The sequence below is a fragment of the Catellatospora vulcania genome, assembly GCF_009720385.1.
In the GTDB taxonomy this organism is placed as follows: domain Bacteria; phylum Actinomycetota; class Actinomycetes; order Mycobacteriales; family Micromonosporaceae; genus Catellatospora; species Catellatospora vulcania.
Genome location: NZ_WARX01000001.1, coordinates 1,250,553 through 1,308,223, shown reverse-complemented (window position 1 = coordinate 1,308,223; position 57,671 = coordinate 1,250,553). Strand labels below are relative to the sequence as shown.

At 69.9% G+C, this 57,671-nt stretch carries 37 protein-coding genes (1 of these 37 only partly in view); 18 read left to right on the top strand and 19 right to left on the bottom strand.

The genetic code is table 11. From position 1 onward, the window contains the following. A protein-coding gene (locus F6W97_RS25110; protein WP_155372846.1) for a hypothetical protein crosses the window boundary here: on the top strand, positions 1-186 show its 3' portion. The gene continues 120 nt to the left of window position 1, outside the view; only the last 186 of its 306 coding nucleotides appear in the window; its start codon lies off the left edge, out of view; its stop codon occupies positions 184-186. A gap of 387 nt (positions 187-573) precedes the next feature. Here the strand turns inward: F6W97_RS25110 and F6W97_RS25105 are convergent, their stop codons facing one another. After that, complete coding sequence (locus F6W97_RS25105; protein ID WP_155372845.1) at positions 574-1,734, bottom strand: epoxide hydrolase family protein; 1,161 nt, start codon at positions 1,732-1,734, stop codon at positions 574-576. Positions 1,735-1,989: 255 nt separating this feature from the next. Here F6W97_RS25105 and F6W97_RS25100 point away from each other — a divergent pair, with 255 nt between their 5' ends. Further along, on the top strand, positions 1,990-3,306 hold the full coding sequence (locus F6W97_RS25100) for an FAD-binding protein (RefSeq protein WP_155372844.1): 1,317 nt from the start codon (positions 1,990-1,992) through the stop codon (positions 3,304-3,306). A 6-nt stretch (positions 3,307-3,312) separates the two neighbouring features. Here the strand turns inward: F6W97_RS25100 and F6W97_RS25095 are convergent, their stop codons facing one another. Together F6W97_RS25095 and F6W97_RS25090 are read right to left on the bottom strand one after the other, a co-directional pair. Then, positions 3,313-4,533 (bottom strand): RNA polymerase sigma factor, encoded by a 1,221-nt coding sequence (locus F6W97_RS25095; protein ID WP_155372843.1) that lies wholly within the window; start codon positions 4,531-4,533, stop codon positions 3,313-3,315. Positions 4,534-4,536: 3 nt separating this feature from the next. Next, positions 4,537-4,917, bottom strand: a complete 381-nt coding sequence (locus F6W97_RS25090; RefSeq protein ID WP_155372842.1) for a YciI family protein — start codon at positions 4,915-4,917, stop codon at positions 4,537-4,539. Positions 4,918-5,191: 274 nt separating this feature from the next. Here F6W97_RS25090 and F6W97_RS25085 point away from each other — a divergent pair, with 274 nt between their 5' ends. Together F6W97_RS25085 and F6W97_RS25080 are read left to right on the top strand one after the other, a co-directional pair. Then, positions 5,192-5,656 carry a DUF899 family protein gene (locus F6W97_RS25085; protein ID WP_155372841.1) on the top strand — a complete coding sequence of 155 codons (465 nt, stop codon included), beginning with the start codon at positions 5,192-5,194 and terminating at the stop codon, positions 5,654-5,656. 82 nt (positions 5,657-5,738) lie between these two features. Then, positions 5,739-6,983, top strand: a complete 1,245-nt coding sequence (locus F6W97_RS25080; RefSeq protein WP_155372840.1) for a glycosyltransferase — start codon at positions 5,739-5,741, stop codon at positions 6,981-6,983. Positions 6,984-7,026: 43 nt separating this feature from the next. Here F6W97_RS25080 and F6W97_RS25075 read toward each other — a convergent pair whose 3' ends face one another. The 3 genes from F6W97_RS25075 to F6W97_RS25065 are packed head-to-tail and all read right to left on the bottom strand — an operon-like array spanning position 7,027 to position 11,569. After that, positions 7,027-8,811: an ABC transporter ATP-binding protein gene (locus F6W97_RS25075; RefSeq protein WP_155372839.1), complete on the bottom strand. Its 1,785-nt coding sequence runs from the start codon at positions 8,809-8,811 to the stop codon at positions 7,027-7,029. After that, a complete protein-coding gene (locus F6W97_RS25070) occupies positions 8,808-10,658 on the bottom strand; it encodes an ABC transporter ATP-binding protein (protein ID WP_155372838.1) in 1,851 nt (616 codons plus the stop codon). Before F6W97_RS25070 ends, F6W97_RS25075 begins: the two co-directional genes overlap by 4 nt. Beyond that, entirely contained in the window at positions 10,655-11,569 is a 915-nt protein-coding gene (locus tag F6W97_RS25065) for a glycosyltransferase (protein ID WP_155372837.1), read from the bottom strand. Before F6W97_RS25065 ends, F6W97_RS25070 begins: the two co-directional genes overlap by 4 nt. A 274-nt stretch (positions 11,570-11,843) precedes the next feature. Here F6W97_RS25065 and F6W97_RS25060 point away from each other — a divergent pair, with 274 nt between their 5' ends. Then, positions 11,844-12,230, top strand: coding sequence for a YciI family protein (locus F6W97_RS25060; RefSeq protein WP_155372836.1), 387 nt, complete (start codon positions 11,844-11,846; stop codon positions 12,228-12,230). A 157-nt stretch (positions 12,231-12,387) separates the two neighbouring features. On the opposite strand, the gene F6W97_RS25055 is transcribed toward F6W97_RS25060, so the two are convergent. Then, positions 12,388-13,569 carry an acyl-CoA dehydrogenase family protein gene (locus F6W97_RS25055; RefSeq protein WP_155372835.1) on the bottom strand — a complete coding sequence of 394 codons (1,182 nt, stop codon included), beginning with the start codon at positions 13,567-13,569 and terminating at the stop codon, positions 12,388-12,390. Between the two features lie 271 nt (positions 13,570-13,840). On the opposite strand from F6W97_RS25055, the gene F6W97_RS25050 reads away from it, so the two are divergent. Beyond that, positions 13,841-14,587, top strand: a complete 747-nt coding sequence (locus F6W97_RS25050; protein ID WP_155372834.1) for an SDR family NAD(P)-dependent oxidoreductase — start codon at positions 13,841-13,843, stop codon at positions 14,585-14,587. 39 nt (positions 14,588-14,626) lie between these two features. Beyond that, positions 14,627-15,466 (top strand): NAD-dependent epimerase/dehydratase family protein, encoded by an 840-nt coding sequence (locus F6W97_RS25045; RefSeq protein WP_155372833.1) that lies wholly within the window; start codon positions 14,627-14,629, stop codon positions 15,464-15,466. Between the two features lie 80 nt (positions 15,467-15,546). Here the strand turns inward: F6W97_RS25045 and F6W97_RS25040 are convergent, their stop codons facing one another. Next, positions 15,547-16,245: a DUF899 domain-containing protein gene (locus F6W97_RS25040; protein WP_155372832.1), complete on the bottom strand. Its 699-nt coding sequence runs from the start codon at positions 16,243-16,245 to the stop codon at positions 15,547-15,549. Positions 16,246-16,385: 140 nt separating this feature from the next. After that, positions 16,386-17,621 carry a cytochrome P450 family protein gene (locus F6W97_RS25035; protein ID WP_155372831.1) on the bottom strand — a complete coding sequence of 412 codons (1,236 nt, stop codon included), beginning with the start codon at positions 17,619-17,621 and terminating at the stop codon, positions 16,386-16,388. A gap of 247 nt (positions 17,622-17,868) precedes the next feature. Here F6W97_RS25035 and F6W97_RS25030 point away from each other — a divergent pair, with 247 nt between their 5' ends. The 5 genes from F6W97_RS25030 to F6W97_RS25010 all read left to right on the top strand — a co-directional run bounded on the left by F6W97_RS25030 (position 17,869) and on the right by F6W97_RS25010 (position 22,257). Continuing rightward, positions 17,869-18,627, top strand: coding sequence for an LLM class F420-dependent oxidoreductase (locus F6W97_RS25030; RefSeq protein WP_155372830.1), 759 nt, complete (start codon positions 17,869-17,871; stop codon positions 18,625-18,627). Positions 18,628-18,715: 88 nt separating this feature from the next. After that, on the top strand, positions 18,716-19,249 hold the full coding sequence (locus F6W97_RS25025) for an SMI1/KNR4 family protein (protein ID WP_196279299.1): 534 nt from the start codon (positions 18,716-18,718) through the stop codon (positions 19,247-19,249). Between the two features lie 221 nt (positions 19,250-19,470). Continuing rightward, entirely contained in the window at positions 19,471-20,124 is a 654-nt protein-coding gene (locus tag F6W97_RS25020; RefSeq protein WP_155372828.1) for a hypothetical protein, read from the top strand. A 94-nt stretch (positions 20,125-20,218) separates the two neighbouring features. Further along, positions 20,219-21,481: a DUF6357 family protein gene (locus tag F6W97_RS25015; RefSeq protein ID WP_155372827.1), complete on the top strand. Its 1,263-nt coding sequence runs from the start codon at positions 20,219-20,221 to the stop codon at positions 21,479-21,481. A 140-nt stretch (positions 21,482-21,621) separates the two neighbouring features. Next, a complete protein-coding gene (locus F6W97_RS25010; RefSeq protein ID WP_155372826.1) occupies positions 21,622-22,257 on the top strand; it encodes a hypothetical protein in 636 nt (211 codons plus the stop codon). A 202-nt stretch (positions 22,258-22,459) separates the two neighbouring features. Here F6W97_RS25010 and F6W97_RS25005 read toward each other — a convergent pair whose 3' ends face one another. From F6W97_RS25005 to F6W97_RS40890, 7 genes are all read right to left on the bottom strand, one after another. After that, positions 22,460-23,017, bottom strand: coding sequence for a dihydrofolate reductase family protein (locus tag F6W97_RS25005; protein ID WP_155372825.1), 558 nt, complete (start codon positions 23,015-23,017; stop codon positions 22,460-22,462). 209 nt (positions 23,018-23,226) lie between these two features. Continuing rightward, positions 23,227-24,213, bottom strand: coding sequence for an LLM class flavin-dependent oxidoreductase (locus F6W97_RS25000; protein ID WP_155372824.1), 987 nt, complete (start codon positions 24,211-24,213; stop codon positions 23,227-23,229). A 16-nt stretch (positions 24,214-24,229) separates the two neighbouring features. After that, on the bottom strand, positions 24,230-35,293 hold the full coding sequence (locus F6W97_RS24995; protein ID WP_196279298.1) for a non-ribosomal peptide synthetase: 11,064 nt from the start codon (positions 35,291-35,293) through the stop codon (positions 24,230-24,232). Between the two features lie 67 nt (positions 35,294-35,360). After that, positions 35,361-35,570: an MbtH family protein gene (locus F6W97_RS24990; RefSeq protein WP_155372822.1), complete on the bottom strand. Its 210-nt coding sequence runs from the start codon at positions 35,568-35,570 to the stop codon at positions 35,361-35,363. A 44-nt stretch (positions 35,571-35,614) separates the two neighbouring features. Beyond that, the gene (locus F6W97_RS24985) at positions 35,615-36,934 is read right to left on the bottom strand and encodes an MFS transporter (protein WP_155372821.1); all 1,320 of its coding nucleotides are present in this window, start codon (positions 36,932-36,934) and stop codon (positions 35,615-35,617) included. 30 nt (positions 36,935-36,964) lie between these two features. Then, positions 36,965-38,347 (bottom strand): condensation domain-containing protein, encoded by a 1,383-nt coding sequence (locus F6W97_RS24980; RefSeq protein WP_155372820.1) that lies wholly within the window; start codon positions 38,345-38,347, stop codon positions 36,965-36,967. Continuing rightward, positions 38,344-38,607, bottom strand: coding sequence for a phosphopantetheine-binding protein (locus F6W97_RS40890; protein ID WP_230686939.1), 264 nt, complete (start codon positions 38,605-38,607; stop codon positions 38,344-38,346). Before F6W97_RS40890 ends, F6W97_RS24980 begins: the two co-directional genes overlap by 4 nt. A 233-nt stretch (positions 38,608-38,840) precedes the next feature. Here F6W97_RS40890 and F6W97_RS24970 point away from each other — a divergent pair, with 233 nt between their 5' ends. Together F6W97_RS24970 and F6W97_RS24965 are read left to right on the top strand one after the other, a co-directional pair. After that, positions 38,841-39,668: a hypothetical protein gene (locus F6W97_RS24970; protein WP_155372818.1), complete on the top strand. Its 828-nt coding sequence runs from the start codon at positions 38,841-38,843 to the stop codon at positions 39,666-39,668. Positions 39,669-39,826: 158 nt separating this feature from the next. Further along, complete coding sequence (locus F6W97_RS24965) at positions 39,827-40,558, top strand: DUF899 family protein (RefSeq protein ID WP_155372817.1); 732 nt, start codon at positions 39,827-39,829, stop codon at positions 40,556-40,558. Between the two features lie 218 nt (positions 40,559-40,776). Here F6W97_RS24965 and F6W97_RS24960 read toward each other — a convergent pair whose 3' ends face one another. Beyond that, on the bottom strand, positions 40,777-42,525 hold the full coding sequence (locus F6W97_RS24960; protein ID WP_155372816.1) for a M28 family peptidase: 1,749 nt from the start codon (positions 42,523-42,525) through the stop codon (positions 40,777-40,779). Positions 42,526-42,708: 183 nt separating this feature from the next. Further along, positions 42,709-43,305: a hypothetical protein gene (locus tag F6W97_RS24955; RefSeq protein WP_155372815.1), complete on the bottom strand. Its 597-nt coding sequence runs from the start codon at positions 43,303-43,305 to the stop codon at positions 42,709-42,711. 125 nt (positions 43,306-43,430) lie between these two features. Here F6W97_RS24955 and F6W97_RS24950 point away from each other — a divergent pair, with 125 nt between their 5' ends. Both F6W97_RS24950 and F6W97_RS24945 read left to right on the top strand, forming a co-directional pair. Continuing rightward, positions 43,431-45,056 carry a tetratricopeptide repeat protein gene (locus F6W97_RS24950; protein WP_155372814.1) on the top strand — a complete coding sequence of 542 codons (1,626 nt, stop codon included), beginning with the start codon at positions 43,431-43,433 and terminating at the stop codon, positions 45,054-45,056. Between the two features lie 796 nt (positions 45,057-45,852). Next, positions 45,853-51,630, top strand: a complete 5,778-nt coding sequence (locus tag F6W97_RS24945) for a ThuA domain-containing protein (protein WP_230686938.1) — start codon at positions 45,853-45,855, stop codon at positions 51,628-51,630. A gap of 443 nt (positions 51,631-52,073) precedes the next feature. On the opposite strand, the gene F6W97_RS24940 is transcribed toward F6W97_RS24945, so the two are convergent. After that, the gene (locus tag F6W97_RS24940; RefSeq protein ID WP_155372813.1) at positions 52,074-56,435 is read right to left on the bottom strand and encodes a phospholipase A2; all 4,362 of its coding nucleotides are present in this window, start codon (positions 56,433-56,435) and stop codon (positions 52,074-52,076) included. Between the two features lie 124 nt (positions 56,436-56,559). On the opposite strand from F6W97_RS24940, the gene F6W97_RS24935 reads away from it, so the two are divergent. After that, positions 56,560-56,832, top strand: coding sequence for a hypothetical protein (locus F6W97_RS24935; protein ID WP_155372812.1), 273 nt, complete (start codon positions 56,560-56,562; stop codon positions 56,830-56,832). Between the two features lie 175 nt (positions 56,833-57,007). Then, on the top strand, positions 57,008-57,472 hold the full coding sequence (locus tag F6W97_RS24930; RefSeq protein WP_155372811.1) for a hypothetical protein: 465 nt from the start codon (positions 57,008-57,010) through the stop codon (positions 57,470-57,472). Positions 57,473-57,671 lie beyond the last annotated feature (199 nt).

The window sequence follows — 57,671 nt, the reverse complement described above, 5'->3', positions numbered from 1 at the left end:
GCGACGTTCCGGCTCGGTGACGGCGCCGACTTCATGCACGTGCTCGTCGCGGCGGAAGGCTCCAACGCCCTCGCCGAGACGGCGGCCTTCCAACGTTTCCAGGAGGGCATCGCGTCGCGCTGCGCGGCCCCGCCGCAGTTCACCCGGTCGACGGTGGTCGGGGCGTACGGCTTCGGCGATCTCTGATCCGGTCAGCACACGTGGCACCACGCTGCCAGCGTGGTGCGCAGGTCGTCGGCCGCGATCAGCGTGATCAGCACGGGGATGGAGTAGGTGCACGGCAGCCTCGGGCGGCTCCGCGGAGCGGCGAGCACGGACCGCGGCCGCGCCCGCGTCCGGCGGGTCAACTGACTGCGGCCAGGCCGGCCGGTGAACCGGCGGCGCCCCCCTTTCGTATGCCGTCGACGTTGGCGGGCGAGCGCTGCACGGCGAGCCCCACTGTTCCTCCCGAGGTGAGCGGCCCGAGGGTGGGCCGGGCAACCGACTTTGTCAGAGCCGGCAAGCGCCCGCATCTTCGAGATTGCGGCGTCCCGGGTCGGGGCGGGCCGGGGTTGAACCCCGGCCCGCCCGGGTTCACCTGCGCAGCTTGGCCGCGAACGACCGCAGGTCGCCGATGAACAGCTCCGGCACTTCGAGCGCCGGGAAGTGGCCGCCTCGGTCGAACTCGCTCCACTGCACGATGTTCGGCAGTCCCTGCTCGGCGAAGCGCCGGATCGGCTGCGCCGGGTCCTGCGGGAACACCGCGATGCCGAACGGCACCGGCAGCGGCGGGGGCGGCGGCGGGGGCGGTGACGCAATCGGCAGCAGCGGCGCGTTGTCGTAGTAGAAGTGGGCGGAGGACGCCCCGGTGGCCGTGAGCCAGTAGAGCATCACGTTGGTGAGCAGCCGGTCACGGTCGACGGCGTCCTCCGGCGCCTTGGCCGAGTCGGTCCAGTCCTTGAACTTCTCCACGATCCAGGCGAGCTGCCCGACCGGTGAGTCGTTCAGGCCGTAGGCCAGGGTCTGCGGCCGGGTGGCCTGGATGTGCATGTAGCCGGCCAGTTCGGTGGCGAAGCGCCCGAGCCGGCCCAGGCGGCCCAGCTCCACCTCGGTCAGCGCGGCCATGTCCGCGGGATCGCCGCTGGGCGGGGTCGGCAGGAAGTTCAGGTGCCCGCCCAGCACGTGCTGGTGGTCCATGCCGGCCAGCATCATCGTGATCCAGGCCCCGAAGTCGCCGCCCTGGGCGAGGTAGCGGTCGTAGCCCAGGCGTGCCATCAGCTGCGCCCAGGCTCCGGCCACCCGCGGCATGCTCCAGCCCGGCTCGCGCAGCGGCCCGGACAGGCCGAACCCGGGCAGGGTGGGGATGACGAGGTGGAAGGCGTCGGCCGGGTCACCGCCGTGGGCGCGCGGGTCGGTCAGCGGCCCGATCACGTCCAGGTACTCCACGAACGAGCCGGGCCAGCCGTGCGTGACGATCATCGGCACGGCGTCCGGCTCGGGCGAGCGCACGTGTACGAAGTGCACGTTCGCCCCGTCGATCTCGGTGGTGAACTGCGGGAACCGGTTGAGCTCGGCCTCGGCGGCACGCCAGTCGTAGCGGGTGCGCCAGTACTCGGCCAGCTCGCGCAGGTAGTCGGCGGGCACGCCGCGCTCCCACCCGGCTCCGGGCATCTCGCCCGGCCAGCGGGTGGCGGCAAGCCGCCGGTTCAGGTCGTCGAGGGCGTCCTGCGGGATGTCGATGCGGTAGGGGACCATTCATCACTCCTTGCGAACGAGAGCGGCGCCGCCCGTCGCACTCCGGAGCGCTCGGAGGCCGCTGATGCGGTCGACGGCGGTGCCGGGCCCGGGGGTCAACAGCGCTCGGCGACCTCACCGTAGCCCCGGACCCGACCGTTCGACACCTTCCTGACCAGCATATATACAGCATTATGAAAGAAATCTTGGCTGCTGACGCCACTAGCATGACTCTCCATATGCGACCTCTGAACACCGACCAAGGGAGTCATGGACATGGATGGCCTTAGGCGCGATCACGCGGTGGTGCTCGGCGGCAGCATCGCCGGAACCCTGGCGGCCCGCGTGCTCGCCGACACCTACCGCACCGTCACCGTCGTCGATCGCGACGTGCTGGTCGACGACGCCGACCCCCGGCACGCCGTGCCGCAGGGTCACCACATCCACGCGCTGCTGGCCCGCGGGCAGCAGATCCTGGAGGATCTGTTCCCCGGACTCACCGACGCGCTGGTCGCCGAGGGAGTCCCGATCGGCGACTTCGGCACCAGCCTCAGCTGGTACTTCAACGGGCAGATGATCGAGAAAGCCGAGACCGGGCTGGTGTGCGTCGCCGCCGGCCGCCCGCTGCTGGAGGCCCGCCTGCGCGCCAGGGTCCGCGCCCTGCCCAACGTCACCTATCTCGAGCGCACCGACATCGTCGGGCTCGTCTCCGCCCCCGGGCGGATCACCGGGGTGCGGGTGCAGGGCCACGACGCCGAGCAGCCCACGACGCTGGCCGCGGACCTGGTCGTGGACGCCACCGGCCGCGGTTCGCGCACCGCGCGCTGGCTGGCCGAACTGGGCTACGCCGAGGTGCCCGAGGAACGCGTCAAGATGGACCTGACCTACACGACCTGCGACTTCAAGGGCCCGCTGAACTACGACCCGATCGGCGACGACATCGCCCTGCTGCCGGTGGCGACCCCGGCCATGCCCCGCGGGGCGATCTTCGCGCGGCTGCCCGACCGTTACGCCGTCTCGCTGACCGGGATCCTCGGCGACCGGCCGCCCACCGACCTCGACGGGTTCATGGAGTATGTGAAGTCGCTGCCGGTTCCCGACGTCTACAAAGCCGTGCGCGATGCCGAGCCGATGGGCAGCCCGCAGACGTTCCGTTTCCCGGCCAGCATCCGGCGCCACTACGAGGCGATGCCGCAGCTGCCCGACGGGCTGCTCGTCATCGGCGACGCTGCCTGCGTGTTCAACCCCGTGTACGGCCAGGGGATGACCGTCGCCGCGATCGAGACCACGGTGCTGGCCGCACACGTGCGCGACGGGGAGCCCCAGCCGCGTGCGTACTTCCGTGACCTGGCCAAGGTGATCGACGCGCCGTGGACCATGTCGGCAGGCGCCGACCTCGGCTTCCCCGGCGTGGAGGGCCGCCGCACCATGCAGACCCGGCTGGGCAACCTCTACATCCCGCGGCTGCAGGCCGCCGCCGTGCACGACGGGCGGCTGTCCGCCGCGTTCCTGCGCTCGGCCGGGCTGGTCGACCCGCCTACCGCGCTGATGCACCCCCGCATCATCGCGCGGGTGCTGCGCGGCGGCCGCTGAGCACGCTCAGCCCGCCAGGCGCCCCGCCCGGGCCTCCAGGTACCGCCGCTCCGGCAGGCTGGTGGCCCGGCGGGCGGCGGCCTCGTACTCGGCGAGCGCGGCGGCGCCGTCACCGGCCATCTCCAGCAGGTGCGCCCGCACCGCCAGCAGCCGGTGCCCGCCCGCGAGCCGGTCGTCGCCGTCCAGCGCGGCCAGCAGGTCCAGCCCGGCCCGCGGCCCGTGCACCATGCCCACGGCGACGGCCCGGTTGAGGCGCACCACCGGGTTCGGCCACACCTGTTCGAGCAGGCCGTACAGCACGAGGATCTGCGGCCAGTCGGTGTCGGCGGCCCGGTCCGCCTCGTCGTGCAGCGCGGCGATCGCGGCCTGCAACTGGTATGGCCCGACCGGGTTGCGGGCCAGGCTGCGGGTCACCAGTTCCGTGCCCTCGGCGATGAGATCCCGGCGCCACCGGCTGCGGTCCTGCTCGGCCAGCGGGATCAGCGCTCCGCCGGGCCCGGTGCGGGCGGGCTGGCGCGCCTCGGTCAGCAGCATCAGGGCCAGCAGTCCCGCCACCTCGCCGTCGCGGCTGAGCAGCCCGTGCAGCTGCCGGGTGAGCCGGACGGCCTCTCCGGTCAGCTCAGCGCGCTGCAGCTCCGTGCCGGACGTCGCCGTGTACCCCTCGTTGAAGATCAGGTAAAGGACGTGCAGGACCACCTGCATCCGGTCGTGCAGCTTGCGTCCCGCGGGCAGCTGGAACTCCCCCCCGGCCGCCTTGATCCGCTGCTTGGCGCGGCTGATCCGCTGGCCCATGGTCGCCTCGGGCACCAGGAACGCGCTGGCGATCTGCCCGGTGGTCAGGCCGCCGACGGCCCGCAGCGTCAGGGCCATCTGCGAGTCCGACGACAGAGCGGGGTGGCAGCACAGCAGCAGCAGAGCCAGCGTGTCGTCCCCGCCGTCGCCGTCGCCCGGACCCGGCACCACCAGCTCGTCGGCGGACACGAATCCCGCCGCGGTGAGCTCGCGCTGCTGGCGGGCGGCCTCGCTGCGGCGCAGGTCCACCAGGCGGCGCGAGGCGACCGTGATCAGCCAGGCCATGGGATGGTCGGGCAGGCCCTGCTGCGGCCACTGCACCACGGCGGCCAGCAGCGCCTCCTGCACCGCGTCCTCGCACGCGTCGAATGAGCCGTAGCGGCGCACCAGCACGCCGAGCACCCGGGGAACCAGCCCCCGCAGCAGCTCCTCCACGGCTCACATCTCCATACCGGACAGGTCCATGACGGGTCGCAGCTCGACCGGGCTGTCGCCGGCGGGCAGCCGGGAGGCGACCTCCAGGGCGCGCTGTGCGCTGTCGACGTCGACGACCAGGAAGCCCGCGAGGTGCCAGCCGGCCGGTGCCACGGGACCGTCGGTGGCCAGCGCCACCTCGCCGTGGCGGCGGACGGTCTTGCCGGTGACCGGGTCGGCCAGCGCCGCGGCGGCGACGAGCTCACCCGACTCGGTTATCTCCCGCAGCAGCACATCGAACGCCGCGGTGCGGGCGTCGCACCGGTCCGCGTCGGGACTGCCCGGCAGGAACATCGGGTGTACCCAGCTTTCCGGGTCACTGTGGATCAGCAGGACGTACCTCACGCCACTCCTCCGCCCAGGCGCCCGCACGGCGCCCCTCTGGAAGTGAGTCGGAGCAGCAGACGCCGGGTTCGACATCGCTGCCGGGCCGCGAGGTCCACGGCTCCGCCAGGCTATCGCGCGACGCGGACCGCGCGGACGCGTCGGCCGCCAAACCGGCACGCCGCCGATGTCGTAGCGGCGGTCCTCTGCTGCGACTCACCTATGGGCGGCGAACGCGGCCCGGCAGGTGAACCGGGCCGGCTAGGCCAGACGCCACCGACGCAGGAGGTCGACTGTGAGGCAAGACCTGCACGACGCGGACGGCCCCGCGCAGCAGCTGGTCCGGGTCGACCGCGTCTACGAGCTGGCCGGGCCGAGCGGCCCGGTGCGCCTCGGCGACCTGTTCGCGGGCCGGTCGCGGCTGGTCGTGTACCACGTCGTGCCGGATCCGGGCCGTGGCGGGGACGTGCGGGCCGAGCTGCTCGTCCTGGACTGCCTCACCCGGCTGCGCCCGCTGTGGCACACGTCCTTCGCCGTCGTCGTCGGCGGACCGCTGCCACCGTCGACAGCGGCTGGGTGGTACTGCTGCCGCGGCGACTTCACCGCCGACTTCCACACCGGCACGGCCGCGGGCCGGTCCGCCACCGCGGTGAGCCTGTTCCGCCGCGGCGACGACGGCTGCGTCTACCACGCCCGCGCGCGCGAGCGCCCGGACGGCGACCTGCTGCACCGCATCGCCGGTCTCGGCTGGGCCAGCTGAACTGCACGTTCTGCGACATGCACACCGCCGGGCCGCCCCGCGACGACGGCGCACGGGGCGGCCGGACGACGAAAGGTAGAACATGAGCGACAGCGCGCCGACGCCCAGGGCGTCGGTCATCATCCCGACCTACAACCGCGCGGACCTGCTGCGCCTGATGCTGGAGCAGCTCACCCGCCAGACCGTGCCGCTGACCGAGTTCGAGGTGATCGTCTCCGACGACGGCTCCGCCGACGACACCGCCGACGTGGTCGCCTCCTTCACCGAGGCGCTGCGCCTGAAGTACTGGTTCCAGGAGGACCTCGGCGACCGGGTCAGCCTCGCCCGCAACAACGCGGCCAAGCTCGCCGAAGCCGACCTGCTGATCTTCCTCGACGGGGGCGGGATGATCGCCCCTGACCTGGTCGAGCGCCACCTGGTCGCGCACGACGTGCCGCAGCGGCGCACCGTCTGCGGTTACGCCTGGGGCTATGACCCGCGGTATCCGGCGCTGGAAGGGCTGGACCGGGACCTGGCCGCGATGCCCCCGGAGCAGGTCCTGGCCAAGTACCGGGACCTGCCGGCCTTCCGCGACATCCGTCACGAGCCGCTGGCCGAGTGGGACTTCGCCTTCGATGCGATGCCCCTGCCGTGGCAGCTGTTCTTCGCCCTCAACTGCTCCATGCGGGCCGAGGACTTCCACGCCGTGGGGGGCTTCGACGAGGACATGACCGGCTGGGGCTGCGAGGACCTGGAGATGGGGTTCAAGCTCCAGCGTGCCGGGGTCGCCTTCCACTTCGCCACCGACGCCTGGATCATCGAGTGGCCGCACGAGCGCGACATGTCCAAGCGGTGGCCGGAGATGGTCGCGAACACGTTCAAGTTCCTGCGCAAGTATCCCGAGCCGGTGATCGAGATGGGTTACGTCCTGTGCGCCGACGACGAGTACTGGCGGTGGCAGCCGACGTGGCTGGAGCTGCAACGCTGGTCGGAGCAGGTGGCTGACGTCGACGTCGCCGACGAGCTGGCCCAGGCGGTGGCCCGGATCGGCGCGGGTGAGCGGATCGCCGTGTTCGGCGCGGGCGCGGTGCTGCCGCCGCAGCTGCCGCCCTCGGTCGTGGCCGACTTCGACGCCGCGCTGGTGCGCCGGGCCACCGCGGGCACCGCCCACACGGGGTTGCACGCGGTGGGCGTGCGCACCCTGCTGGCGGACCAGTCGGTCGACACGGTGCTGGTCACGTCCCGGCTGTCCGGGCTGTGGGACACCTGGCGCGAGCACATCCTGACCGAGGCGCACCGCATCGGCCGCAAGGTGGAGCTGCTCGGCCCCGGCATGACCGCGGGCTGAGCACCGGGCAGGGCCGCCGGAGGCGGCGGCCCTGCCCGACCGGTCAGCTGTAGGCGCGGGCCTGCAGCGCGAACAGCTCCGCGTAGAGGCCACCGGCCGCGACCAGTGCCGCGTGGTCGCCGATCTCGGCTACCTCGCCGTCGTGCAGCACGATGATCAGGTCGGCCATCCGCACGGTCGAGAACCGGTGCGACACGAACAGGGTGATGGCGCCGGATGCCTGCGAAACCCGTCCGGCCTGGTCGGCGAAGCGCTCGAACAGCGCGTGCTCGGCGGCCGGGTCCAGCGCCGACGCCGGTTCGTCCAGCACCAGCAGCAGCGGCTCACCGCGCATCATCGCCCGGCCCAGCGCCAGCCGCTGCCACTGGCCGCCCGACAGCTCCTGGCCGTCGGTCCAGCTGCGACCGAGCTGCGTGTCCAGGCCGTCGGGTAGCCCGTCGGCCACGGCGGTGGCCTGTGCCCGGTCCAGGGCGTCGCGCACGTGCGGCTCCGAGTCGACGTGCGGCAGGTCGCCGAGGCCGACGTTGCGCCGCAGCGCCAGCTCGTAGCGCGCGAAGTCCTGGAAGCCGGCCGCGATCCGCTCGCGCCAGCGCTGCGGCGGCACCGCCGCGAGATCGACGCCGTCGACCAGGACCTGCCCGCTGGTGGGCTGATAGAACCCGCACAGGAGCTTGACGAGCGTCGACTTGCCCGCGCCGTTCTCCCCCACGACGGCCACCCGCGCACCCGCCGGGATCGTGAGGTCGACCCCGTGCAGGACCTGGCGTCCGGTGCCGTGGTACGCGAACGACACGTCGCGCAGCGTGATCCCGGTGCGCAGCCGCTCGGGCAGGTCGGCGGCGTCCGCGCCGAGATCCGGCACGACGACCTCGGCCCGCAGCCGCCGCAGCCGGCTGAACGCGCCCGACATGCGCTGCAGCGTCTGCAGCAGCGTGACCGCCGTGGTCACCTGCTGGTTGACCTGAACGGCCAGCACGATCACGAGGACCACGTCACCGACGCCGCCCCGGCCGCTCATCGCGTCGCGCACCACCAGCAGCACGGCCGCGACGTAGGCCAGCGCGAACACGACCTGCCCCACCGAGTGGACCACGGTGGCGAGGAAGTGGCCCCGGGCCAGCCCGCTGGTGGCCCGGGCCCACTGCCGCTCATGGCGGTCGACCAGGTCCCGGCTGAGCTGGAACACGCGCAGCTCGCCGGCGACCGTCGCCGACGTGGACAGGTGGAACAGGTTCAGCGCGACGCGGGTCGGCTCGGCCGTCGCGGTGCGGGCCCGGTCCCGGATGCGCTCGGCCGCCCGGCCCGCCACCAGCGGGGGGATCGCCGCCAGCGGCAGGAGCAGCAGCAGCGGGTTGACCCGGGCCAGCAGCACCCCGGTGACCGCCATCGCCAGCACCAGGCCGAGCCCGTTCATCAGGGCGTCCATCGCCCCTTCCAGCTGCCGCCCCTCCTGGCGCAGCACCGTGATCTCGTCGGCGAGCTCGGGCCGCTCGTGGTGCTCGATGCCCGGCGAGCCGTTCGACACGGCCATCAGCTGTTCGTCGAAGTCCTGCTCGGCCATCTCCGCCAGCTCGAAGTACGCGATGTGGGCGAAGTGGGAAAAGGTCAGCATCGCGATGGCCAGCACCGCCACGATCGCACCGCTGCGGACCGCGCCGGCCGCGTCGCCGGTGACCACCTCACCGGTCATCGCGCCCAGCACGTACGCCATCAGCGGCGCGGCCAGCGCACCGGCGAGCATCAGCACGACCGCGACCACGGCGCGGCGGCGGTCCATCCGCCAGGCCGTCGCCAGCAGGTGCCCGGAACCACGGATCGCCTCGATCATGCGTCCACCTCCGCGTCGACGAACCGGTCGGCCTGCAGGGTGAACAGCTCCTGGTAGCGGCCGCCCAGCGCCATCAGCTGTTCGTGTGAGCCCTGTTCCAGCACGCCGCCGTCGGCCAGCACCACGATGTTGTCGGCGCGGCGCACGCTGGAGAACCGGTGTGAGATCAGCAAGGTGGTCGCTCCCTGGGTGAGTCCGGCGAACTCGTCGAAGAAACGTGCCTCTGCCCGCACGTCGAGGCTGGCGGTCGGCTCGTCCAGGACCACCACGGGCGCGCCGTGGCGCAGCGCGAACAGGGCCCTGGCCAGCGCGACGCGCTGCCACTGCCCGCCGGACAGCTCCACTCCGCCGGACAGGTGCCGGGCCAGCGGCGTGTCCAGCCCCAGCGGCAGCTGTGCGAGCAGCTCGCCGAGTCCGACCGCCTCGGCCGCGCTGCGCGCTCCGTCGTGGTCGGAGCGTGCTGCCACCGCCCCGAAGGTGATGTTGTCGGCGACCGACGCCTCGAACCGGGCGAAGTCCTGGAAGATGATGCCGAGCCGGGCCCGCCACTGGTCGACGGTGTAGGTGCGGATGTCCACACCGTCGAGCAGGATCGCACCGCTGTCCGGTTCGTACAGCCGGGCCAGCAGCTTCACGATCGTGGTCTTGCCGGCGCCGTTGACGCCGACCAGTGCCGTGCACCTGCCCACGGGGATGGTGAGGTTCAGCCCCGACAGGATCTGCCGGTCCTGGCCCGGGTAGCCGAAGCTGACGTCGGCGAACCGGATCTCGGAGACCGGTTCCGGGGCCGGGGAGGTGTCGCGGGTGGCTTCGGCGTCCGGCACCGTGGCGTCGATACGTGCCGTGAACTGCTGGTACGCCCGGTAGCCGTACATGCCGACGCAGGTCTGGGTGTCGGCCTCGGCGTAGTACTCCGACAGCCGTAGCGCCCCCAGGACAGCCTGGACCACCAGCACGAACGTGGTGAGCGTGACGCCGTCGGCGGCGGTCGCGCCGAGGCCCGCGAAGATGGCGACGGCCACGGTCACCCCCCACAGCGTGAACCACACGAACGGCCACAGGTACGCCTTGCGCCGCGCCGCCCGCACCGGGCCCAGCAGGCCCGCGTACGCCTCGGCGAGCTGCTCGCGCAGCCAGCCGACCAGCCCGAACACCCGGATCTCCTTGGCTGCCGCGCTGTCGACGGCCAGTCCGCGGACGTAGTCGAGCCGGCGGGACGCGCCCGCCGAGGCGAACCGCACCTTGACGTACTTGCGCAGCCCGCCGCGCTGGCCGTAGCGGAACAGCAGCACCGCGGTGACCAGCCCGGCCGCGGCCGGCCAGGAGAAGGCGTACCCGACCACGGCCGCGTAGCCGGCCAGCGCGACGTACCTGGCCAGCAGCGACAGCAGACCGGGCACGGCCTGTCCTGGGCTCTGGAAGCCGAACTCCAGTTCACGGGCGGCGTTGCGCAGCTCGTCGAGGGTGTCCTGGTCCTCCAGCGGGCTGATGCCGGGGCTGCGCAGCGCCGCCTCCATCAACCCGCGGAACAGCACGCCGTCGACGCGGCGTGCAGCCAGCTCGCGCAGCAGCGCGGCCACGGGGGCGAGCAGCTGCTGGCCGACGAAGGCCGCGGCGCCGACCAGGAACGCCCGCACCAGCGACGTCCACTCGGGCGAGTCGAGGCCCGCCTCGACCGCCTGCGGCACCTTGCCGAGCATGACGCTGGTGGCGACGACGAACACCACGGGCAGCACCCCGAGCACGAGGTAGACCGCGGCCAGGGCGGAGATCAGGCCGGGCCCGGCGTGCCGGGTCAGTTTGGCGATCTCCCACCGCTCCGCGGTCCGCCGGGCGAGCCATCTCATCGGGCGGTCACCTGCCGCTCGTACTCGGCGCAGCTGGGCAGGTTCTCGGCCTTGATGACGTCGTTGATGTTGAAGGGGTGCACCTCCATGCTGGTGAACCTGCGCAGCAGTTCCATGATCGGGGTGCGGTACTTGTCGGCCATGTAGTCGTAGTTGTCGCCTTCACCGCTCTTGCTGGCCGCGGGGTGCGGCAGGTGCACCGCGGCGGCGTCGCGGCACAGCGCGAAGTAGGCGCCTGCGCGGTGCAGCCGGTAGCCCAGGTCGCAGTCCTCGCCGCCCCAGTTGCGGAACGACTCGTCGAACCCGCCGACCGCGCGGATGAGCGTGGTGGGGGCGGACACGTTGCAGGTCCAGAAGATCGACCACGGTGCGGGCTCGTCGCCGAAGTCGTCGCCGTACTTGGCGTAGTACTCCTCGCGCAGGTCGGGCATCCTGCCCTCGGCGCGCAGCCAGCCGATGAGGGCGTCGTCGTCGGCGTCGTCGAGGATCTGCTGCATGTGTGCGCTGTCCTCGGCGCTGACGTCATGGTGCGGGGTGTAGGCCCACACGTAGCCGATCAGCGCGAGCGGGCCGTCGGCCGCCTCGTGGGTGGCGACGTGTGCGCGCAGGAAGCCGGATCCGGCCACGACGCCGTCGTCGAGGAACACGCACAACTCGGCGCGGGCGGCGGCGATCCCCATGTTGCGCGCGGCGGCGGCCCGTGACCCCAGGTCCTGCTGGTAGAGGTGGCGGACGTCGATCCGGTCCGTGTAGCCGGCGACCAGCTCGGCGGTGCCGTCGTCGGAGCCGTCGTCGCAGACGAGCACTTCGTACTCGGTACGGGGCAGGTCCTGCCGGGTGAGCGAATCGAGGGTACGGCGCAGCAGGTGTCTGCGGTTGTATGTGGGGATGATGACGCTGCACTTCAGCACGGCGGACTCTCCTGGGTGCGACGGGCCGGCCTGCGGCCGCCCTGCGGGCTCAGCTGTTGCTCGTTGTGCGGCGGCGCCCGATCGCGCCGTCACAGATGAGTCGTCGCCGTGGTGGCGGATTTCGACATCGGGCCGCACCCGGGCTGCAGTGACAGTATTCGATATCGGTGAGCAGACACGCCGTCATGGAAGGCGTCCTGGCGCGGTGGGCCGGGCTAGGCTCGCCTGGGCGGCTCCCCGTGCCGGCTCATCGACGTGACCGGAGATCCAGCGCATGAAGTACGTGGTGCTCATCTACAACAACCCGAGCACGTGGCAGCATCCGATGTTTCTGCAGAGCGGTCCGCTGTCCGAGCAGGAGCGCGCGGAGCGGGCCAGCGAGTTCCAGACGCTGCTCAAGGAGCTGACCGAGACCGGCGAGCTGGTGGACTCGGCGGCGCTGGGCGACCCGGCGCACAGCATCGCGCTGCGCATGCGCGAAGGGGTGCTGGCCGCGACCGACGGGCCGTTTGCCGACGTCAAGGAGCATCTGGCCGGCTATTTCGTGCTCGACTGCGCGACGCCGGAGCGGGCGCTGGAGCTGGCGCGGCGTTTCCCGGACGTGCGGGCCGGCGGCGTCGAGCTGCGCCCGGTGGTGGACCCGTCCGAGTTGCGCATGTGAGATCCGCAGACGCCCCGCGGCGGGCGGCCCCGGGTACCCGGGGCGCCCCCCGCCGGGCGGGGGGGGTGAGGAGAAGGAGGGGCGTCTTGTCCCCCCCCCCCCCCCCGGGGGGGGCCGCCGCCGCCGCCGCCCCCCCCCCGCCGCGGGGCGTCGTGGCTCAGACGAAGAAGGTGTTGGGCTCCAGGCCGCACAGCACCCGGCCGTACAGCTCCAGCGTCGTGGTGGGCAGGTGCAGCGCGTGCAGGGTCACCGCGCGCACGTCGCGGCGGATGCGCTGGACCGGGTCGTTGAGGTAGATCGAGGACGCGCCCAGCCCGCCGGCGAGCAGGTCGACCGCCTCGGCGGTCAGCTGCGGCACCCGGCCGCCGACCGCGCGCGCGAACGCCCGCTCCTGCAGTGTCCACTCCTGCCCGGTCAGGCCTTTCTCGTCGACCATGGTCGCGATGCGCCGGGCGTGTCCCTCCGCCTCGTCGATCTTGAGGGCGGCGTCGGCCGCCTGCAGGTGGGTGATCGGCGCGTCGGCCTGCCGCTCGTAGGTGGTGTTGGCGATCGGGCGGCGGTTGATGCGGTCGTAGAAGTGCTCGGAGGCCGCGCGGGCCATGCCGATCATCTTGCCCGAGGTCGACGCGGCCACCGCGCCGACCAGCGGGGCGCGGAACATCGGCAGGTCGATGTTGAGCTTCGAGCCGTACTCCCCCGCGGTGAAGGCGGCGATGCGCATCACGTGGCTCATCGGCACGAACAGGTCCTCGGCCGCGGCCGACACGCTGCCCGTGCCCGACAGCGCGGAGACGTGCCAGTCGTCGATGAGCCGCAGCGACTTCATCGGCACCACGGCCATCACGGGCTCCGGCTCGCCCTCGGCCGGGATCATCAGCGTGGACAGCAGCTTGTACTTGCTGTGCGCGGCGCCGCTGTTGAAGGCCCACTGCCCGTTGACGACGAGGCCGCCGGGCCGGGCGACGCCGGTGCCGTTGAGCGCCAGCGTGCCGGCGATACGCGTGTCGGGGTCGGCGAAGACCTCGTCCTGCACCTCGTCGGGGAACAGCCCGACGTTCCACGACGTGATCCACCAGGCGGCGACGTCGAAGGCGCACGCGCCGTCGCCGCGGCCGAGTTCGATGCCGACGTCGACCATGGTGTGCGCGTCGGACTCGTAACCGCCGTAGCGGGCCGGCGTGCGCATCCGGAAGATGCCGGCCGCCGTCATCGCCTCGACGCTCTCGTCGGACAGGCGGCGGTTCTGCTCCTGCCACAGGCTGTTCTTGCGCAGCAGCGGCACCAGATCCGCCGCTCGCCGGGCCAGTTCGGTGCGCTGTGGTGCTTGAGTCGCTTGCACGGATTCCTCCTCCTGGGCATGGCGATTTCGCTCGCGAACGTCATTCGCCGCAGCTTTGCGAAAGCGCGCACGGCGTGTTGTTCCGGGCCCGCGAACAGCAACTCCGAACGCCCGGGCGAATGCCACGCTAGCGGGCGGGAACAGGCCGGAGAAGAGGTCCGATTGCGCTTGGCGACAGTGCGCAATCTCGAAGAAGAATCGCACCGGCGGCTGCGTAGAGTGAGCCTGGCCCATAGCGGATCCCGTGTGCGAAAAAGCGAGGCGATTCCCCATGGAAGACCTGTCCGGACAGACCGTGTTCATCGTCGGCGCCAGCCGCGGCCTGGGCCGTGGCGCAGTCGACGCGTTCCTCGACGCCGGGGCGCGGGTGGTCGCGCTGGCCCGCGACACCTCGCCGCTGCGCGCCCTGGCCGGGCAGCGGCCGGAGCTGACCGTGGAGACCGCCGACGCCGCCGATCCCGGGCGCGCCGCCGACCTGCTCAAACAACACGATCCCGAGGTGCTGGTGCTGGTCGCGGGGGCGCTGCCGGTGCTGCGGCCGCTGACGCAGCAGAGCTGGGAGACGTTCTCCGTCAACTGGCACAGCGACGTGCGTATCGCCTACACGTGGCTGCGTGAGGCGCTGCTGCGGCCGCTGCGCCCCGGCAGCCGCGTCATCGTCGTCAGCAGCGGCGCCGCACTGCGCGGCTCGCCGATCAGCGGCGGTTACGCCGGGGCGAAGGCCACCGTGCGGTTCCTGGCCGAATACGCCGCCGAGGAGTCGGCGCGCGCCGGTCTCGGGCTCACCGTCACGACCGTGCTACCGCAGCTCACCGGCGAGACCGCGCTGGGCCGGCCGGCCGTCGAGGCGTACGCCGAGCGGGCCGGGATCAGCGTGGAGGAGTTCCAGACCCGGCTCGGCCCCGCGTTGACCCCGCAGCTCGCCGGGGCCGCGCTGCTGCGCCTGGCGTCGGGCACCGCCAGCGGTGACGCCCCGGCCTTCCTGCTCACCGGCCAGGGCCTGCAACCGGTGCGGTGACCCGCGATCCGGTCGGCCCTCGACAGAACGGAGACGACAGTGAACTTCAAGGACCCGCACGAGACCGATGTCCTGGTCATCGGCGCAACGGGTTACGCGGGCGGCTACACGGCCGCCGCGCTGGCCCGAGCCGGATACCGGGTTGCCGCCCTGCAGCGTCCCGGCGGCAAGCCGGTTCCGCAGCAGTACCGCCCGGTGCCGGGCGACCTGGCCGACCCGCCCTCGCTGGCGGCCGCCGCACGGGGGTTCGACATCGTGGTGCAGATCGGCCGGATCGAGGGCGATCTGGAAAGCGTCGGCGCCGAGGCGATCATGGACACCGGCGCCCGGCTGATCCACACCTCCGGCGCGGACGTGCTCGGCCCCGGCCACACCCACGAGGACACCGTGCCCGTCCCGCCCGCGGTCGTCGCCTGGCGCGCCGACGTGGAGCGGCGGGTCCTGGCCGGCGGCGGCATGCTGGTGCGGCCGGGCCTGATCTACGGCAACGGCGGCGGCGTGGTCCAGGACATGATGGTGCCCCTGCAGGAGCGGGTCGGGGCCGGGGTGTACCTGGGCCGCCGCGGCATCCACTGGCCGGCCGTGCACGTCGAGGACCTGGCCGACCTGTACGTCCTCGTCGCGCAGCACGCCGCACCGGGCACCGCCTGGAACGGCGTCACCGACAACGTCACCATCGACGAGCTGGCCGCCGCCATCGCGGGCGGCCACGCCGTGTGCTGGCCGGCCGACCGCGAATCGCCCGAGGAGATCCGGGTCATCGAAGAGCTGTACCTGATGGACCACATCGTCAGCGCCGACAAGACCCGCCGGGAGCTGGGCTGGAAGCCGATCCACACGTCCGTGCTCGACTACTACCGGGCCGCCGTCAACGGCTAGCCCGCCCTGGCACGCCTACGCCGCCACCGTCGGTGGCGGCGTACGCGTGTACGGGCTCAGCCGGCCGCGCCGGAGGTCGCCTACCGCCGGTAGCGGTCGTGGTGGCGCAGCCACGGCCGCTCGGCCGGGCGGCCGCTCGGCGTCAGGTCCAGGTAGTTGAACGTATTGTGGAACACGTCGATGCCGTCGCCGTAGCACGAGTAGGTGTGCAGCACGCGGTCTCCGTCGCGCACGAAGACGCTCATCCCGCCGGCCTCACCCTCGGTGAACCAGTTGCCGTGCGCGGCGAGTGTGTCCATGTCCTGGTAGTCGTACTCCACCGGGGCAACCGACTCGTCGAGCGTGGCGTGGTAGTCGTAGTTGAACATCGTGCCGTACGACGAATACCACGGCACCTGCCAGCCCATGCGCTGGTGGAACGGGCCGATCTTCGAGTACGGCGCGCGCGACACGATGGCCAGCGTCGTGTCCAGGGCGTGCAGGTGCGACGTGTCGCCGATGCCGTCGCTGAGCATCGAGCAGTGCCTGCAGCCCTCGTCCCACGCCGGGTCGAACATGAAGTGCTGCACGATGAGCTGACTGCGCCCCTCGAACAGGTCGATCAGCGTCGCCTTGCCCGCCGGTCCCTCGAAGACGTATTCCTTGTCGACCACCACCGCCGGCAGCTGCAGGCGGGCGGCGTTGACCTCGTCACGGACCTTGAGCAGCTCACCTTCGCGGTGGCGCAGCTCCTTGCGGGCCGCCAGCCACTCCTGCGGCGAAACGACCTGTGGCACCATTTCCGCTCCTCTCCACGAGTCGCCCTGTCGGGCGCCTTCATGGGGTAGTCGGAGCCGGCGGGCCCGCTCTCGACACCGGCCGGTGCCGCACATGGTTGCGCCCCGGCACCTGGCGGGGGGCCGGGGCGCGGTGGCGGCGGTCAGGCGAGCGCGGGCACCGGAGCGTTGAGGTACACCGGGACGCTGCCGTAGCCGTTCATGATGAAGGTGCCCTGTGGCGGAATCTCGGACACCGGAACGGCCAGCTGCATGTTGGGGAAGCGCTCGAACAGCGCCGGCATGGCGATCATCGCCTGCATGGTGGCAAGCGACCGGCCAAGGCAGTAGTGCGGGCCGTGGCCGAAGGCGAGGTTGGTCTTGTCGGCGCGGGTGAGGTCGAACTGGTCCGCGGTATCGCCGTGCAGCTCCGGGTCGCGGCCGATGCCGGCGTAGGCGATCAGCACCAGGTCGCCCTTGGCGATGTGGACCCCGGCGATCTCGGCGTCCTCGGTGGCGTAGCGGAACGGCAACTGGGCGATGGCCGCGTCCTTGCGCAGCGCCTCGGCGAACGCGTCCTCCCAGGTGTACTGCCCGCTGCGGACCAGCTCCAGCTGCTGCGGGTTCTCCAGCAGGTCGACGACGAGGTGGGACATGACGTTGCCCAGCGTCTCCGAGCCGGCGCCGAGCATGACGTGCAGCGTGCCCACCAGCTCGTCGTTGGTCATCATCGAGCCGTCTTCCTTGGCCTGGACCAGCACGCTGGTGAGGTCCGTGCCCGGGTTGGCCTTCTTGTCCGCGACGAGTTCCTCCATGGCCTCGTGCCACTGGTGCAGGTTGGCCCCGGACTCCTCGCGCGTGTTGGTGGTCTTGCTGTTGGTGACCGCGCCCTGCAGCATCCTGTCGCGGGCCTGCGGCGGCACCCCGAACAGGTCGCAGATGACCAGCGCGGTCAGCAGGTAGGTGAACTGGCCTTTGATGTCCACGACCTCGCCGGCCGGCACCCGCTCCAGGTCGTCGAGCAGTCCCGCCACCAGCTTCTCGATGTGGCCGCGGGCGGCCTGCACCTGCCGGGGGGCGAACGCGTGCGCGACCAGCTTGCGTAGGCGGTCGTGGTCGGCGCCCTCGCGGGTCGTGACGTTGTCCATCTTCACCCAGGTGATGAGCTCCCAGTCATCCGGAACCTCGCCGTTCATCAGGGCCGGCCAGTGCTCCCTGGCGTTCTTGGAGAATCGCGGGTCGGCCAGGATCTGCCTGCCCACCGTGTAGTTGGTCACCGACCAGGCCAGGTAGCCACCGGGCACCTCTACCCGGGTCACCGGCCCTTCGGCCCGGATCCGGGCCGCCTCGGCGTGGATGTCTTTACCGGTCCGGTCCAGCACGATCGGACATTTACCCATCGCGGGCCTCCACAGAAATGGGAGATACGTACACCGGCACTCCTGCGCACCGGTGACGCCGATCATTCACGGCGCTTGTCCGAGCGTATCCACAGCGCTTAGCGAACACTTCTTCCAACGTGCCGAAAGGCCTTTTCCGACGGTCCCGGAAAAGCAATCCGGAAGATGCCGGGGCGCTGTGTGGAATGGACACTGTAACGGCTGAACGGACCTGTTCGGCGACGGCTGCCCGGTGGAGGTGGAGCGCATGGCCAGGTTCAAGGTCGGGGTGCAGGTCAGGCCGCAGCACTGCTCGATGGACCAGCTGCGGGAGGCGTGGCGGGCGGCCGAGGAGCTGGGCGTGGACTCGGTCTGGAACTGGGACCACTTCTACCCGCTCTACGGCGATCCCGACGGTGCGCACTACGAATGCTGGACGATGCTCGCCGCGATCGCCGCCGACACCAGCCGGGTCCGGTTCGGTCCCCTGGTCAGCTGCCACGGCTACCGCAATCCGGACCTGGTGGCCGCCATGGCCGGCACCGTCGACCAGCTCAGCGGTGGACGGCTGGTGGTGGGGCTGGGCGCCGGATGGTTCGAACGCGACTACACCGAGTTCGGCTACGAGTTCGGCACCGCCCCGGGCCGGCTGCGCGGGCTGGAGGCGGCCACGGGGCGGATCCAGCAGCGGCTGCCGCGGCTCAACCCGCCCGCCCCGGCGATCCCGCTGCTGATCGGCGGCGGCGGCGAGAAGGTGACGCTGCGTATCGTCGCCGAGCGGGCCGACATGTGGAACGACTTCGGCTCGCCCGAGCGCTTCGCGCACAAGAACGCGGTGCTCGACCAGTGGTGCGCGAAGGTGGGACGCGACCCGGCCGAGATCGAGCGCACGACGATGATCGGGCCTGACGAGATCGACGGCCACGAGGGCTATCTGGCGGCTGGGGCCACGCACATCATCCTGGGCTGGGACCCGCCGTTCGACGTGCGGGACGTGCGGCGACTGCTCGACCACGCAAAGGACTAGGCCGTTTCACCAGCGGTGCCGGGCTGCTGGCGGGCCCGGTCGGGCGTGCTGGGTAGCGGCACGCGAGGGCGCCGAGGATGATCGCCGGGTGACCGAGGACGAGATCATCGAAGCGCTCCGTGGCCGAGTCGCCGTGGGCCGGCCAACCGATTCCGCATACGTTCCCGATCTGCTGGTGGTGTCGCAAGCCGATCTCGACGAAGCGGAAGCCGGCCTCGGGTTCGCGTTGCCACCTCTGCTTCGACGTATCTACCTAGAGGTTGCCAACGGGGGCGTGGGACCGTTCGTCGGGATCGAAGGCCTGCCGCCGCACGGGCATGTCAGCGACGGCGGCAACAACATGGTCACCGCCTGCCGAGAGATCCAGGAAGCGGAATGGCCTGCCGGCGAGACCCCGATTCCACCGAAGGTGCTGTTTCTCTGCGACTTCGGCTGCGCGATGTGGGCACTGCTGGACTGCCGGCACCCCGACGGCCGAATGTGGTGGTGGGACCAGGGGAGCCGCTACAAGCTCGACATCACCCTGGCGCAGTGGCTGAGCGCATGGCTGGCCGATGGATCGAACATCCTGGAGACAGCCGACTGGCTGCCTGAGGAGAGCTGGGAGAGATCCTTCGACTGATCCCCATGTCGCGGGCGGCCGTGACCGGCCCGACCGCTGCCGGTCACGTGAGCCGGCGGCCATGCGCGAGTCCGCTTCCGGGCCGGCTCCGGTTCAGGGCTCGCGGGCGGCCGGCCGCTCGCGCAGGGCCGGCGCACAGCACGCCCATGATCAGGGCCGCGGGCACGTCCGCCCTGATCCACTACACTGGTGGGCCTGTCACACGTGAACGAAGGACGCACATGGCCCGCCCCTACAGTCCCGGACCGAAGCAGTTCGTCTTCGCTGTCGGTGACGGCGACGATCAACAAGTCTCCGTGGGTGACGCTCAGGAGGCCTACCTGGCGTTCTCTGCGTTCTTCCGGGTTCGCGAGTCTGACACCTACACCATCAGGGATGAGCCGGCGAGGCAGAGTCTGGTGCTCATGCCCCGGCTGGGTGTGATCTCCCGGAGCAAGGATGCGGACCGACCCCGGTCGGAATACCTCCAGGTCGACCGGGTCAATCGCTACCTTCCGAGCGCGATGCTGTTCTTCGAGAACGGCTATGCCGGCCTCGACCGCTTCGGCCAGTGGTTCGCCGACCTCGCCGACCTCGACGCGTCACCGGAGACCCGCGGCGCCGCCCGCGCCGCCACGATCACGACGGAAGCGGCGGCGATCGGAGAAGTCGCTCGGATCTGGGCAGATTCGGGCTGCGTCGACCCGAGCGACCAGTACTACGTCTTCTTCGACTCGCATGATGTCGACGATGACCGAGCCGAACGAGCCGCACTGCTCCAGTTGATCGAATTCCTCGGTCTCGAACGAGTCGACGCCCCGGCCGGGGCCGCCGGGGGCGAAGTCTGGGTGCGCACCGACCCACGCCTCGCCGCCGAATGTGCCCGGTGGTCGTGAACACACGATGCGGGGTGGGCTGCATCGCCGTGGTTCACGGCGTGGACCCGACGCGACCCTGTCCAGCCGGTGCCGCGCTGGGGAAGCCTGAGCTATGACGGACATCGTTTTCACACGCCGCAGCGGCTGGATGCCGAACGTGATCCGCGAGGACGGCGAGCTGAAGCTGATGCTCGCCGCCGGGGCCGACGCCAACCATGAGCCTCGCACGTTCACGTTCCCGATCGGGGAAGCCCATCTTGCGGTGATCCGGGAGGATCTGGCCAGACACCTGCTGTTGTGGAGCGCGGTCCTTCCGCTGTGCGAGGCCGCCGGAACCCGGGGCCGGCTCGACGAGAACGCTGCCGTCGCGCTCCTGGACCCGGTCCTGCTCTCCCCGCCCGCGGACGTCGACGCGCTCTTCGGGCGCATCCGGTGGGACCGGAGCCGGCTTGTCGCCCATGGTGCCGACATCGATCTGCTGGAGCGCGGTCAGATCTGCGCGGCGATGCGTGCACCGACGGAAGGGTCGAACGGGAAGCGTGCCCAGGAGTATCAAGCGAACCGCCGTCGCGCCGAGCGCGGAGTGGTCCTGGGGGCACTCGACGCTGCGATTATGAGGTTCACGGGCCAGTATCTGCATGGCGCGACGGTGCCGAGGCGGACGCCCGATGCCGTCGACCCCGCGCTGCTGCCCCAGGTCATGCGCGTGATCGCCACCGCGGAGCAGGCGTGTGACGGGATGCGGATCGGCCTCGATCCGCGGCGGGGAAAAAGGGCCACGGACAAGCGCGACTGGGACCGGATGGCGGCGACGGTCGACGCGGCCGTGCGCCGCGTTTACCCCGAACTGGCCGATGACGCGGTGCGCACGGTGAGCTTCCTGCTGTGCTCCGAGGCCGCGGACCGCTCCCGGAACGCACCCGAGGTGGACGACGAAGAGGCTGCCGGCGACCACGCCGACCTCGGTGAGAGTGCGCGCAAGACGGCCCTGTCGTTCACCGATGACAAGGGCGGCGAGCAGAAGTGGCTGCGGGGCGGTCCCCGCACTGCCTCCGCCGAGTTCTGGGAGTTCGTCGCCGATCGCTCCGCCGGGGACAACGAAGTGTTCACCATCGAGGACGAGGAGATGGGCGAGGGGATCCAGCTGCACTTCTACGCGGACTCCATCGCCCGGATCACGACGGTCCGACCCGGGCAAGCCGGGTCGGAGCCGCAGTACCGGGTCGAGTACAGCCTGGTCGACGGGATCGGCGGGTACCGGAACCTGGTGAGCGCCTTCGTCCGCGGCGGCTGCGCCGCACTCGAACAGCACGGTCCCTGGATGTCGGATGTCGCCGAGTTCGAGCGCGCCCGCCGTCAGCGCGACGCCCGTTAGTACGGCAGCGGCACTTGACTTGATCTAGCTGGGAGCGGCTGCCGGTTGGCTGTCGCTGCCTTCGGACGCGACAGGTCCGCTACTTGGAGATTCGAAGGGCGGTGGCGCGTCGGCGCCACCATCTCGATAGCGTGGCAGCGGTGCATGTACTCGATGCCCCGAGCGGGCTGAGCGAGCGGGCTCGTGCGTTCCTGGCCGCCAACGCCACGCGGGAGCCGGTCGGCCACGGCCCCGATGACGAAACCTGCCGGGCGATGATGCGTGAGTTCCTCGGCGGCGTGGACGAAGAGGCGTTGGCAGCCCTCCGCGCCGTCCAGGATCGCTGGTCCGGCCTGGCCTATGTAAGCCCAACATTCCGGATGCCGGTGCAGTTCGAGCCGATCTTCGACATTGATGAGCCTGACATTCCTATCCAATTTCCGTACGCGGTGCTGCCGTCGCCACCAGACGGCGTCTTCGGCGGCGAGCTACGCCCGGACGGCACGCTGCTGTTCGGCATGTTCGAGACCGACGAACCAGCGTTCCCCTCGCTGGAGGCGTTCATCGAGGCGGAGGCGCTACTGGATTGGGCACGTTCACGCCCGTCAGCCGGCCCACCACTGAACGACGCGCAACTGGCCGAGCTACTCGTCGCGAGGCCCGGCCTCCGCCAGATTGAGCAGGCATGCGGCTACCACATGACCTGGTGGGTCGACGATGAAATCCTCGTCCAACACCGCATCCCAGCCGGATACTTACCACTCGACGGACCGCAGGCGTGGCGTTGGCTGGTCTGAACAAGGCGGCCAGACTCTGAGGTCACGGGCCTTGCCCGACGGAAGTGATCAGAGCTAGCGGCAGGGAACTGCTTGGACGAAGCTAAGTGCCGCTGCCGTATTAGACCGTTTTTATCGCCTTCGCGGAGTCGTTCGGCGCTGCACGGCGAGCGCGGGAGGACGCCGCGCTGCCGGTGACCCGGCAGCGCTGGACTCCCGTGATTCAGTGCGCGCGGCGGTAGTGCATGGCCACCGCGCCGTTGCGGAGCGGCTCCGCCGAGAGCAGCTCGAGCCGGCGCGTGGCGGGCAGCCCGCCCTGGTACAGCGTCGGGCCGTGGCCGGCGATCCGGGGATGGACGAGCAGCTTGTACTCGTCGATCAGGTCCAGCCGGTCGAGCTCGTTCGCGAGCTTGCCGCTTCCGAGGAGGACCCCGGCCGGGGTCGCGTCCTTGAGCTTCTGCACGCCCTCGCGCAGCTCGCCGGCGAGGTGGTGGCTGTTGGTCCACGGGAAGTCGTTGCGCGTCGAGGACACCACGTACTTGGGTTTGGCCTCCAGCTTGACTGCCCACTCGCGGATGGCCGGCGGCGCCTGCTCGTCGCCGCGGGCGACGGCCGGCCAGTAGCTCTCCATCATCTCGTAGGTGACGCGACCCCACAGCATGGCCCCGCCCTCGTCCATGAGACGGGTGAAGAAGGCGTGCGTCTCGTCGTCGGCGATCCCCTCCTGGTGGTCGACGCAACCGTCCAGGGTGAGGTTGAGGCTGAAGGTGAGAAGTCCCATGGCCGGCGAGTTTAACGCCGCCACATCGACAACCGCCTCGACCACGCGGTGGGCCGACCCCGGCCCGCGGTCTCCGGTGCAGTCGCTCCAGCACCCGCCACTGCTCATCCGTCAGGTCACCACGCGCCACATGAAGATCATCGCGATCCCGAATCGACCTGACCCACACAGCGCACCTCAGGAAACACGGCCCATTGCGCTGACACCGCTTATGAGGCACTCGCCAGCCGGAGAGCGACAAGAATGTGCTCCAGGTCCTCGGCATCCTCGGGAGTGTTGAGGATGATGGTGTTCACGCCCACGTTGAAGTACTCGGCGAGGGCGGCGGCGACCTCGGCATAGTCACCGACGAGGTACGGGCAGAAGGTGTGGTAGGCGCGGAACGGGTACAGCCAGTAGACCTGGTCGAGGACCCCGGACCGCCGCACGTCGTCGGCGAGGTTGCGGTGCCACCGCGATTCGGCCTGTTGCGCAACCCAGTCGTGCAGCGCCTCGCCGCCCTCGTCGTGGGGGAACCTGGCGTGCGCGAGCGACCAGGCCTGTTCCGACGTCGGACGGGCGATGATCCCGAAGCGGATCCCACCGCCCTTGAACACGCCGCTGTCGCCGTAGCGGCCCAGCAGCCGCGGGTAGGTCAGCCAGCCTGCGCCCAGTTGCCGCCTGGCCTCCAGGCTCGCCTCGGATCCGCCGGAGACGTAGATTCGCGGCATGAGCTCCGCGTCGAACGGCATGCCGAGCTTCGCGCCCTTGACGGTGTAGTGCTTGCCCGCGTGCGAAACCGTCCCCTCGTCGGACAGCAGGCGGGTGACGATCTGGGAGTACTCGGTGATCCGGTCGTAGCGTTCGTCGTGGTCGATGCCGCAGCCGAGTTCGCGCAGATGGCTGGGGAAACCGCCGCTGACCAGGTTCAGGTCGACCTGGCGGTGGTACAGGTAGCCGATCGTGCTGATCGCACGCGCGGCAGCGAACGGGTGCGTGTACACGGGATTGACCGCGATCAGCGGCACCAGGCGTTCGGTGTTCTCCAGCAGGAACTGGGCGGCAGACCACGGGTCGACGCTGCGGTTGTCGGTGTGCACGAGCACGCCCCGGCAGCCCGCCTGCTCGATCCACCGGCACTTGTCCAGCAGTGTGCGCCGGTACTCCTCCGGGGGCACATCGGGGTCCGTCGGAAACGACGTGTAGACGGTGAGCATGGTGTGTCCATCCCTTTCAGACGTCTGCAGGCGCGCCGGCGCGGGCGGTGATGAGCTCGTTGATCGCGCGTACCGTCGGCTGGGCGACGAATTCGCGCAGCCCGATCCGCACGCCGAAGCGCTCACCGATCCGCGCCACGAGCACGGCGGCGAGCAGGGAGTGGCCTCCCAGGTCGAAGAAGGTGTCGTCGATCCCGACGTGCTGCGCGTCGACGACCTGGGCGAACAGGTCGCAGAGTGCTGCTTGCAGCTCTGATGTGGGGCTGGTCGTCTCATTGCCGGTGTACTGCGGTGCGGGCAGGGCTCTGCGGTCGAGCTTGCCGTTGGCGTTGAGGGGAAGCCGGTCGAGCACGACGACCGCCGAGGGCACCATGTACTCGGGCAGCAGGCTCGCGGCATACCGGCGCAGCGCCGCGGCGTTGACGGCGGTCCCGGCCGTTCCGACGACGTAGCCGACGAGACGGCGGTCTCCGGGCCGGTCCTCGCGGACGACCACCGCCGCCCGGTCGACCGACTCGTGTCCGGCCAGTGCGGCTTCGATCTCGCCGAGTTCGATCCGGAACCCGCGGACCTTGACCTGGTCATCGGCCCGGCCCAGGTAGTCCAGCTGCCCGTCCGGCGTCCAGCGCACCGTGTCCCCGGTCCGGTACATCCGCTCACCGGCACCGAACGGGCACGCCACGAACCGCGCCGCGGTCAGCTCCGGGCGGGCCAGGTAGCCGGCGGCCACGCCCGCTCCGGCGATGTACAGCTCACCGGCCACCCCGACCGGCACCGGCCGCAACCGCTCATCGAGCACGAACAGGCGGGCGTTGGCGATGGGCGAGCCGATCAGCGGGGCGCCTTCGCCGACGGCACGCCAGCCGCTGGCGTGTGCGGCTTCGGTGGGCCCGTACATGTTCATCACCCGGGCCGACGGGAACACGGCCCGGACCCGGTCCAGCACGTTGCGTGTCAGGGCCTCCCCGGCGAGCATCACCACGCGCACCGATGCGAAGGCCGGCACGTCGGCCAGTACCTGGCTCAGCGCGGACGGGACCGCCGAGACCAGCGTCCCGGGCCACGTCGCGGGCAGCTCGCCCAGGGCCAGTACGTCGCGTGCCAGCTCGACGCACCCGCCCGACGCCCACGTGCCGAAGACTTCGAACACCGAGACGTCGAAGCTCAGCGAGGTCGCGGCCAGCACTCGGGACAGGTCACCGGCTGGGAACTCGTCGGCGATCCAGGACAGGAAGTTGACGACGTTGCCCTGCGAAACGAGAACGCCCTTCGGCCTGCCTGTCGAGCCCGACGTGTAGATCACATACGCAGGGCTGTCTGCGTCCACCGGCACACCCAGATCGCCGTCGGGCCAGCGGCCCAGCAGACCGAACAGGCCCGGGTCGTCCAGCACGGCGACCGGTGCGACCTCGGCGAGCACCAGCCGCACCCGCTCGGCCGGCCAGCGCGGATCCACCGGAACGTAAGCCGCCCCCGCCTTCACCACACCCAACACCGCGACCAGCGCATCGACGGTCCGCGGCAGCACCACCGCCACGAACCGGCCCGGCCCCGCACCCACCGACACCAGATACCGGGCCAGCCGGTTCGCCCGCGCGTTCAACTGAGCGAACGTCACCTCCCGGCCCTCGTGCACCACCGCCACCGCATCCGGCGACCGCCGCACCCGGGCCTCGAACACATCGGCCAACGGCTCGAAGGGCACCGCGCGCGAGGCGGCGTTCCACCGCCGGAGTACCCGGTCCTTTTCGTCCTGGTCGAGGATTTCGATGTCGGCGACCCGCAGTCGAGGGTCGGCCACCGCCTGTTCCAGGATCATGTGGAATCGCTGGGCCAGCGATTGGGCGGTGCCGGGGTCGAAGAGGTCGATCGCGTATTCGAGTGAGCCGTCGATACCTGCCGCTGTGCCGTCGCCGGTCCGGTGCTGCTTCAGGTTCAGGGTCAGGTCGAATTTCGCGACGTCGGCTGGCAGCGCCTCCTCGCTCGCTTCGATTCCTTCCAGGTCGCATTGGTCTGCGGTCTCGGTGTCGACGGCCAGCGTGATCTGGAACAGCGGGTGGCGGGCGGTCGAGCGGGCGGGGTTGAGGACTTCGACGAGGCGTTCGAACGGCACGTCCTGGTGGGCGAATGCGGCCAGGTCGGTCTCGCGTACCCGGCTGAGCAGTTCGGCGAAGGTGGGGTCGCCGGACAGGTCCGTGCGCAGCACGAGGGTGTTGACGAAGAATCCGGCCAGGTCGTGCACTGCCTCGTCGAGGCGGCCCGCCACCTGTGTGCCGATCGGGACGTCGGTGCCCGCACCGGACCGGGACAGTGCCACCGCCAGCGCGGCCTGCACGACCATGAACACCGTGACCTGGTGCTCACGGGCCACGTCCAGGAGCCTGCGGTGCAGGTCGACGCTGATCTCGAACCGTGCCTCGCCGCCGCGGTGCGACGGCACGGCGGGCCGCGCACGGTCATAGGGCAGGGCAAGCTCCTCGGGCAGGTCCGCCAGCGCCCCGCGCCAATACTGCAACTGGTCCCCGGCCAGGCTGCCATTCGATTCGTCGCCGAGTAGTTCCCGCTGCCAGAGGGCGTAGTCGGGGTACTGCACGGGCAGCGCAGACCAGTCTGGAGCGCCGCCGGACAGGCGTGACGCGTAGGCCTGCGACAGGTCGCCGAGCAGCGGACCAGTCGACCAGCCGTCGCTGGCGATGTGGTGCATCAGGATCAGCAGGACGCTCTCGTCGGGCCCGAGTTCGAACAACCATGCCCGTACCGGCAGCTCGGATGACAGGTCGAAGACGTGTTCAGCAGCGGCGGACAACCTCGCCGCCAGCTCGCCCTCGGCGACCTGCGCCTCTTCCCAGTCCGGGGCCGTGCCTTCGTCGAGGATGTGCTGGCGCGGCTGCCCGTCCACGACCGGGAACACGGTGCGCAGCGCCTCGTGCCGGTCGACCACGTCGTTCAGCGCCGCTCGCAGTGCAGCCCGGTCCAGTGCGCCGCGCAGCCGCAGCGCGATGGGCACGTTGTAGACGGCGCTGCCGCCTTCGAGCTGGTCCACGAACCACAGCCGCTGCTGCGCGAACGACAACGGCAACCGCTCCGGGCGCGGCACCGGGATAAGAGCGGGGCGGGCCGCGCCGAGGCCGTCGAGCACACCGCACAGCCCCGACACCGTCGGCGACTCGAACAGCGCCCGGATCCCCAGCTCCACCCCGAACACCGCCCGCACCCGCGCGATCAGACGCGTCGCGAGCAGCGAATGACCACCCAGATCAAAGAAACTGTCCTGCACACCCACCCGGCCGACACCCAGCACCTGCGCGAACAGACCGCACAGGATCTCCTCACGCGCCGACATCGGCCCCTCAGACTCACCACCGGCGTACTGCGGCGCGGGCAGGGCTCTGCGGTCGAGCTTGCCGTTGGCGTTGAGGGGAAGCCCGTCGAGCACGACGACCGCCGCAGGCACCATGTACTCCGGCAGCCTGGCCGCGACATACCTGCGTAGCCCTGCTGCGTCGACAGCCGTCCCGCTTGACACGACGTACGCGACCAGGCGGCGGTCCCCGGGCCGGTCCTCGCGCACGACGACCGCCGCCCGGTCGACCGACTCGTGTCCGGCCAGTGCGGCTTCGATCTCGCCGAGCTCGATCCGGAAACCGCGGACCTTGACCTGGTCATCGGCCCGGCCCAGGTAGTCCAGCTGCCCGTCCGGCGTCCACCGCACCGTGTCCCCGGTGCGGTACATCCGCTCACCGGCACCGAACGGGCACGCCACGAACCGCGCCGCGGTCAGCTCCGGGCGGGCCAGGTAGCCGGCGGCCACCCCGTCACCGGCGATGTACAGCTCACCGGCCACCCCGACCGGCACCGGCCGCAACCGCTCATCGAGCACGAACAGGCGGGTGTTCCAGTTCGGCCGGCCGATCGGGACGAGTGCGCCCGCCCCGCCCCGAACGCATTCGCCCGACGTCACACCGATCGTGGTCTCGGTCGGCCCGTACGTGTTGTGCAGGTGCACGTCCGGGAGCACGGCGAGGGCGCGGTCGCGCAGGTCCCGCGGCAGTTCCTCACCGCCGCTGACCAGCTGGCGCAGCGACGTGCACTGCGCCGCGCCCGGCTCGTCGACGAACATCCGCAGCAGTGAAGGCACGAACTCGGCCGTGGTCACGTGCTCGCGGCGGACCAGGTCCACGAGATACGCGGGATCGCGGTGGCCGCCGGGGCGGGCCAGCACCATCGTCGCGCCGGTCACGAGCGGCAGCAGCAGCTCCCATACCGAGACGTCGAACGTGATCGGCGCCTTCTGCAGGATCCGGTCCGCGCCGGTGAGCCGGTATTCAGCCTGGAGCCAGAAGATGTGGTTGACGATGCCGCGGTGCGCGACGACGACGCCTTTGGGCCTGCCCGTCGAGCCGGACGTGTAGATCACGCAGGCGGGAAGCCGGGCGGCGTCGAGCCCTCGCGTCGTGGCCAGGTCGTCGTCGGCGAGCGTCTCGTATTTCCGATCAGCGCCGATGACGAGCGTACGCGGACCGCCGGGTGCGGCCTGTGCGGCGACCGCGGGGGTGGCGATGAGCAGTTCCGGGCGGACGTCGTCGAGCATCAACGCGATCCGGTCGGCCGGGTACTCCGGGTCGATCGGGACGTAGCCCGCACCTGTCTTGAGCACGGCGAGTATCGCGACGACGAGGTCGAACGACCGGGCCAGCGCCACGGCCACGAAACGCTCGGGCCCGGCGCCGAGCGACACCAGATGCCGGGCGAGGCGGTTGGCTTGCGCGTTCAGTTCGGCGAAGGTCAGCTGCCCGCCTTCGTGGACGACGGCGACGGCCCCGGGGGTGGCGCGCGCCTGTGCTTCGAACAGGTCCGGCAGGCAGTCGGCGGGAACCGTGTGCGAGGTGTCGTTCCACCGGTGCAGTAGCAGTTCCCGCTCCTGCGCACCCAGGATCCCCAGGGCGCCGATCGGGTCGCCGGGCGCCGACAGCGCGTTGTGCAGGACACGCAGCACCCGGTCGACGAGCACGCGGGCGGTGTCGTCGTCGAACAGGTCGATCGCGTATTCGAGTGAGCCGTCGATGCCGGACGCCGTGCCGTCGCCGGTGGGGCGCTGCCTCAGGTTGAAGACGAGGTCGAACTTGGCCACGTCGGCGGCGAGGCGTTCCTCGCTCGCCTCGACACCCGTCAGGTCGCATTGGCCGGTGGTCTCGGTGTCGACGGCGAGCATGATCTGGAACAGCGGGTGGCGGGCGGTCGAGCGGGCGGGGTTGAGGACTTCGACGAGGCGCTCGAACGGCACGTCCTGGTGGGCGAATGCGGCCAGGTCGGCCTCGCGTACCCGGCCGAGCAGTTCGGCGAACGTGGGATCGCCGGACAGGTCCGTGCGCAGCACGAGGGTGTTGACGAAGAACCCGACCAGGTCGTGCACCGCCTCGTCGAGGCGGCCCGCCACCGGCGTGCCGATCGGGATGTCGGTGCCCGCACCGGACCGTGACAGTGCCACCGCCAGCGCGGCCTGCACCACCATGAACACCGTGACCTGGTGCTCACGGGCCACGTCCAGGAGCCTGCGGTGCAGGTCGACGCTGATCTCGAACCGCACCTCGCCGCCGCGGTGCGACGGCACGGCGGGCCGCGCACGGTCATAGGGCAGGGCAAGCTCCTCGGGCAGGCCGGCCAGCGCCCCGCGCCAGAACTCCACCTGGTCACCGGCCAGAGTTCCGGCGGACTCGTCGCCGAGCAGGTCCCGCTGCCACAGCGTGTAGTCGGCGTACTGGACCGCGAGCGGCGGCCGGTCCGCCACCGAGCCGGCCAGCCGCGACGCGTAGGCCTGCGACAGGTCACGCAGCAGCGGACCCCATGACCAGCCGTCACTGGCGATGTGGTGCGTCAGCAGCAGCAGCACACACTCGTCGGGCCCCAGTACGAACAACCATGCCCGGACCGGCACCTCCGCCGACAGGTCGAAGACGTGACCCGCGGCCGCGGCCAAACCCGCAGCCAGCTCGCCCTCGGTGACACCGACCTCGGTGAGTACCGGTTTCACGCCGACATCGAGGACCTGCTGGTACGGCTGCCCGTCCTCCACCGGCAGCACGGTGCGCAGCACCTCGTGGCGGTCGACGACATCACCCAGCGCCGCGCGCAGGGCACCCCGGTCGACGGGACCGCGCAGCCGCAGTGCCAGCGGCACGTTGTAGACGGCGCTGCCGCCTTCGAGCTGGTCCACGAACCACAGCCGCTGCTGCGCGAACGACAACGGCAACCGCTCCGGACGCGGCACCGGGACCAGCGCGGGCCGCGCCGCGCCGAGGCCGTCGAGCACACCGCACAGCCCCGACACCGTCGGCGACTCGAACAGCGCCCGGATCCCCAGCTCCACCCCGAACACCGCCCGCACCCGCGCGATCAGACGCGTCGCGAGCAGCGAATGACCACCCAGATCAAAGAAACTGTCCTGCACACCCACCCGGCCGACACCCAGCACCTGCGCGAACAGACCGCACAGGATCTCCTCACGCGCCGACATCGGCCCCTCCGACTCACCACCCGCGAACTGCGGCGCAGGCAACGCCCTGCGGTCGAGCTTGCCGTTGGCGTTGAGGGGAAGCCCGTCGAGCACGACGACCGCCGAAGGCACCATGTATTCGGGCAGCCGGGTCGCGGCGTGCCGGCGCAGCGCCGCGGTGTCGACGGCAGTCCCGCCCGACCCGACGACGTAGGCGACCAGGCGGCGGTCCCCGGGCTGGTCCTCGCGCACGATCACCGCCGTCTGTTCGACCGGCCCGTAGTCGGCCAGCGCGGCTTCGACCTCGCCGAGCTCGATCCGGAACCCGCGGACCTTGACCTGGTCATCGGCCCGGCCCAGGTAGTCCAGCTGCCCGTCCGCCGTCCACCGCACCGTGTCCCCCGTGCGGTACATCCGCTCACCGGCACCGAACGGGCACGCCACGAACCGGGCCGCGGTCAGCTCCGGCCGCCCCAGATAACCGGCGGACACCCCGGCACCGGCGATGTACAGCTCACCGGCCACCCCAGCCGGCACCGGACGCAACCGCTCATCGAGCACGTAGACCCTGGTGTTCGTGACCGGCGACCCGATCAGCGGCGGCCCGCCGTCGGCCCACCACGCGGTCGCGTACACGGTCGTCTCGGTCGGCCCGTACAGGTTCACCACCCGCGCCGATGGGAACACGGCGCCGACCCGCTCCAACATGCCGGCCGGAACCGCCTCGCCGCCCAGCGCCACCACCTGCACCGATGCGAAGACCGGCGCATCCGCCAGCACCTGGCCCAGCGCGGACGGCACAGCCACGACCAGCGTCCCGGGCCACGTCGCGGGCAGCTCACCCAGCACCAGCACGTCGGGCGCCAACTCGATGCACCCGCCGGAAATCCAGGTGCCGAAGACCTCGAACACCGAGACGTCGAAGCTCAACGACGTGGACGCCAACACCCGGGACATCTCCCCGGCCGTGAACTCGGACCGCGCCCACGACAGAAGGTTGACGACCCCGCCCTGCGTGACGACCACGCCCTTGGGCCGGCCCGTCGACCCGGAGGTGTAGATCGCGACCACCGGGCTGTCGGCGTCGACAGGGACGGCGAGGTCTTCGCCCGAGCGCTGCGCCCACCCTTCGACGGAGGCGAGGTCGTCCAGTACGACGACCGGCCGGGCCTCGTCGAGCACGAGGCGTACGCGCTCGGCGGGCCACCGCGGATCCACCGGCACATAGCCCGCCCCTGACTTCACCACCCCGAGCAGCGCCACCAGCAGGTCGACTGTCCGCGGCATGGCCAGCGCGACGAACCGCCCCGGTCCCGCGCCGAGCGCGACCAGATGCCGGGCGAGGCGGTTGGCCCTGGCGTTGAGCTCGGCGAATGTCAGCTCCTGCCGGTCGTGGAGGAGCGCCACAGCGTCCGGCGACTGCCGCACCTGGGCCTCGAACAGCGCGGCGAGCGGCGCGAAGGAGACCGTCCGGGCGGTGCCGCTCCAGTCGTCGACGATCTGCTGCCGTTCGGTCTCGGAGAGCAGCACCAGGTCCGCCAGGCGGGCGTCGGCGTGCTCGACGACCTGCTCGAGCAGGCGGGTGAACCACGTCGCCAGCGACAGCACCGTGGGCTCGGCGAACACGTCGAGCGCGTAGTCGAGTCGCACGCCGATACCGAGCGGTTCGCCGTCGGCGCCGTGGCGCTGCTCGAAGTTCCACAGCAGGTCGAACTTGGCAGCTCCGGCCGGCAGCGGCTCGGCCTGGGCGCGGGTGCCGGGAAGCTGCCACTCCCGGAGGTCTTCTCCCCCGTCGAAAGCGAGCATGACCTGGAACAGCGGGTGCCGGGCGGTCGAGCGGACGGGGTTGAGGACTTCGACCAGGCGCTCGAACGGCACGTCCTGGTGGGCGAACGCGGCCAGGTCGGCCTCGCGTACCCGGCCGAGCAGTTCGGCGAACGTGGGATCGCCGGACAGGTCCGTGCGCAGCACAAGGGTGTTGACGAAGAACCCGACCAGGTCGTGCACCGCCTCGTCCGACCGGCCGGCCACCGGTGTCCCGAGCGGGATGTCCGCGCCGCCACCGGCCTTGCTCAGCAGCGCGGCCAGCGTGGCGTGTACGACCATGAACACGGTCGACTGGTGCTCGCGCGCCAGGTTCGCCAGTCGGCGGTGCAGGTCGACGCCGATGTCGAACCGCACGTCGCCGCCGCGGTACGACGCCGTCGGCGGACGCACATGGTCGTACGGAAGCGCCAATTCCTGGGGCAGCCCGGCCAGCGCCTCGCGCCAGTACCGCAACTGGTCCCCGGCGAGGCTGCCGGCCGATTCGTCGCCGAGCAGTTCGCGCTGCCAGAGGGCGTAGTCGGGGTACTGGACGGGCAGTGGCGACCAGTCAGGGGCGGCATCGGACCGGCGTGCGGCGTAGGCCTGCGCCAGGTCTCGTGTCAGCAGGCCGAGTGACCAGCCGTCGCTGGCGATGTGGTGCGTCAGCAGCAGCAGGACGCGCTCGCCGGGACCGAGTTCGAACAACCACGCCCGGACCGGCAGCTCGGCGGAGATGTCAAACACGTACCCGGTGGCGGCTGCCAGCGCGGCCGCCAGGTCGCCCTCGCCGACGCGGGCCACTTCGAGCACCGGTGCCGCGCCGACGGCAAGGACCTCCTGGTGCGGTTCGTCGCCCGCGACCCGGAACACGGTGCGCAACGCCTCGTGCCGGTCGACGACGTCGCCCAGCGCGGCGCGCAGGGCGTCGCGGTCGACGGGGCCGTGCAGCCGCCACGCGAACGGTTCGGTGTAGGCGGCGTTGCGTTCTTCGAACTGGTCCACGAACCACAGCCGCTGCTGCGCGAACGACAACGGCAGCCGCTGCGGGCGCGGCACCGCGACCAGCGCCGGTCGGGCCGCGCCGAGGCCGTCGAGCACACCGCACAGTTGCGACACGGTCGGCGAGTCGAACAGCGCCCGGATTCCCAGTTCCACGCCCAGTGCCGCCCGCACGCGTGAGATCAGCCGCGTCGCGAGCAGGGAGTCCCCGCCGAGGTCGAAGAAGTCGTCGTGCAGGCCCACGTGCTCGACGCCAAGGACGTCGGCGAACAGTGCGAGCACGGTCTGCTGCTGTGGCGTGACGGGGCCGTTGTCGACGGAGCCTTCGAACACGGGCGCGGGCAGGGCCTTGCGGTCGAGCTTGCCGTTGGCGTTGAGGGGAAGCCCGTCGAGCACGACGACCGCCGCAGGCACCATGTATTCGGGCAGCCGGGTCGCGACATACCGGCGCAGCCCTGCTGCGTCGACGCTCGTCCCGGCCGGCCCGACGACGTAGCCGACCAGCCGCCGGTCCCCGGGCCGGTCCTCGCGGACGACCACCGCCGCCCGGTCCACCGACTCGTGCCCGGCCAGTGCGGCTTCGATCTCGCCGAGTTCGATCCGGAACCCGCGGACCTTGACCTGGTCATCGGCCCGGCCCAGGTAGTCCAGCTGCCCGTCCGGCGTCCACCGCACCGTGTCCCCGGTGCGGTACATCCGCTCACCGGCACCGAACGGGCAGGCCACGAACCGCGCCGCGGTCAGCTCCGGGCGGGCCAGGTAGCCGGCGGCCACGCCCGCTCCGGCGATGTACAGCTCACCGGCCACCCCGACCGGCACCGGCCGCAACCGCTCATCGAGCACGAACACGCGCGCGTTGGCCACCGGCGAGCCGATCAGCGGGGCACTCTCGCCGACGGCACGCCACCCGGTGGCGTACACGGTCGCCTCGGTCGGCCCGTACAGGTTGACCACCCGGGCGGACGGGAACACGGTGCGGACCCGTTCCAGCACGTTGCGCGGCAGCGCTTCACCCGCCAGCGCCACCACCCGCACCGACGCGAAGACCGGCGCGTCGGCCAGCACCTGGCTCAGCGCGGACGGGACCGCCGAGACCAGCGTCCCGGGCCACGTCGCGGGCAGCTCGCCCAGGGCCAGCACGTCGCGTGCCAGCTCCACGGACCCGCCCGACGCCCACGTGCCGAAGACCTCGAACACCGAGACGTCGAAGCCCAACGACGTGGACGCCAGCACCCGGGACAACTCGCCGTCGCGGAACTCCCCCACCACCCAGGACAGGAAGTTGACGACATTGCCCTGCGAGACCAGTACACCCTTCGGCCTGCCCGTCGAACCCGACGTGTAGATCACATACGCGGGGCTGTCGGCATCGACGGACACGCCCAGGTCGCCGTCGGGCCACTGGTCCAGCCGCCCGAACAGGCCCGGGTCGTCCAGCACCGCGACCGGTGCGACCTCGGCGAGCACCAGCCGCACCCGCTCGGCCGGCCACCGCGGATCCACCGGAACGTAAGCCGCCCCCGCCTTCACCACACCCAACACCGCGACCAGCGCATCGACGGTCCGCGGCAGCACCACCGCCACGAACCGGCCCGGCCCCGCACCCACCGACACCAGATACCGGGCCAGCCGGTTCGCTTGTGCGTTCAACTGAGCGAACGTCACCTCCCGGCCCTCGTGCACCACCGCCACCGCATCCGGCGACCGCCGCACCCGGGCCTCGAACACATCGGCCAACGACTCGGGGGAAGCGGCGCTGTTGGCGTTGCGGACGTCGTACACGGCGGGCTCCTTCATGGTTGCGCGCTTCGCGGGGCGGTGGGGTCGGCGGAATTCGCGGGTCGCGCCGTCAGCGGTTGTCGGCGGAGCGGACGGGGCGCAGCAGGCGGTCCGTCCAGGTCGCCTCCACGAAGGCGACGGCGGCCGCGCGGCTGCCGGGGCCGAAGACCCCGGTCCAGCCCGGCGGGATCTCGATGGCCTCGGGCCAGAGGCTGTACTGCTCGACGTCGTTGCGCAGCACCAGGAAGACGCCGTCCTCGGCGTCGAAGGGATGGGACATGATGCGGCTCTTTTCGCTCGTGGTGGATGGTGGGCGGCGTGCCGTCAGCCGGGGTTCGCCGCGGAGGCGACCGCCACAGGCCGGTCGGCGCTGTCGGTCTCGACGTCGGCTTCGTCCTTGGCCCCGCCGCGCACGTAGGTGTAGTCGCGCACCTTGTGGTTGAGCACGACGGCTCCGGAGAGCAGGACGAGGATGCCGCAAGCCGCCATGGTCCAGCGCACGCCGACGATGTTCACCGCCCAGGCCGCGACGGCCAGCCCGAAGGGGCCCGGCAGCAGGGAGATCATCCAGTCGAGCGAGGAGACCCGGCCCTGCAGCGAGGTGGGCACCTGCTCCTGGATCAGGGCGAACCAGTTGATGTTGCCCAAGGAGACGCCGAACAGGAACCCGACTCCGGCGACGGTCGCGACGACGATGTTCGGGGATACGGCCATGAGCAGGATGGCCAGACCGCAGGAGCCGAAGCCGACCCAGACCGCGGGGACCCGCAGCTTCGGGTTGCGGGACTTCTTCAGCAGTGCCGCGACGACTCCGCCGATCCCGCTCACGGCCACGTTGATGCCGTACAACACCGGGCTGGCGTGCAGGACGTCGCGCAGCAGCATCGGCGCGAGCAGGGCGAGCGGGATGAAACCGACGAAGCTCGCGAAGCCGACCGCGATCATGTTCCACCACAGCCATGGCCGGTTGCGGCTGTAGGCGAACCCCGTGCGGATCTCTTCGCGGACGGAGGTGGGGCCGTCTGCCTCCTGTCCGGCCTCGGGGGCCGCGCGCCGCACCCCGCGCATGGCGAGCAGGCCCGCGGCGCCGACCAGGAAGCTGAGCGCGTCGAGCCCGAACGCCCAGGCGGGTCCGATCGCCACGACGATGACGCCGCCGAGCACCGGTCCCGCGATGAACAGCGTGGCCGTCCGGCCGAGGGTGACCAGCGAGTTGCCGGCCACCATCAGGTCCTTGGGCAGCAGGTCCCGCATGATGGCGGTGGAGGCCGGCAGGAAGAACGCGTCGGCCAGCCCGAAGACGAAGGCCACGGCGACCAGCGCCCACACGTTGGCCTGTCCGACGGCGCTCAGCAACGAGACCAGCCCGATCGCCAGGCCGCAGATCACATTGGTGGTGATCATGACGATGCGGCGGGAGAGCCGGTCCACGAAAGCTCCGCCGATCAGCATGAAGATCACGGTGACGACGGTGTCCGCGCCGACCGCCAGGGCCACCACGAACGGATCGTTGGTGAGCCTGAGCACCTCCAGCGGCAGCGCCACGAGGAACACGCCGTTGCCGAGGAACGAGATGGTCTGCGCGAGCAGGAAAAGCGTGTAGTTGCGCTGCTTCAAGGCGCGGCGCGCATCCTTGTCGAACATATGAAGTCCTTTCGGTTCGCGATACGGGGGCTAGAGCTCGCGCCACGCGCTGCCGGGATCCGCGACAGCGCCGGCGAGGATGCGGTGGTACGCGGCAGTCCAGCGCGCGATGGTGGACGCGTCGAACTCGTCGCGGTTGTAGAGCACCCCGCCGTTGAACCGGCCGGAGGGAATGACCTCGGTGTTCCAGGAGGCGCCGAACGGCATGTCACCGGTCTCGTCCGGCTCCAGCACACGTTCGCGGATCTCGACCGCGCCGTCGCCGATCGGGTAGGTCTCGGCGGCCGAGGGCTGCTGGTGGAAGATGAAGTTCATGAAGCAGTCGGACGGATTGCCCTCCGGCCGCGTCAGCTCCGGTGCCAGCTTGGCTATCTCGCCCATGGGGATCTCGTGGGTGAAGGCCCCGGCGGCCGCCGCACGGGCGCGTCGGAGGACATCGCGAAAGCTCGTGCAGTCGGCGATCTCGACACGCACCGGCAGGAAGTCGATGAGCAGCCCGACCGTCTCCTGGAAAGCAGCCTCGTTGCGCCCGGAGGTCAGCACGCGGAAGGCGGTGTCGGTCGCCCCGCGGACCTCGTGGGCCAGCACCGCCATCCCGGCGAGCAGCACCATGAACAGCGAGCAGCGCTCCTGCCTGGCCAGCGCGGCCAGGGACGCGACGAACTGCTCGTCGTAGTCGTACACATGCTCCGAATAGGGCTGTGAGTACCGCGGCGGCATCGGCCGGTCGGTCGGCAGGGTGAAGATCTGCGCTCCGGCGAGACGGTCGCGCCAGTACGCCCGGATCGCCGCGCCCTCGGCGCTGTCCAGGTCGCGGCTGCGTGCCCGCTGCCAGGCCGCGAACTCGCGCGCCTGCTTCACCTCAGGCAGCTTCGGCTCGCGGCCGGCGACCCGGGCGGCGTAGAACTCGGCGAGGTCGCGGATCCCCACGCCCACGGACCGGCCGTCCATGCCCAGGTGGTGGTGCACGAGGACGAACACCGAATCCTGGTCGTCGAAGCGGTGCAGTTCCGCGCGGATCAGCGGCAGCTCGTACGGGTCCAGCCGGCCGACCTCCGCCTCGATGATCAGCTCCTCGGCCCGGATCTCGCGGCTGCGGCCGGTGAAAGGCTCGATGTCGGCGACCAGCAGCGGGACCGCGCAGGGCGGCATCACCTGCTGGTAGGACGACCCGTCATTTTCGTGGCCGAAAACGGACCGCAGGATCTCGTGCCGGGCGACCAGGTCGTCGAGCGCGCCCTGCAACGCCGCGGTGTCCACGCGGCCCCGCACCCGCCAGGCGTTGACGACGATGAAGCGGTCGGTCATGTGCCGCTCGTCGGAGCAGAACACCTCCTGCATGCTGGACAAGGGAAACCGCCCGTTGACCGGCGCGGCCGGGAGTTCGCTTGTCGCGGTTCGGCCGCCGCTCATGACGACGGGCCCAGCTTGGTCAGCAGGCTGCCGACGGTCGGGTGGTCGAACAGGTCGATCAGCGTGACCTCCGCGCCCAGTTCCTTCCTGATCCGGGCGGCGATCAGCATCGCCTGCAGGGACTGCCCGCCGAGGTCGAAGAAGTCGTCGTCGACGCCCACCGCCGCCACGCCGAGCACGTCGGCGAAGATGGCGCACAGCCGACCTGCTCGCAAATCGTGGACGGCATCGTCCATCTGGTGATCGATCGGAATGGTCATCGCCGGCTCCTTCATATCTGCTTCCGAACGGCAAAGGCAGGACTGGGACCATCGGGCCGACATGGACCGCAGCGCCGATGCGATGAGAGTGGCACCGGGCCGCGGCCCGGTGTTCTTCGAAAGTGCCCGACGCCCTCCCCGGCCGATCCAGGCAATCTCGAAGACGTGAGACGGACGCTGGTCTGTCACCTTTTGTTCGTATGCAAGCACCCCTCCCCTCATGGCGGTGAGCAGTGACTGAACACCTCCCGACGGATCCCTTCGCTGTACGGCGGCTCGGCCACGGCAGCGCGGACCCTGTCTTCGTCATCGACTTCCCGACCTACAGCGCCGCGCCGCGGCTGAGCCAGATGCTGACCGGCCGCCTGGGCGAACGCCCGCTGTATCAGGTCGACCCGTTGCGCCCGCTGCTCGACGGGCCCGTGTTCCTGCCGCTGGACGCACTCGCCGAGCAGTACGCGGCGCGGATCGCCGACCTTCGCGGCTCCGGCGACCGCCCCACGGTGGTCGGGTTCTGCAGCGCCGGCGACCTGGCGTTGCGCGTCGCCGGGCGGCTCGGACGAGCCACCCCGCGCGGCGTCGACGTCCTGCTGGTCCGGCCCGCGTCGCAGGACCGGGCGGCGGCCTTCGCGACGTTCCGCGAGTACCTGTTCGGACTCGGCCAGGCGGATCCGCCGGCCCCCGACGGTTCCCGCAGCGCCGGGGACCTGGTCGCGTGGATGGGGGCGCACCTGGAGCAGGCACTTGCCAGGCTCGCCGTGCAACACGGCCTGGCCACGGCCGACGAGGCGTTCACCGAACTGCTCGCGCGCTACCGCGCGTGGCTGTCCTTCGTGCTGGCCTGCGCCGACGCGCGACCGGCCCAGCTGCCGTCGTGGGTGGACGTGGTGAGCATCGAGGGAACGTCGCCGGGGCCGGTGGTCCCGATGGACCCGCCGCGCGAATACGGGCTCATGCGGCTGCCCCTGCTCGACGCGGACGACATCCTCGTCCCGGAACTCGCCGACCTGGTCGCCGGCCACCTTGCCAGAACCGCGGGCGTGGTCGCTTCCAGGGCCTGAAGCCGTACCTGCCTGCCGCGCATGATCGCCCGGCCCCGTCCGGAACAGTGGCGGCCGGGCCGCCTGCCGACTGGTTCACATGCCGCATCCGGACTAGGTTGGTGAGGCTTGAATCGATCGTCGAACGTCATTTTCTGTCAAGAGAAGAAGGAGCGACTGTGCGCCATCTGCCCACCGAGCCGCTGGCGGTCTCGGCGCTGCCGACCCCCACCAGCCGCGAAGAGTACGAGGCCGCCCACGCCGCTTTGCTGGTCAAGGAGAAGGCGCACACCCGTGCGGGCGATGCGATCGCCGCAGAGCGCCGCCGGCAACCGATGGTCGAGATCCCCGCGTCCGTCACCGTCGTCGGCGCGAAGGGCGAGGTGCCCTTCCTGGACGCCTTCGAGGGACGCCGGATGCTCGTCGGCTACTTCCACATGTGGCACGACGGCGAGCCGGCGCAAGGCCAGTGCATCGGCTGCACCTACTTCGCCTCCCAGGTTCAGGGCCCGCTGGCGCACCTGCACGCACGCGACGTGACACTGGCCTACTTCTGCGAGGGCGCCTACGAGGAGAGCCGGGCCGTCGCGGACTTCATGGGCTACACGGCACCCTGGTACTCGGCGCGCGACTCCGGCGACGGGCTGCTGGCCGGGCGGGACTTCGGCTGGCTCGGCTGCTACGTGCGCGACGACCAGGACCGTGTCTACGAGACCTACTGGACGACCGACCGCGGCAACGAGGCAGGATTCTGGTCCTACAACCTGCTCGACCGGACGGTGTTCGGCCGGCAGGAGGCGTGGGAGGACTCCCCCGAAGGCTGGCCGAAGATCCCGGCCGGCCAGCACCAGTGGCGGGTCGACGGCCGCCCGCTGGCGCAGTGGGACGTCACCGGCGAACCCGCCGCGTAGGCAGGCGCCGTCACGGCATCCACTTCAGAACCGCGAGCCGTCTCGAATACGGCGGCGCGAACGGCACACCACGACGCGGTGTCCCATCAGCCCGACGGCCGGTGCGGCTCGCGCGCCGAGCCCCAAGTGGACGGCGTGCGTCGCCGCATGAGCCGCCTGTGCTGACCGGTGCCCGGTGGCCGACGGGTTCGTCGGCCACCGGGCACCGGTGTGCCGGGTCAGGACACCGTCACGGCCGTGTCGTCGATGACGAAGGACGTCTGCAGGGAGGCGTCCTCGACACCGGTGAACTTGATCGTCACGGTGGTGCCCGCGAAGGCGGAGAGGTTGTACGAGCGCAGCGTGTACCCGCCGGCATTGAGGTTGGAGAAGACCTGCAGCGTGGTGGTGCCCGCCTGCACGGTCAACTTGTCGTACGCGATCGTGCTGGTCGTCTCCGCTGTGGTGATCTTCAGGTAGAACGACAGCGTGTAGCTGCTGCATCCCGACGGCAGGGTCACCGACTGTGACAGCGTCTCGGTGTGCGTCGAGCCGTAGCCGTTCAGCCATGCCGACCAGGTGCCGGTGCGCGGCGCGCCGGTGCCGGTGTGCTGGCCGATCACCCCGGTGGACTGGGTCCAGGAGGCGGCGCCGGACTCGAAGCCCGGGTTGGCCAGCTTCTGCCCGGCGCCGGTGCAGCCGGCGCCGTTGACCGTCAGGGTGTAGGTGGCCGTGTGGGTGACCGAGCCGGTCCCGGTCACCGTGATGGTGTACGTGCCGGGTGCGGCAGAGGCCGTGGTGGTGACGGTCATCGTCGACGAGCTGCCGGACGTGACCGACGACGGGCTGAAGCCGACCGACACGCCCGCGGGGGCGCCGGACGCGCTGAGGGCGACCGTCTGCGCGCTGCCGGAGGTGGTGGCAGTGTTCACCGTGGCCGTGACCGACGAGCCGGGGTTCACCGCGCCGGAGGCCGGGCTCAGCGACACCGAGAAGTCGTTGGCGGGGGCCGTGCCGGTGGTCAGGTTCCACACCGCGTACGCGATGGCGTTGGCGTAGCGGCCCAGCGACGTCGTGTTGACGTTGGACGGGTAGCTGTCGCAGGCCTTGTGGTAGCAGGGGTCGTAGGCCGCGCCCGCGGTGCCGCCCCACTTGGTGACCTGGGCGCTGGTCTTGGTGCGGCCCGCGCCGGTCGAGTTGATCGAGGCGGGGATGCCTGCGTTGCGGAACGACCCGTCGTCGCTGCAGCACTCCGTGGACGTCTCGGTGGGCACGCTGATCGAGGTGAAGTACTCGCGCAGCTTCACCGCGACGGCGTCGGTGCCGGTGATGAAGTAGCCGCCGTTGGTGGAGGCGATCATGTCGAAGGTGCCGTACGCCTTGATCGCGGTCTTCTGCGCCGAGGTCAGCGAGTTGACGTAGAACTTCGAGCCGACCAGGCCCTGCTCCTCGCCCGTCCACCAGCCGAACCGCACGTGGTTGGTCATCGTCGGGTTGGCCGCGGCCAGCTTGAGCGCGACCTCCAGCAGCGCCGAGGAGCCGGAGCCGTCGTCGTTGATGCCCGGGCCTGCCGACACGCCGTCGAGGTGGGCGCCGAACATGTAGGTGTTGCTGGTGTTGCCGCCCGGCCAGTCGGCGATGAGGTTCTTCGCCGAGCCGGTGCACGTGGTGCAGGTCTGTGTGGTCACGGTGTAGCCCGCGGCCTGCAGCTTCTGCTGCACATAGGTCATGGAGGCGGTGTAGCCGGAGGTGCCGGTGGCGCGGTTGCCGCCGTTGCTGGTCGCGATGGTCTGCAGTTGCTGCAGGTGGGCCTTGACGTTGTTGACGTCGATGGCCGGCGGGGCGGCCAGGGTGCCGACGGCTGCGGGTGCGGTGGCACCGCGCAGTTCGGCCGGTCGCGCGGCAGCCGACGGCTGTGCGCTCAGCGCGAGGGTCGCGGCGACGAAAACAGCTACGGCAGGTCCTGCCGCGACCGTTCTGAGTCTCATTGCGGGCTCCTATGATCGATGCCGATGTTCGGCGGCTCGCCGAAGCAAATCAGAACCGGTCGAGCGGCACAAGCCATCGGCATCCTTGAATTTTCTTCGAAATCCTTTCGCTGGGTGACATCGGGCATCGGCCGCCGAGGTCCGGCGCGCGTCGGTTGCCGACACGCGCCGGACGGCCCGCGGTCAGGAGCCGATGACCTGCTTGGTCGAGATCTCCTTGAACGCCTCGTCGAACTGCGCCATCGCGGCCGTGACCCACGGGACCGGAACCGGCTCGCCGGCCGCGGCCTGCAGCAGGGTCAGGCCGTCGACCAGGTCCTGGTCGGCGGCGGCCAGCCAGGGCTGCGGCGACGGGGTCTTGACGCGCGTCTCGGTGTTGAAGTGCCCGACGGTTCCGACGCGGGCTCGTGCGGTGCCGAGGGCACGGGCCGCTGTCTGGAAGCTGTCTGTCGCCTGTCGGCGCAGCACCTCCGCGGTCCGGGGGTCAGCGACCCGCGCGTCGCTGAGCTTGCTCAGCCCGGTGGCCAGCGCACTCTGGAACAGCTTCTCGTTGTCGGGGGTGAGCTGGGCGCTCTTGCCCAGGTCGATCATCCAGACGCACTTGGCGCAGCCGATGATGCCCTGGATCTGGTCCACCCAGAACCAGCCGAGCAGCCCGAGGCCGCTGGCGTTCATGGTGGCGTACTTCTCCTGCGGAAGCCCCGCCTGTGCGGGCGACGGCGCGACGAACAGCGTCGCGACCAGGGCAAGTCCGGCCAGGAAGCCGGTAGATCGCTTCATTTTCTGCCTTTCGTAGGGGCGGAACCTAAGCATCCGTGTCAACCTCACGGCTGCTTCAAGGTCGGCTCCGGGTGGAGTCACGGTGGCAGAGTGAAACGGAAACCCGGGCAGAACAAGGGAGCGTGATGGTCAAGCAGTCCACACCCGACATAAGTCTTGAATCGGTCGACGCCCTGATGCTGGCCGGCGACATCGACGCCACCCTGGCGGCCCTGGACGAACTGCGGCAACTCGTCGGCGCCGGTGCCCCGGCCCTGGCCTGGCGCACCGGCGTCGTGCACTACCTGCTGCGCGGTTCACCGCGCGAAGCGCTGGCCGGCATGCAGCGCGCCGACCTCGGCGCCGAGCAGACCACCGACGAGGCGATACTGCTGGGCTGGCTGGCCTCGGCGCACTGGGCGCTCGGCGACATGGCCGCCTGCGCCGACCACGCGGTCCGGGCCGGCGCGGCCGCCGAACGATGCGACGACGACCGGGCCCGCGCCGCCGCGCACGTGGCCCTGGGGCTGCAGGCGATGCTGGCCGGCGACCGTATCGCCTACGCCGCACACCACACGAAGGCGCTGCGCTTCGCCTCATCGGCCGGCGACATCATCCAGCAGATCCGGATACGGATGAACCAGGCCAGCCACCACGCGGAGGAAGCCCAGTTCGACGACGCGCTGACCGCCCTGGGCATCGCGGTACGGCTGGCCGAAAGCTCCGGCAACGAGGTGCTGCTGGCGGTGGCTCTCAGCAACGAGGGCGACGCGATGAACGCGCTGGGACGGCTCGCCGAGGCGGAGAAGCGGTTCCGCCGCTCGATCGAGATCTGCCAGCGGATGGAGTCCGCCAAGATCTGCTTCGGCCTGCTCGGCCTCGGCGACGTGCTGCGCCGGCGCGGACAGCACGCCCTGGCCCGAGCCGCCTACGAAGAGGTCGGGCCGCTCGCCGAGCAGCACGGCCAGATCCAGGTCCTGGTAGCAGCGCTGGCCGGGATGTCGGACATCCTGGCCGACACTGACAGCGCGACGGCAGTCGAGCTCGCCACCCGGGCCCGAGCCGAGGCCGTCGGGCCGTTCATGACCGTCGCCACCCTGGCACTGGCCCGCGCCACCCTGGCCGGCGGCGACCGGGAAGCCGCCGCCCGGCTCGCCGACCAGGCGCAGGCGCAGGCCCGCACCCACCGGGACCGGGTCGGCGTGGCCCGGGCGCTGGAGATGCAGGCCCAGACCTGCGACGAATGGGAGCGCGCCGGTCGTCACCTGGCCGAGGCACGAGCCATCTGGACCGACATCGGCGCCGGTATCGACGCCGACCGGGTGATGCTCGCCCTGGCACGCCTGCCGGTGGTCACCTCGGAGACCTACATCGACGCGAACCTGGCTGCCGAGCGCCTGGCCGCGGCCGGTCTGCCGACCGCGGCGCTGCACCGGGCCGGCGACCCGAGTTCCCGCGCGTCGATCCGCACGCTGGGCCGTTTCGAGGTGATGGTCGCGGGCAAGGTCATGCCGCCGGCGGCCTGGCAGTCACGCAAGGCCCGTGACCTGCTGCGGCTGCTGGTCGCCCGGCGCGGCCGGCCCGCCACGCGCGAGGAGCTGACCGAGCTGCTGTGGGCTGACGAGCCGGTTTCGGGCACCGACCGGCGCGGACACCGGCTGGCTGTCGCCCTGTCGATCATCCGGGGGGTGGTGGACAGCGCCGGATCCGCCGCCGACAGCGTGGTGCTCGCCGACGGTGGCAGCCACGCCGGTATCCGAGGAGGTGCTTAGGGAGCTCCTCGCCGTACTGGGCCATCGTTCTCCTTCACGAACTGCCGATGCATCTGCCGAACTGTCGAATTCAAGCTACACAGAGGTGGCAGGCCGAGGCGCCGACAGCCGACCGCACCGCCTCGCCCAGGTCGCAGCTGATCGCGGCGGCGTTCCGGGTCCCGACACCTTCACGGTGGAGCAGCTCCTGGGTCGCCTCGCAGCGGGCGGCGGAGATCGATTGGCTGCGTGCCAGCGTTGACGCGGCGCGCGAGGAGAGGCTCGAGCCCGCCCGGCGCTGGACGAGGCGGCCGAGGCCGAGCAGCGGGCACCCGCGAGCTGGCCGAGCTGGAGAAGGAACTCGCCGAACTGCGGTGGCGACTGCGACGACGCCCGAGAGGGACTAACGGGCCTTCGCCTGACCCGAACCACCGCGCAACGGGCCCGTGACGCCGCCGAGCGCAAACTCGCGCAGGCCGAAGCCGTACTGGAAGCGAGATCGTCTTCGGAGTCGTGCCCGTCGGCGGCTCGATGGTGGGTGGTCGTGCCCAATTCCCGTGTTCCTAAACGGATTGACCTGCCAGGACCCTGTCCGCGTCGAACGTGTTATCGAAACGTTACGAAATTGACTGGCATCATTTTGACCACAACTTAGGTGGCGGCGCTAATTTGTTTAAGGCATGAACTATTACCCCCACTGGTCTTCGGCGAGCCGCGGCGGGCTCTGCAGTCCTGTCCAGACATTGGAGTCCTCGTGTCCGAACAACGTCGTAGCTGCACCCACCCGAATATCAGAGCGCGATCTCTGCTCGGTTCGGTGCTCGCGCTCGCCATGACCGTGATCGCGCTTGCCGTCGGGCAGTCGCCCGCGCAGGCCGCGCCGGCAACCACCCATCAGGCCAACGCGGCGCTTGCTCCGTTCTCGGTGCTGGTCTTCTCGAAGACCGCCGGGTTCCGGCATGATTCCATTCCCGCCGGCATCGCAGCGATCCAGCAGCTCGGCGTCGACAACGGGTTCACGGTCGCCGCGACGGAGGACGCCGGCGCGTTCACCGACGCCAATCTCGCGCAGTACGCGGCGGTGATCTGGCTGTCGACCACCGGTGACGTGCTCGACGCCGCCCAGCAGGGGGCCTTCGAGCGCTACATCCGTGCCGGTGGCGGTTTTGCCGGCGTGCATTCGGCATCGGACACCGAATACGGCTGGGCGTGGTACGGCAGCCTGGTGGGCGCCTACTTCTCGGCGCACCCGGCCAACCAGCAGGCGACCATCAAGGTCGAGGACCCAGCGCACCCGTCCACGGCCTCCTTGCCGGCGCAGTGGTCGCGGGTCGACGAGTGGTACAACTACCAGACGAACCCGCGCAGCAAGGTGCATGTGCTGGCCAGTCTGGACGAGCGGTCCTACTCCCCGGGCACCGGTGCGATGGGCGCCGACCACCCGATCGCATGGTGCCAGGATTATGACGGTGGCCGGTCCTGGTACACCGGTATCGGTCACACCATCGCGTCGTATACCGAGCCTTCATTCCTGGCTCATCTGCTCGGCGGTATCCAGACGGCGGCCGGCGCGCTCGACTCCGACTGCAGCGCGTCGCTGACCAGCGGGTACGAGAAGGTGACGCTGGACAGCAACACGCAGAATCCGATGGAGCTGGACATCGCGCCGGACGGCCGGGTCTTCTACCTCGAGCGTGACGGCCGGGTGCAGATCATCAAGCCCGCCACCGGCACCACGGTGACCGCGGTCGACCTGGATGTCTTCACCGGCAACGAGGACGGCCTGATCGGTATCCGGCTGGACCCGAACTTCGCCACCACCAACTGGGTCTACCTGTACTGGGCACCCAACGACGGCATGACGCGCAACCGGATCTCCCGGTTCACGGTCAGCGGCGACAGCATCGACCTGGCCAGCGAGAAGGTCGTGCTGGAGGTGACGACGCAGCGCGCCACCTGCTGCCACGCCGGCGGTTCGATGGTGTTCGACAGCGCCGGTAACCTGTACCTGGCCACCGGCGACAACACCAACCCGTTCGAGTCCGACGGGTTCAACCCGATCGACGAGCGGGCCGGGCGCCAGAACTATGACGCCCAGCGCACCGCCGGCAACACCAACGACCTGCGCGGCAAGGTGCTGCGCATCCACCCGGAGGCGGACGGTACGTACACCATCCCGAGTGGGAACCTCTTCCCGCAGGGAACGGCGTCGACCCGGCCGGAGATTTTCGCGATGGGCTTCCGCAATCCGTTCCGGATCGGCATCGACGCGAAGACGAACACGCTGTACGTGGCCGATTACGGCCCCGACGCGAGCGCGACGAACCCGAACCGCGGCCCGGAAGGAACAGTCGAATGGAACATCGTGCAGCCCGGCAACTACGGCTGGCCGTACTGCCACGGCGCTAACTACGCCTACAACGACTACACCTTCCCCAGCGGTCCGGCCGGCGCAAAGTTCGACTGCGCGGCACCGGTCAACAACTCGCCCAACAACACGGGCCTGACCAACCTGCCGCCCGCGGTCAGCGCCACCGTCGACTACGACTACAGCGGCAACGCGCTGTTCCCGGAGCTCGGTGGCGGCGGCGCGCCGATGGCCGGGCCGGTCTACCGCTACGACCCCGACCTCGTCTCCGAGCGCAAGTGGCCGGCGTACTACGACGGCAAGGCGATGTTCGGCGAGTGGAACCAGAACAAGATGTACGCGTTCCAGGTCGCCGCCGACGGCAAGTCGCTGGTCGACATCAACAACATGCTGGCCGGCATGACCTTCCTGCGGCCGATGGACTTCGAGTTCGGTCCGGACGGCGCGCTCTACCTGATCGAGTGGGGTACCGGATTCGGTGGCAACAACGGCGACTCCGGGATCTACCGCATCGACTACATAGCAGGTGAGCGGGCCCCGATCGCGGTGGCGACCGGCACGCCGGACTCCGGACCGGCGCCGCTTTCGGTGCAGTTCTCCAGCGCCGGGTCGCGTGACCCGAACGGCGGGACGCTGAGCTACGCGTGGACGTTCGGTGACGGTGGCACCTCCACCGTGGCCAACCCGTCGCACACCTACCCGGCTGCCGGCAACTACACGGCGCAACTGACGGTCACCAACACCGCCAACCGCACGGCTGTCGCGAACGTGACGGTCACGGTCGGCAACACCGCGCCCACCGTCACGATCTCGTTCCCGCCGGACGGCGGCTTCTTCGAATGGGGTGACCAGGTCAAATACACCGTCGCGGTGACCGACCCCGAAGACGGGACGATCGACTGCTCGCGGGTGAGGCTGCAGTACTACCTGGGTCACGACCAGCACGCCCACCCCCTGCAGTCGTACACCGGGTGCGCCGGCACCGTGCAGACGTCGCTGGCCTCCGGTCACGGCGCCGACGCCAACGTGTTCGCCGTGTTCGAGGCCACCTACACCGACGCCGGCGGAGTCGGCGGCTCCCACGCGTTGACCGGCAGAGCGATCGAACAGCTGCAGCCCAAGCGCAAGCAGGCCGAATACTTCACCGCCACCGGACGGGCCCCGGACGGCGTCGGCGGCGGCGACCCGGGCGTGCAACTGGAAACGACGACAGACACCGCCGGCGGCTTCCAGAACATCGGCTTCATCGAGGACGGCGACTTCTGGTCCTACGCCCCGGTAAACCTGACCGGTATCGACGCACTGCGGTTCCGGGCGGCGTCGAACACCGCCGGTGGACGCATCGAGGTACGGGTCGGCGCCGCCGACGGGCCGGTGCTGGCCACCGCGACAGTGCCGGGCACCGGCGGCTGGCAGACCTTCACCGATGTCACGGCGACGCTGAGCAGCCCGAGCACGGTGACCGGGCCGCTTTTCCTGGTAGCGAAGAACCCGGCAGGCGACACCGGCACGGGTTCGTTGTTCAACGTCAACTGGGTCGACTTCCTGGGACGCGGCGTGACCGACAACGCGCCGCCGGTGGTCACCGCGTCGGCGACGCCCACCACCGGCACCGCGCCGGTGCTGGTCACCTTCACCGGCTCGGCGACCGACGCCGAGGGCCACAACCCGCTGACCTACCTGTGGGAGTTCGGAGACGGCGCCACAGCCGGCACAGCCAACGCCACGCACAACTACGCCACCCCCGGCACGTTCACGGCGACGCTGACCGTGTCCGATGCGCGCGGCGCGAAGTCGTACGCCAATGTGGTCGTCAGGGTCGAAGCGCCGAACAACGCCTGCCTGGGCGCCCGGTCGGACAACTTCGACGGCACGGCACTGGACAAGGGCCGCTGGTCGACGGTGGTCCGGGAGAACCAGCTCTACTCGGTGACCGGTGGCACGTTGCGGTTGCCCACCGCGGTCGGCGACCTCTACGGCGCCCGCAACGACGCGACCAACCTGATCCTGCAGCCGGCGCCGGACGGCGCCTGGCAGGCGACCACCAAGGTGTCCGTCGCCGTGGCGGCCGACTACCAGCAGGCCGGCCTGATCGTGTACGGCGACGACGACAACTACGCCAAGCTCGACCTGCTCTACGCAGGCTCCAGGAAGTTCGAGTTCATCCGGGAGACCGCCGGGATGCCGCGCAACGGCGCCGCCGACGCGGTCAGCGCCCCGGCAGAGCTCGGCAGCACGGCCTACCTGCGGTTGATCAGTGACGGGGTGAATCTGACGGCGGCCTGGTCAGCTGACGGCGTGACGTTCGCGCCGGTCGGGCAGTCGGCCGCGCTGGCCGGCATCGTCAACCCGAAGGTGGGCATGTTCGCCCTCAACGGCGGCACCACCGCACCGGTCGTCGACGCGGCGTTCGACTGGTTCCAGCTCACCCCGGACGCCCCGGCCGGGCCGATCGACCCGTCCGACGAGTTCGACGGGTCGACCCTGGACCGGTGCAAGTGGAACGCGGTAGTCCGCGAGGACGCCGGCAAGTACCGGGTCGCCGGCGGCAAGCTGGAGATCGATGTGCCCAACGGCGACATCTACACAGCCAGCAACACCGGGCCCACCAACTTCATCCTGCAGAACGCGCCGTCCGGTGACTGGACGCTGCAGACGAAGGTCGACGGCAGCCAGCTCAACGAGCAGTACCAGCAGGCAGGCCTGCTGGTCTACCTCGACGACGACAACTACCTGAAGCTGGACTACATCGTCGACAACACGGCCGGCTCGCCGGTCAGCCGGCGGATCGAGTTCCGCAGCGAGATCGCCAGTGTGGTGCAGAACCCGCAACCCGGAATCACCAACCTCACCGACGCGGTATGGCACCTGCGACTGGCTCGGGTAGGCAGCGCCTACACCGCTTCCTACTCGGCCGACGGCACCACCTGGACGGCGCTGGAGCCGTTGACCAACACGGCCGTAGGTGACACTCCCAAAGTCGGGCTGTTCACGCTCGGCGCCAACCAGACGGCGTCGAAACCGGCAAGCTTCGACTACTTCCGGATGACCACGCCAGGCGCCGGCGACACCACAGCGCCGGTCACCACGGCAGCGGTAACCGGCGCGGCCACCGCCGGCTGGTACACCGAGTCGCCGACGGTCACCCTGACCGCCGCCGACGAAGCAGCCGGCAGCGGCGTCACGAGCACCCAGTACCAGCTCGACGACGCCACGACGTGGACCGCCTACACCGAGCCGGTGCTGATCAGCGGGACAGGAACGCACCAGCTGCGCTACCGCTCCGCCGACACCGCAGGCAACGTCGAGCCGGCCAAGACCATCGAGGTGAAGGTCGACACCACGGCGCCGATCACCACAGCGACGTTCGCACCGGCCAACGACGACGGCTGGCACGCCGGGCAGGTGCCGGTGGTGCTCGCCGCCACCGACGCCGGTGCCGGCGTGGCCAAACTGGAGTGGTCACTGGACGGCGGGCCGTGGACGCCCTACACCGAGCCCGTCAACGTCAGCGGCGACGGCCAGCACGAGCTGCTCTACCGGGCCACCGACGGGGCAGGCAACGTGGAGACGCTGAAGTCAGCCATCCTGAAGGTCGACAGCAACCAGCCGACCGTCATCGTGGCAGGATTGGCCGACGGCCAGCTCTACGGCGACAGCCAAGACGTCCGGGTCACCTTCCAGGCCGCCGATCCGACCTCTGGCATCGCGTCGGTCGTCGGGACGCTCAACGGCGCGTCGTACACGACCGGCACCCTGCAGGCCATGTACGAACTGCGGCTCGGCCTGCACGAGTTGACGGTCACCGCCACAGACAAAGCCGGCAACAAGACGGTCTCCACAGTGCGGTTCTACGTGACAACCTCGTTCCGGGACATGCAGAACCTGCTGGACCGATTCAAGGCGACCAGCCGGCTGTCAGCCAACGCACACAAAAAGTTGACTTCCAAGCTGACAGCGGCCCGCCAATCCGAGGCCAACGGCAACGACGCCAAAGCCATCAACCAGCTCAAGGAGTTCCGCGCGCTCGCGTTGAACACCTCGCTGGTGCCCGAGACCGAAGTCCGGGCGGTACTCGTCCGCGACACCGATGCCATGATCATCAGACTGGGCGGCACACCGCCGACCAACGCCGGGGTCAAGGCCAACAGCGGCAAGTCACTGGCCGCCGTCGGCCGACTGGACGGTGACGATGTCCGCATCGGCAAGAACGGCCGCCTGAGGTAGACGAGCACCATCTGATACGAGGTCGCGCCGTCACGAACTCCGTGGCGGCGCGACCTCGTACACCATGGATCAGGGCATGACCGAACTCCCTGTGCCGCTACGACCACAGCACGCCCGCAGTGTGGACGTCACGCGACCCAAGAACCTATACATCCCCGAAGACCCATGCCGTCAGCAAACTCGCCGGGTTGCGAAGCAGGCCGGGTCGTGGGGGTTCGACTCCCGAAGATCTCGCCGGTCACCTCCGCCACGATGGGCTCGTGATCACGACCAACGGCACCAGCTGGACCATCGAACCTGCCTACGAGCAGGCGCTGCAATCCGAAGAAGCCCATCCGCAGCAGATGCGACCCGCTTGAGCGAGCCGAGTGGTTCACAATCGGCTCGCTCAAGGGGTTCCTCTCACAGAATTGCTCAGACAGCCGAGATCGCTCTTTCGCGACTCACCAATGGGCAGACCCGAAAAGGCGCACCATATTTACATATGTAATCACGTGTTCTCGACAACCCTCTCGGTCGTAGGGCCAGAAGTAACCCGTGTATTCATCGCACTTTCTCAAACCGTCGTACTCCATGACACCGTCAATCCAGACTCTACTGTTGAAGGTGACGGCGGCGTGATTGCGATAGCCGAAATCATGCCGAACGCAAGCCATCACGAAGATGTGCTCGAAGAAGCTGGTGATGGGTGAGGAGCACTTGTTGTCGCTCCAGTCGAACCCGTAGGGATCCCCCAACTGAGATGAATTCTGCTGATCCCCGTCCTTATCTTGCTTCTCTTCGAGCCATGCGTAGTAACTGGTGGTCGACGGCTGCGTGAAGCGCTCGTATTCATCGAGACTTGATCGCATGACGGTTTTGCGGACCACCGCAGAGTCCGTCTCAGCGGTGATGTTCTGCGCCGAAACCTTGAAGTCGTAGGTGTGACCGCCGAAGAGGGCGGTCGTGGTCAGGTAGTTCGGTTTCGTAACCCATAGCTCTTTCCAGGGGTACTGGACCGCGGTCGTGACGTCCTTGTAATAGACCGTGTACCACACGTCCTTTGTAGTGCTCGGAGTCCACTCCAGCAGCAACCACGAATCCCTTATGTCGTCGGCAAGCCCTGTTGACGCCGTTAGATTGGTCGGCGCCTTCGGCACCGGTGGCATCGGCTTGCCGCTGACCGTGTTGGAGTAGCTGGAGCCGGAGAGATTGCCGGCGGCGATCTTCCATTCGTAGGTGTGCCCGTTGATCAGAATTCCACCGTTGAAGGTGCAGCAGCCGACCGATATGGGCAGCTTCTGCCACGACTGTCCGGTCGTCGCGTCCCGCTGATACACCCAGTACTCGACGCTCGACGTCGGACTGGACGTCCATTTCAAGGTGACCTTGCCGTCGCCGACCGTAGCCGTCAGGCCGCTTGGCGCCTGCGGGAGTGGCGGCATCGGCTTGCCGCTGACAGTGTTGGAGAACCCGCTGTCACCAGACATGTTGTTCGCGGCGAGTTTCCATTCGTAGGTGTGCCCGTTGGTCAGCAGCCCACCGTTGAACGTGCAGCACGAGATGACCGGCAACGGCAACTTCTGCCATGACTGCCCGACGGTCACATCCCGCTGATAGACCCAGTACTGCACGTTCGGTGACGGGCTCGCCGTCCACTGCAGGGTCACCCGGCCGTCGCCGGTGGTGGCAGTCAGGCCGCTCGGCGGCTGCGGCAGCGGCGGCATCGGCTTGCCACTGACGATGTTGGATGCCGCGCTGTCGCCGGCTGCGTTCGAGGCGGTGATCTTCCATTCATAGTTGTGCCCGTTGGTCAACAGAGCGCCGTTGAACGTGCAGCATGAGGTGATCGGGGTCGCCAGCTTCTGCCACGACTGCGAAATAGTCACGTCGCGCTGGTAGATCCAGTACTGCACGTTGGACGTCGGGCTCGCTGACCACCGCAGCGTGACCTGCCGGTCACCAGTGGTGGCGGTCAGGTTGCTCGGTGGTTGCGGCAGCCCACCGTAGGCAGTCACCTGGATGGTGTTCGATGCCGGTCCCAGACCCCCATAATTCTCGGGGACAACCTTGAACTCATAGACGTGCCCGTGGGCCAGGAATCCCGCGGTCATCGTGCAGCATGACATGACCGGGAACGGCAGCTTCTGCCACGACTGCGCGATGGTTACATCCCGCTGGTAGATCCAGAAGGAGGCACCCGAAGGCCCATCCCAATCCAACGTGATGGTGCCGTCTCCCGCAGTCTTGCCACGCAGGTTCGCGGGCGCGACCGGCGGGTTGTAGCGCACCGTCACGGACGCCACTGCCGACAGCGGCCCTTCACCGGCCCCATTGACGGCGGCCATCTTGTACTCGTATACGTGGTTGTGCGTCAAGAAGCCGAGGCCCATGGTGGTCGAGCAACACACGGTCACCGGCAGCCCCAGCTTGGTGAACGAGGTCTCTCCCGCGGTGACAGCCCGCTGGTAGACGTTGAACGCCCCCTGCGCCCCGGCAGGTGGAGTCCACGACAGTGTGATGCTGCCATCGCCGTTGGAAACCACCGCGAGCCCCGACACCGTACCCGGCAACGGCGCTTGCGGCACGCCGCTGACCACGTTGGAAGCAGCCGACTCGCCGGCCGCGTTCGTCGCGGTCACCTTCCACTCGTAGGTGTGCCCGTTGGACAATGTCGAACCGCTGAACGTGCAACACGACGTCACCGGCAGCGGCAGCTTGGTGAACCCGGACTCACCTGCGGTCACATCACGCTGATAGATGTTGAACCACGCGTTCGGGTCGGCACTGGTCCACGTCAACTGCACCTGGCCGTCACCGACCGTAGCGGTCACTCCTGCCGGAGCCACCGGCGCCGGATACCGCGCCGTCGCGGCGGTGACGGTCGACAGGGGGCCCTCACCGCCGGCGTTGGTCGCCGCCACCTTGAACTCGTACTGGTGATCGTGGGCCAGGAAACCGGCCGTCGTCGACGACCCGGACGTCACCGGCAGCGGCAATTTGTTGAACCCGGACTCACCTGCGGTCACATCACGCTGATAGATGTTGTACCAAAGATCGGCGGCAGGAGCCGTCCACGCCAACGCGATGGTCCCATCGGCATTCGGCGTCGCCGTCAGACCTGTCACCACAGCCGGAGGAGCATAGAATGCGGTTGCCGTCGTCGATGCCGACTTGGGCGACTCGCCGCCACCGTGTTTCGCCACCACCGTGAACTCATACACGTGCTGGTGTTGCTGCCAGTCGTTGGTGGTGAACGTCGTGCCCTGGGCCAGCCCACCGTTGATCACGCTCGGCTCGGTGTCGCCTGCCGTCACATCCCGCCGGTAGACGTCGTAGTTCCACGCGTAGGGCACCGCATTCCACGAGACGGTGATCTTTCCCGTGGTATCGGCGACCGCAGTCACTCCTGTCGGTGCGGCGGGCGGCCCGATCACAATCACAGCGTCTGCCACGTTCGACACCGGCCCCTCGCCGCTGGCATTGACCGCAGTGACCCGGAACTCGTAGGTGCGCTCCGTTCTGAGGAAGCCCACGTCCACGGAGTTTTGCGACACGGTCGACGCTCGGACGAAGTGAGTCTGGCCCGAGGTGACATCCCGCTGGTACACGTTGAAGGTCAGGCCTGCAGGCGCCTGCCAGGTGAGGCGCACGATGCCCGACGAGTCGGGCGTCGCGACCAGAGCGGTCGGTGCCAGGGGCAACGAGGCGGGATCAGGTACGGGCAGCGGCCAGGTCACCTCCGCGAACCTGGGACGATAGATGCGGATGTCGGCCCTGACGTCGGCTGGATCCAAACTGTTGACGTCGTAGGAGACCAGCAGCTTGCCTTCCGCCGCCTGCTCGGGGTGAAGCTGGGCGTTGTAGATGTTGATCGGCTTGCCGTTTCCGGCAGCCGGTTCGGGCGCGGTGAAGAGATCAACCGGCCCGGAGAACGGTCCCGTCGGAGACGCCGCCGTGTATGCGACGACCTGCGAGTTGAAGGCAATGTTCGATTCCGCGGTGACCAGAACGTACTGCCCGTCTACGACCTGTATCCCGAAACTGGTGCCGATCCCGCTGAGCAGGCGTACCGAGGACGCGGAATCGCTGGTCCACGACGTGCCGTTCCAGAACTGCCAGATGCCATCCAGGCCACCGACAGGGACTCTGGCCACGTGCGCGAACTTCAACCCGCCGAGTCTGGGCGTCTCCGTGCCGTAGACATAGGTGTAGCCACCGTCGTTGAGGAGCGTGGAGCCCCACGCCACCCTGTCGCCGAACGGCAACGCGTCCACGCCGGTCAGGGACAACGACGGCAGCGAGAACGTCGCCAGCGCGCTATTGAGAAATGCGAAGTCAAGCGTGCCGGTGCCCGTACGCCGGAACCGGTTGTAGATCACCTTCAAGTCGGATCCGTCGACGACGGCGTCACCGACCCAGTAGAACTCATCCGCTACACCCGTCGCGACGACAGACGCAGGCGCCTGTGGCGTACCCCCGGTAAGGGTTGTCAACTGGGTGCCGTCCTGAACCACGATCGCGTTGTTCACCATCGTCGCGGTAGAGGACAGCGAATGATCTGCGTTCACTGCCCCCACGAACGTGTCCGCGAACAACCACGCGATCCGACCATCGGGCAGCGGCACGGACACGGTGCCGTCACCACCGGCCCACTTGCCACTCGTGTCGCCGTAGGTGTTAAAAGCAGATTTGAGCGTGTCCGCGACGGTCGGCTCCACAGCCGAGGCGGCCGGGATGTTCAGACCTGTGGCCGCAAGCATCACTGCGGCCGCCAGTGTCCAGTGGACACCGCGACCACGGCGATATCGGCGCTTGATGCGCATGAGAGGTGCCTTTCGGGCTAGCTAGTAGGTATAGCGAAACGGCTCTGTCATCGCCGCGGCAGGCAGCATGTCACGTATCTGACTTTGCGTGTGCCCCCAGAAGCCAATCCCTACAATGACGACATTGAAGATCAAACTTCGCTCACTGCATCCTTGGGAAACTGAGCACCACGTAACGATCCGTAACGTCAGGAGACTCGGACGACTCCGCAGCCCTGTTGCCCTGCCCGCTGCAGTCGGCAGCGACGAGAACGATCCTCACCTGCCATGCTCGACCGCCGTCCGCAGGCTCACCTCTGCAGAAATCGAGGACAAGCTGGCCGACGGCCGGCGCGGCAAGGTCTTCGCTACGGCCCCGCATGCGATGGCGCTGCCGTCCCCCTGGGGACATCTATGACGTCAACCCGGAACGTCGTGAGCGGAAACAGGCCTTCGGTGCGAAGCTACTTGAGCGCTGACACGACACTGTAGCTACCTGCATCCGGCGTAAAGACCGATTCGTCCATCCTCGCTGCACGAGCTCGCCGATTTCGGGTGATGCGAGCGGCTGCAGCAGGACCCATACTCGCCCGATGAGAGAGACGACTGCGCGGTTCGGACCCCTTAACACCATTCTCACCTGGGCGGTTCCGCCGCTTCTCTTCGCGGCGGCAATGGTGGTCGGCACGCTGTCCATCCGGTGGGCGCCGGGCGATATCCCCGGCAGGGAATCGCTCTACAGCACACTGGCGCTGGACCTGGTCCTGTACGGGCTGGTGCTGCTGGCGTGCGCCGCCTGCTTCCGGTGGCCGCGTTCGGCCCTGCTGACCGCCATGGGCGTGATCGGCGCGCTGTCGCACTACTCGCTGCTTTATCTGCACCGGTCGACCGACCCGCTGGCCGGCATGATCTTTATCATCACTGTCCCGCTGGGCGCGCTCTGCGCCGCCTGCGCCCTGATCGCGTTCCTGGTCAGCCTGTCGCGCAACAGGCGGGTGCAGGCAGCCGGATCCCCCGGCCCGGAGACGGGTGCTGCCGGGAGCCAGCCAGCCGCGTGACAGACCGCGTCAGACAAATAGGTCACCGATAGTCCCCGGCGCGCCGAGAACCGCCGCGACCACCTCGCCCGGTCCTGACTCGCGAGACCGACTGCTGAGGCTGGGGCGCTTCATCTGCGGGCCGATGCTGCTTTGGCCGAACCCGAACACAAGCTCGACCTCTACCGGAGCCTTAGGCTCAAGCTCACCCCACAGAAAC

Bases quoted from the DNA above. Each gene is read 5' to 3' on its own strand.
- F6W97_RS24980 (WP_155372820.1), bottom strand. From the start codon at position 38,347: ATGAGCGGCGGCCGAACCGCGACAAGCGAACTCCCGGCCGCGCCGGTC.
- F6W97_RS25015 (WP_155372827.1), top strand. From the start codon at position 20,219: ATGACGGACATCGTTTTCACACGCCGCAGCGGCTGGATGCCGAACGTG.
- F6W97_RS25100 (WP_155372844.1), top strand. From the start codon at position 1,990: ATGGATGGCCTTAGGCGCGATCACGCGGTGGTGCTCGGCGGCAGCATC.
- F6W97_RS25080 (WP_155372840.1), top strand. From the start codon at position 5,739: ATGAGCGACAGCGCGCCGACGCCCAGGGCGTCGGTCATCATCCCGACC.
- F6W97_RS25020 (WP_155372828.1), top strand. From the start codon at position 19,471: ATGGCCCGCCCCTACAGTCCCGGACCGAAGCAGTTCGTCTTCGCTGTC.
- F6W97_RS24985 (WP_155372821.1), bottom strand. From the start codon at position 36,934: ATGTTCGACAAGGATGCGCGCCGCGCCTTGAAGCAGCGCAACTACACG.
- F6W97_RS25050 (WP_155372834.1), top strand. From the start codon at position 13,841: ATGGAAGACCTGTCCGGACAGACCGTGTTCATCGTCGGCGCCAGCCGC.
- F6W97_RS25040 (WP_155372832.1), bottom strand. From the start codon at position 16,245: ATGGTGCCACAGGTCGTTTCGCCGCAGGAGTGGCTGGCGGCCCGCAAG.
- F6W97_RS25030 (WP_155372830.1), top strand. From the start codon at position 17,869: ATGGCCAGGTTCAAGGTCGGGGTGCAGGTCAGGCCGCAGCACTGCTCG.
- F6W97_RS25035 (WP_155372831.1), bottom strand. From the start codon at position 17,621: ATGGGTAAATGTCCGATCGTGCTGGACCGGACCGGTAAAGACATCCAC.
- F6W97_RS25105 (WP_155372845.1), bottom strand. From the start codon at position 1,734: ATGGTCCCCTACCGCATCGACATCCCGCAGGACGCCCTCGACGACCTG.
- F6W97_RS25060 (WP_155372836.1), top strand. From the start codon at position 11,844: ATGAAGTACGTGGTGCTCATCTACAACAACCCGAGCACGTGGCAGCAT.
- F6W97_RS24955 (WP_155372815.1), bottom strand. From the start codon at position 43,305: ATGAAGCGATCTACCGGCTTCCTGGCCGGACTTGCCCTGGTCGCGACG.
- F6W97_RS24960 (WP_155372816.1), bottom strand. From the start codon at position 42,525: ATGAGACTCAGAACGGTCGCGGCAGGACCTGCCGTAGCTGTTTTCGTC.
- F6W97_RS25070 (WP_155372838.1), bottom strand. From the start codon at position 10,658: ATGAGATGGCTCGCCCGGCGGACCGCGGAGCGGTGGGAGATCGCCAAA.
- F6W97_RS24940 (WP_155372813.1), bottom strand. From the start codon at position 56,435: ATGCGCATCAAGCGCCGATATCGCCGTGGTCGCGGTGTCCACTGGACA.
- F6W97_RS24990 (WP_155372822.1), bottom strand. From the start codon at position 35,570: ATGTCCCATCCCTTCGACGCCGAGGACGGCGTCTTCCTGGTGCTGCGC.
- F6W97_RS25005 (WP_155372825.1), bottom strand. From the start codon at position 23,017: ATGGGACTTCTCACCTTCAGCCTCAACCTCACCCTGGACGGTTGCGTC.
- F6W97_RS24950 (WP_155372814.1), top strand. From the start codon at position 43,431: ATGGTCAAGCAGTCCACACCCGACATAAGTCTTGAATCGGTCGACGCC.
- F6W97_RS25000 (WP_155372824.1), bottom strand. From the start codon at position 24,213: ATGCTCACCGTCTACACGTCGTTTCCGACGGACCCCGATGTGCCCCCG.
- F6W97_RS40890 (WP_230686939.1), bottom strand. From the start codon at position 38,607: ATGACCATTCCGATCGATCACCAGATGGACGATGCCGTCCACGATTTG.
- F6W97_RS25075 (WP_155372839.1), bottom strand. From the start codon at position 8,811: ATGATCGAGGCGATCCGTGGTTCCGGGCACCTGCTGGCGACGGCCTGG.
- F6W97_RS24930 (WP_155372811.1), top strand. From the start codon at position 57,008: ATGAGAGAGACGACTGCGCGGTTCGGACCCCTTAACACCATTCTCACC.